This is a genomic window from Paractinoplanes ferrugineus (assembly GCF_016862195.1).
Classification (GTDB): Bacteria; Actinomycetota; Actinomycetes; order Mycobacteriales; family Micromonosporaceae; genus Actinoplanes; species Actinoplanes ferrugineus.
The window spans coordinates 1-56,587 of the sequence record NZ_BOMM01000036.1 but is presented as its reverse complement, the minus strand read 5'-3'; the positions used below and the strand labels follow the sequence as shown (position 1 = coordinate 56,587).

General features: G+C 70.5%; 49 protein-coding genes, 1 pseudogene and 1 riboswitch (1 of these 51 cut by a window edge). Of the genes and pseudogenes, 29 read left to right on the top strand and 21 right to left on the bottom strand.

Annotated features, from left to right (window positions below):
• Positions 1-307: the 5' portion of a YciI family protein gene (locus Afe05nite_RS19700; protein WP_203818606.1), read on the bottom strand. The gene continues 50 nt to the left of window position 1, outside the view; only the first 307 of its 357 coding nucleotides appear in the window; its start codon is at positions 305-307; its stop codon lies off the left edge, out of view.
• A 1,763-nt stretch (positions 308-2,070) separates the two neighbouring features.
• Here Afe05nite_RS19700 and Afe05nite_RS19695 point away from each other — a divergent pair.
• The 4 genes from Afe05nite_RS19695 (at position 2,071) to Afe05nite_RS19680 (ending at position 7,397) form a co-directional block, all read left to right on the top strand.
• Positions 2,071-5,475 (top strand): galactose-binding domain-containing protein, encoded by a 3,405-nt coding sequence (locus tag Afe05nite_RS19695; protein WP_203818605.1) that lies wholly within the window; start codon positions 2,071-2,073, stop codon positions 5,473-5,475.
• Positions 5,476-6,216: a hypothetical protein gene (locus tag Afe05nite_RS19690; RefSeq protein ID WP_203818604.1), complete on the top strand. Its 741-nt coding sequence runs from the start codon at positions 5,476-5,478 to the stop codon at positions 6,214-6,216.
• 24 nt (positions 6,217-6,240) lie between these two features.
• The gene (locus Afe05nite_RS19685; RefSeq protein ID WP_203818603.1) at positions 6,241-7,026 is read left to right on the top strand and encodes an endonuclease/exonuclease/phosphatase family protein; all 786 of its coding nucleotides are present in this window, start codon (positions 6,241-6,243) and stop codon (positions 7,024-7,026) included.
• 95 nt (positions 7,027-7,121) lie between these two features.
• A complete protein-coding gene (locus Afe05nite_RS19680; protein ID WP_203818602.1) occupies positions 7,122-7,397 on the top strand; it encodes a hypothetical protein in 276 nt (91 codons plus the stop codon).
• A 51-nt stretch (positions 7,398-7,448) separates the two neighbouring features.
• Here Afe05nite_RS19680 and Afe05nite_RS19675 read toward each other — a convergent pair whose 3' ends face one another.
• A complete protein-coding gene (locus Afe05nite_RS19675; RefSeq protein WP_203818601.1) occupies positions 7,449-7,763 on the bottom strand; it encodes a DMT family transporter in 315 nt (104 codons plus the stop codon).
• A 13-nt stretch (positions 7,764-7,776) separates the two neighbouring features.
• A riboswitch (guanidine-III (ykkC-III) riboswitch) is annotated at positions 7,777-7,846 on the bottom strand.
• Positions 7,847-7,982: 136 nt separating this feature from the next.
• Between Afe05nite_RS19675 and Afe05nite_RS19670 the strand changes: the two genes are divergently transcribed.
• Positions 7,983-8,543: a DUF305 domain-containing protein gene (locus Afe05nite_RS19670; protein ID WP_203818600.1), complete on the top strand. Its 561-nt coding sequence runs from the start codon at positions 7,983-7,985 to the stop codon at positions 8,541-8,543.
• Between the two features lie 38 nt (positions 8,544-8,581).
• Here Afe05nite_RS19670 and Afe05nite_RS19665 read toward each other — a convergent pair whose 3' ends face one another.
• Complete coding sequence (locus tag Afe05nite_RS19665) at positions 8,582-9,964, bottom strand: DUF1996 domain-containing protein (protein WP_203818599.1); 1,383 nt, start codon at positions 9,962-9,964, stop codon at positions 8,582-8,584.
• 1,192 nt (positions 9,965-11,156) lie between these two features.
• Here Afe05nite_RS19665 and Afe05nite_RS19660 point away from each other — a divergent pair.
• The gene (locus Afe05nite_RS19660) at positions 11,157-12,191 is read left to right on the top strand and encodes a LacI family DNA-binding transcriptional regulator (protein ID WP_203818598.1); all 1,035 of its coding nucleotides are present in this window, start codon (positions 11,157-11,159) and stop codon (positions 12,189-12,191) included.
• A gap of 98 nt (positions 12,192-12,289) precedes the next feature.
• Here the strand turns inward: Afe05nite_RS19660 and Afe05nite_RS19655 are convergent, their stop codons facing one another.
• The gene (locus Afe05nite_RS19655; protein WP_203818597.1) at positions 12,290-13,390 is read right to left on the bottom strand and encodes a calcium:cation antiporter; all 1,101 of its coding nucleotides are present in this window, start codon (positions 13,388-13,390) and stop codon (positions 12,290-12,292) included.
• Between the two features lie 44 nt (positions 13,391-13,434).
• Here Afe05nite_RS19655 and Afe05nite_RS19650 point away from each other — a divergent pair, with 44 nt between their 5' ends.
• Complete coding sequence (locus tag Afe05nite_RS19650) at positions 13,435-14,439, top strand: glutathione S-transferase family protein (RefSeq protein WP_203818596.1); 1,005 nt, start codon at positions 13,435-13,437, stop codon at positions 14,437-14,439.
• On the opposite strand, the gene Afe05nite_RS19645 is transcribed toward Afe05nite_RS19650, so the two are convergent.
• Positions 14,432-15,076, bottom strand: coding sequence for a Rossmann-fold NAD(P)-binding domain-containing protein (locus Afe05nite_RS19645; RefSeq protein WP_203818595.1), 645 nt, complete (start codon positions 15,074-15,076; stop codon positions 14,432-14,434). The two genes, Afe05nite_RS19650 and Afe05nite_RS19645, sit on opposite strands and share 8 nt — an antisense overlap.
• A 60-nt stretch (positions 15,077-15,136) precedes the next feature.
• Between Afe05nite_RS19645 and Afe05nite_RS19640 the strand changes: the two genes are divergently transcribed.
• The 3 genes and pseudogenes from Afe05nite_RS19640 to Afe05nite_RS45110 form a co-directional block, all read left to right on the top strand.
• A complete protein-coding gene (locus tag Afe05nite_RS19640) occupies positions 15,137-17,881 on the top strand; it encodes an SWIM zinc finger family protein (RefSeq protein ID WP_203818594.1) in 2,745 nt (914 codons plus the stop codon).
• On the top strand, positions 17,878-18,939 hold the full coding sequence (locus Afe05nite_RS19635) for an ATP-binding protein (RefSeq protein WP_203818593.1): 1,062 nt from the start codon (positions 17,878-17,880) through the stop codon (positions 18,937-18,939). The genes Afe05nite_RS19640 and Afe05nite_RS19635 overlap by 4 nt, the downstream gene beginning before the upstream one ends.
• Positions 18,932-19,237 (top strand): annotated as a pseudogene (locus Afe05nite_RS45110) (DUF5682 family protein); the annotation flags it as partial. The gene Afe05nite_RS19635 and the pseudogene Afe05nite_RS45110, both read left to right, overlap by 8 nt.
• Here Afe05nite_RS45110 and Afe05nite_RS45105 read toward each other — a convergent pair.
• Entirely contained in the window at positions 19,234-19,929 is a 696-nt protein-coding gene (locus tag Afe05nite_RS45105; RefSeq protein WP_203818592.1) for a hypothetical protein, read from the bottom strand. The pseudogene Afe05nite_RS45110 and the gene Afe05nite_RS45105 sit on opposite strands and share 4 nt — an antisense overlap.
• Before the next feature lie 31 nt (positions 19,930-19,960).
• On the opposite strand from Afe05nite_RS45105, the gene Afe05nite_RS19625 reads away from it, so the two are divergent.
• The 7 genes from Afe05nite_RS19625 to Afe05nite_RS43885 all read left to right on the top strand — a co-directional run bounded on the left by Afe05nite_RS19625 (position 19,961) and on the right by Afe05nite_RS43885 (position 26,877).
• Complete coding sequence (locus tag Afe05nite_RS19625) at positions 19,961-21,991, top strand: DUF5682 family protein (RefSeq protein ID WP_239118004.1); 2,031 nt, start codon at positions 19,961-19,963, stop codon at positions 21,989-21,991.
• Positions 21,988-23,163 (top strand): VWA domain-containing protein, encoded by a 1,176-nt coding sequence (locus Afe05nite_RS19620; RefSeq protein WP_203818591.1) that lies wholly within the window; start codon positions 21,988-21,990, stop codon positions 23,161-23,163. Before Afe05nite_RS19625 ends, Afe05nite_RS19620 begins: the two co-directional genes overlap by 4 nt.
• Before the next feature lie 9 nt (positions 23,164-23,172).
• Positions 23,173-23,613, top strand: a complete 441-nt coding sequence (locus tag Afe05nite_RS19615; protein ID WP_203818590.1) for a nitroreductase family deazaflavin-dependent oxidoreductase — start codon at positions 23,173-23,175, stop codon at positions 23,611-23,613.
• Between the two features lie 133 nt (positions 23,614-23,746).
• Complete coding sequence (locus Afe05nite_RS19610; protein WP_239117995.1) at positions 23,747-24,889, top strand: DUF5925 domain-containing protein; 1,143 nt, start codon at positions 23,747-23,749, stop codon at positions 24,887-24,889.
• Positions 24,890-25,074: 185 nt separating this feature from the next.
• On the top strand, positions 25,075-25,410 hold the full coding sequence (locus Afe05nite_RS19605; protein WP_239117994.1) for a DUF6220 domain-containing protein: 336 nt from the start codon (positions 25,075-25,077) through the stop codon (positions 25,408-25,410).
• Positions 25,411-25,414: 4 nt separating this feature from the next.
• Complete coding sequence (locus Afe05nite_RS19600; RefSeq protein WP_239117992.1) at positions 25,415-26,650, top strand: multicopper oxidase family protein; 1,236 nt, start codon at positions 25,415-25,417, stop codon at positions 26,648-26,650.
• Entirely contained in the window at positions 26,548-26,877 is a 330-nt protein-coding gene (locus Afe05nite_RS43885; protein ID WP_307835642.1) for a multicopper oxidase domain-containing protein, read from the top strand. Before Afe05nite_RS19600 ends, Afe05nite_RS43885 begins: the two co-directional genes overlap by 103 nt.
• A 9-nt stretch (positions 26,878-26,886) precedes the next feature.
• Here Afe05nite_RS43885 and Afe05nite_RS19595 read toward each other — a convergent pair whose 3' ends face one another.
• The 7 genes from Afe05nite_RS19595 to Afe05nite_RS19565 form a co-directional block, all read right to left on the bottom strand.
• On the bottom strand, positions 26,887-29,301 hold the full coding sequence (locus Afe05nite_RS19595; protein WP_203818588.1) for an IPT/TIG domain-containing protein: 2,415 nt from the start codon (positions 29,299-29,301) through the stop codon (positions 26,887-26,889).
• A 140-nt stretch (positions 29,302-29,441) separates the two neighbouring features.
• The gene (locus tag Afe05nite_RS19590; RefSeq protein WP_203818587.1) at positions 29,442-30,353 is read right to left on the bottom strand and encodes a phosphotransferase; all 912 of its coding nucleotides are present in this window, start codon (positions 30,351-30,353) and stop codon (positions 29,442-29,444) included.
• Positions 30,350-31,561 carry an adenylosuccinate synthetase gene (locus tag Afe05nite_RS19585; RefSeq protein ID WP_203818586.1) on the bottom strand — a complete coding sequence of 404 codons (1,212 nt, stop codon included), beginning with the start codon at positions 31,559-31,561 and terminating at the stop codon, positions 30,350-30,352. The genes Afe05nite_RS19590 and Afe05nite_RS19585 overlap by 4 nt, the downstream gene beginning before the upstream one ends.
• Complete coding sequence (locus Afe05nite_RS19580; RefSeq protein ID WP_203818585.1) at positions 31,558-32,514, bottom strand: hypothetical protein; 957 nt, start codon at positions 32,512-32,514, stop codon at positions 31,558-31,560. The genes Afe05nite_RS19585 and Afe05nite_RS19580 overlap by 4 nt, the downstream gene beginning before the upstream one ends.
• A gap of 11 nt (positions 32,515-32,525) precedes the next feature.
• Positions 32,526-33,440, bottom strand: coding sequence for a BUD32 family EKC/KEOPS complex subunit (locus tag Afe05nite_RS19575; protein WP_203818584.1), 915 nt, complete (start codon positions 33,438-33,440; stop codon positions 32,526-32,528).
• Positions 33,437-34,177: an NUDIX hydrolase gene (locus Afe05nite_RS19570; RefSeq protein ID WP_203818583.1), complete on the bottom strand. Its 741-nt coding sequence runs from the start codon at positions 34,175-34,177 to the stop codon at positions 33,437-33,439. The genes Afe05nite_RS19575 and Afe05nite_RS19570 overlap by 4 nt, the downstream gene beginning before the upstream one ends.
• A 192-nt stretch (positions 34,178-34,369) precedes the next feature.
• Positions 34,370-34,663, bottom strand: coding sequence for a DUF1540 domain-containing protein (locus tag Afe05nite_RS19565; RefSeq protein WP_203818582.1), 294 nt, complete (start codon positions 34,661-34,663; stop codon positions 34,370-34,372).
• 334 nt (positions 34,664-34,997) lie between these two features.
• Here Afe05nite_RS19565 and Afe05nite_RS19560 point away from each other — a divergent pair, with 334 nt between their 5' ends.
• Positions 34,998-37,250 (top strand): IPT/TIG domain-containing protein, encoded by a 2,253-nt coding sequence (locus tag Afe05nite_RS19560; RefSeq protein ID WP_203818581.1) that lies wholly within the window; start codon positions 34,998-35,000, stop codon positions 37,248-37,250.
• Positions 37,251-37,332: 82 nt separating this feature from the next.
• On the opposite strand, the gene Afe05nite_RS19555 is transcribed toward Afe05nite_RS19560, so the two are convergent.
• The 3 genes from Afe05nite_RS19555 to Afe05nite_RS19545 all read right to left on the bottom strand — a co-directional run bounded on the left by Afe05nite_RS19555 (position 37,333) and on the right by Afe05nite_RS19545 (position 39,522).
• The gene (locus Afe05nite_RS19555) at positions 37,333-38,058 is read right to left on the bottom strand and encodes a hypothetical protein (protein WP_203818580.1); all 726 of its coding nucleotides are present in this window, start codon (positions 38,056-38,058) and stop codon (positions 37,333-37,335) included.
• Positions 38,059-38,173: 115 nt separating this feature from the next.
• The gene (locus Afe05nite_RS19550; RefSeq protein ID WP_203818579.1) at positions 38,174-38,857 is read right to left on the bottom strand and encodes a hypothetical protein; all 684 of its coding nucleotides are present in this window, start codon (positions 38,855-38,857) and stop codon (positions 38,174-38,176) included.
• Positions 38,854-39,522: a hypothetical protein gene (locus tag Afe05nite_RS19545; RefSeq protein ID WP_203818578.1), complete on the bottom strand. Its 669-nt coding sequence runs from the start codon at positions 39,520-39,522 to the stop codon at positions 38,854-38,856. Before Afe05nite_RS19545 ends, Afe05nite_RS19550 begins: the two co-directional genes overlap by 4 nt.
• A gap of 155 nt (positions 39,523-39,677) precedes the next feature.
• On the opposite strand from Afe05nite_RS19545, the gene Afe05nite_RS19540 reads away from it, so the two are divergent.
• Positions 39,678-41,528, top strand: coding sequence for a S8 family serine peptidase (locus tag Afe05nite_RS19540; RefSeq protein WP_239117990.1), 1,851 nt, complete (start codon positions 39,678-39,680; stop codon positions 41,526-41,528).
• Here the strand turns inward: Afe05nite_RS19540 and Afe05nite_RS19535 are convergent.
• Positions 41,521-41,901 (bottom strand): hypothetical protein, encoded by a 381-nt coding sequence (locus Afe05nite_RS19535; RefSeq protein ID WP_203818577.1) that lies wholly within the window; start codon positions 41,899-41,901, stop codon positions 41,521-41,523. The genes Afe05nite_RS19540 and Afe05nite_RS19535 overlap by 8 nt on opposite strands.
• A gap of 79 nt (positions 41,902-41,980) precedes the next feature.
• On the opposite strand from Afe05nite_RS19535, the gene Afe05nite_RS19530 reads away from it, so the two are divergent.
• From Afe05nite_RS19530 to Afe05nite_RS19510, 5 genes are all read left to right on the top strand, one after another.
• The gene (locus Afe05nite_RS19530; protein ID WP_203818576.1) at positions 41,981-42,400 is read left to right on the top strand and encodes a hypothetical protein; all 420 of its coding nucleotides are present in this window, start codon (positions 41,981-41,983) and stop codon (positions 42,398-42,400) included.
• A gap of 141 nt (positions 42,401-42,541) precedes the next feature.
• Positions 42,542-43,141 (top strand): sulfite oxidase-like oxidoreductase, encoded by a 600-nt coding sequence (locus tag Afe05nite_RS19525; RefSeq protein WP_203818575.1) that lies wholly within the window; start codon positions 42,542-42,544, stop codon positions 43,139-43,141.
• Positions 43,111-43,848: a ferredoxin reductase gene (locus tag Afe05nite_RS19520; protein ID WP_203818574.1), complete on the top strand. Its 738-nt coding sequence runs from the start codon at positions 43,111-43,113 to the stop codon at positions 43,846-43,848. Before Afe05nite_RS19525 ends, Afe05nite_RS19520 begins: the two co-directional genes overlap by 31 nt.
• Positions 43,845-44,108: a DUF6510 family protein gene (locus tag Afe05nite_RS19515; RefSeq protein WP_203818573.1), complete on the top strand. Its 264-nt coding sequence runs from the start codon at positions 43,845-43,847 to the stop codon at positions 44,106-44,108. The genes Afe05nite_RS19520 and Afe05nite_RS19515 overlap by 4 nt, the downstream gene beginning before the upstream one ends.
• Positions 44,109-44,123: 15 nt before the next feature.
• Positions 44,124-46,043 carry an AAA family ATPase gene (locus tag Afe05nite_RS19510; protein ID WP_203818572.1) on the top strand — a complete coding sequence of 640 codons (1,920 nt, stop codon included), beginning with the start codon at positions 44,124-44,126 and terminating at the stop codon, positions 46,041-46,043.
• A 76-nt stretch (positions 46,044-46,119) separates the two neighbouring features.
• Here Afe05nite_RS19510 and Afe05nite_RS19505 read toward each other — a convergent pair whose 3' ends face one another.
• The gene (locus Afe05nite_RS19505) at positions 46,120-46,494 is read right to left on the bottom strand and encodes a hypothetical protein (RefSeq protein ID WP_203818571.1); all 375 of its coding nucleotides are present in this window, start codon (positions 46,492-46,494) and stop codon (positions 46,120-46,122) included.
• 189 nt (positions 46,495-46,683) lie between these two features.
• Here Afe05nite_RS19505 and Afe05nite_RS19500 point away from each other — a divergent pair, with 189 nt between their 5' ends.
• From Afe05nite_RS19500 to Afe05nite_RS19480, 5 genes are all read left to right on the top strand, one after another.
• Positions 46,684-47,367, top strand: a complete 684-nt coding sequence (locus Afe05nite_RS19500) for an SGNH/GDSL hydrolase family protein (RefSeq protein WP_203818570.1) — start codon at positions 46,684-46,686, stop codon at positions 47,365-47,367.
• A complete protein-coding gene (locus Afe05nite_RS19495) occupies positions 47,277-47,684 on the top strand; it encodes a PLD nuclease N-terminal domain-containing protein (protein ID WP_203818569.1) in 408 nt (135 codons plus the stop codon). The genes Afe05nite_RS19500 and Afe05nite_RS19495 overlap by 91 nt, the downstream gene beginning before the upstream one ends.
• Positions 47,681-48,718, top strand: coding sequence for an SAM-dependent methyltransferase (locus Afe05nite_RS19490; protein ID WP_203818568.1), 1,038 nt, complete (start codon positions 47,681-47,683; stop codon positions 48,716-48,718). The genes Afe05nite_RS19495 and Afe05nite_RS19490 overlap by 4 nt, the downstream gene beginning before the upstream one ends.
• 259 nt (positions 48,719-48,977) lie before the next feature.
• Entirely contained in the window at positions 48,978-51,182 is a 2,205-nt protein-coding gene (locus Afe05nite_RS19485; protein WP_203818567.1) for a carbohydrate-binding protein, read from the top strand.
• 27 nt (positions 51,183-51,209) lie between these two features.
• Entirely contained in the window at positions 51,210-51,755 is a 546-nt protein-coding gene (locus Afe05nite_RS19480) for a hypothetical protein (protein ID WP_203818566.1), read from the top strand.
• On the opposite strand, the gene tuf is transcribed toward Afe05nite_RS19480, so the two are convergent.
• From tuf to Afe05nite_RS43880, 3 genes are all read right to left on the bottom strand, one after another.
• Positions 51,752-52,942 (bottom strand): elongation factor Tu, encoded by a 1,191-nt coding sequence (gene tuf / locus Afe05nite_RS19475; RefSeq protein ID WP_203818565.1) that lies wholly within the window; start codon positions 52,940-52,942, stop codon positions 51,752-51,754. The genes Afe05nite_RS19480 and tuf overlap by 4 nt on opposite strands.
• Before the next feature lie 246 nt (positions 52,943-53,188).
• Complete coding sequence (locus Afe05nite_RS19470; RefSeq protein ID WP_203818564.1) at positions 53,189-53,953, bottom strand: L,D-transpeptidase family protein; 765 nt, start codon at positions 53,951-53,953, stop codon at positions 53,189-53,191.
• 17 nt (positions 53,954-53,970) lie between these two features.
• Positions 53,971-56,187: a serine/threonine-protein kinase gene (locus Afe05nite_RS43880; RefSeq protein WP_239117988.1), complete on the bottom strand. Its 2,217-nt coding sequence runs from the start codon at positions 56,185-56,187 to the stop codon at positions 53,971-53,973.
• Between the last annotated feature and the right edge of the window lie 400 nt (positions 56,188-56,587).

Genomic DNA, 56,587 nt, shown 5'->3' with positions numbered 1-56,587 from the left:
AGACCGCGACCTCACCGGCGAGCTCGATCGCACGAGCCTCGTCCTTGACGTCAAGCAGCCAGTAGCCCGCAAGCGCCTCCTTCGACTCTGCGAACGGCCCGTCGGACACGACGACCTGCCCGTCCGCGAGACTCACCGTCTTGGCGGTAGCCGGAACGTCAAGCCCTTGAGCGTCCACGAACTCCCCCGCGGCCATCAGCCTGGCGTTGAACTCCTGCATGAAGGCGATCATGTCCCGCACCCATTCCTTGGACCGCACCTCCATCATGTCGGTGGCGTCCCCGAACATCATCAGCATGTACTTCATATCGATCTCCTACTCATCCAGGCACCGCCATGTCACGGCCACTGTCAGCGGATAGTCGGAGCCCACTCCCGTTGCTCGACATCCCCCACAAACTTTTCTCCAGAGGCCCGTGCGCAGCTTCGCTCTGCCCACCTTCCTCGCGGCCGGCGCCTCTTCCCGCCCCTGTCTGCCCTGCCGGATCCGCCGTGGTTCGCCCAGCCTCCCAGCCCTTCTTTGCTTCGTCATCGGCCCTGGGTCCCTCCTACTTCTGCCCGCCCTCCGCGTACCCCAGTCCGCCCCCTCGCCTCCTAATCCCCCCTCACCTCCGGGTCCACCTCGCCTCCTGGGCACCCTTGCCCCGCCCGCCCCTCGCATTCCGGTCCGCCCTTGCCCGCATTCCGGTCCCGGCCTGCCTGCGCCCTACCTCTGCATCTCGGTTCGTTCCGGCTCCGTTCTCCTGCACGGCTCAGTTCGAAAGTCCACCGAACTCGCGCTTCCGGCCGGTCTTCAATTCGAGCGCTTCGCACCCGAGGCTCCCGGAGGGCAAGCCTTTCCCCCACGCCTGACAAGCCGAGAACTCAAATGTTGATTGGTCGCGCCAACGCTGCTGTTGCCAACCTCGGATTGGCATGATCGTTCAATCTGACACGGCGAAGAATGCTGGATAAGCTATTCATGCGGCAGCTGCACATGTTCATCAGCGCGGAACTCGCCAGCATGCGAGACCGAACGAAATCACGAAGCTGTTCGCCGGCGGGTGACGCCTTTCGCCGCGCGCATGAGCGGCACAGGCGGTGGGGATCGAAGCGCCGCCACGCTCAAAAGCTGTGCCGGTTACGCGGCTGTTCATCCCGGTGCGGAGAGGCGGGCTTGCATGATCATGCGGAGCCGATCGTCGACGGCATCCACAGTTCGGGCGGAGGCCGGCGAAACCTCCACCTGCCAGACACCCGTCACGCGGAATCGTGGTGGCGGCCCGCGCCTAGCGATCAGAGTCGTGCCAATTTCCCGTTTTGGCGACCCGGGGAAAAGGCGGCAATCGACCAGATCAGCGGACAAGAAGCCGGCCGGGCCGCCACCATTACCCGGAACGGGGGTGGAGATTGCGACGTGGGTCATTCAACTCGGCGAGGAAGGTTGGCGGCCCAGGGCCACACCCGTGACTCACGGCCACTCCGAGTAAAGGAACGTGCAATTCAGTCCGCTGATAGCGCGACGCCCTGCCGAGACAAGGGAATTGATGGGTCGACGGGCAATCATGGGACCTTGCAAATTCTGGCCGGGAGGTAGCGCATGAGAGGCAGGCTCGGGTCGGCGGCGCAGCTAAAGCGCAAGGCGCGAGGGCCGAGGGCGACGAGAAAGGGCGGAGAGGACGGAGAAAGCGCAAGCCGAGTACCGCTGGGTTCGGCTTGGCCTTATCGGGTGTGGGCCGGGTGCCGCACGCCCGAGTCCTGCTACCCGGCGTGCGGTTCAGAGGCCGGCGCTCAGCGAGGGGCGGAACTCAACGACACCCCAGCAGACTGGGGGTGGGTGGCCGGCGACCGGGTGCGGCCGCCGGCCACCTTGTTGGAAAGCGCTCTCCAAACTTTGACCACCGTGCGCCAGGTGGAGGGCTGACGTCAAGAGGGTGTGGGGTTTTGTGGGGATTAAGAGGCCTGGAGGGTCCCTCGGTATTGACATGACGGAAAGGGCGGCGTAACACTTCGCGGACGGACGGAGAGCGCTTTCCCCGAGTGCTCAGCACATTCCCCGGTGCCCTGGCCGCTCTATCCCCTGGAGTTTCCGTGAACACGGCATCCTCGCCGCCTCGGCTGTTGTGGCGGCGCCTCGTACCCATCGTTGTCCTCGCGCTCGTCGCGGCCTATCTCGCGGTGGCGCAGCTCGGCGCGCATGCCGCCGACACGCTGCTCTCGCAGGGCAAACCGACAACCGCGTCCTCTCAGGAAGGCGCGGACACCGCGCCGGGCAACGCCACCGACGGCAACGCCGGCACCCGGTGGTCCAGCACGTTCAGCGATCCGCAGTGGATCCGCGTCGACCTCGGCGCGCCCGCGACCATCACCTCGGTGGTTCTGCAATGGGAGGGCGCCTACGGCAAGGCGTACCAGATCCAGACCTCGACCGACGGCAACACCTGGACCAGCGTCTATTCGACCACCAGTGGCGCCGGCGGCACCGAGACGCGCACGGTCAGTGGCAGCGGGCGCTATGTCCGCATGTACGGAACGGCGCGGCCCGGCGGCTACGGCTACTCGCTGTTCGAGTTCAAGGTCTACGGCTCCACCGGCAGCACGCCCGCCGCCTGCGGCACCACCAACGCCGCTCAGGGCCGGCCGACCACCGCATCGTCGCAGGAGGGCGCGGACGTCGCGGCCGCCAACGCCACCGACGGCAACGCCGGTACGCGCTGGTCGAGCACGTTCAGTGATCCCCAGTGGATCAGCGTCGACCTCGGCTCGGCGCAGAACATCTGCCAGGTCGGGCTCCAGTGGGAGGGCGCGTACGGCAAGGCGTACCAGATCCAGACCTCGACGGACGGCAGCACCTGGACCGACATCTATTCCACGAGCAACGGTGCCGGCGGCACCGAGACGCTCACGGTGAGTGGTAACGGGCGCTACATCCGCATGTACGGCACAGCGCGTCCGGGCGGCTACGGCTACTCGCTGTTCGAGTTCAAGGTCTTCACAAGCGGCGGCACACCCACCACGGGCGACTTCACCACTGTCTGGTCGGACAGCTTCGACGGGGCCGCCAACACCTCGCCGAGCGGCGCCAACTGGCTGCTGCGCACCGGCACCTCCTACCCTGGCGGCGCCGCCGACTGGGGCACCGGCGAGGTCGAGACGGCGTCCGCGAGCACGGCGAACGTCTCGCTCGACGGCGCCGGCAAGCTGACCATCAAGGCGATCCGCGACGGTGCCGGCAACTGGACGTCGGGACGGCTCGAGACGCAGCGCACCGACTTCGAACCGCTCGCCGGCACCCGGACGAAGTTCACCGCGGTGCTCAAGCAACCCGACGTGGCCAATGCGCTCGGTTACTGGCCGGGCTTCCGCGCTACCGGAGCGGCGTATCGCGGCAACTACAACAACTGGCCGGGCGTCGGCGAGACCGACATCATGACCGACGTCAACGGGCGCAACCAGCTGGCGCAGACACTGCACTGCGGCACCGCGCCGGACGGGCCGTGCGCGGAATATAACGGGCGCTCGTCAGGCTTCGCGAGTTGCCTCGGCTGCCAGTCCGGTTACCACGAGTATTCGCAGGTCATCGACCGGACCAAGACCGACGAGGAGATCCGGTTCTCTCTCGACGGTCGGCAGACCTGGATCGTACGGGAGTCGCAGGTCGGCGTGACGGCCTGGAACGCGGCCGTGCACCACGGCTTCTTCCTGCGCCTGGACCTGGCCATCGGCGGGTCGCTGCCGAACGCGATCGCCGGCCGTACCACTCCGACCGCCGACACCACGTCCGGTGGCGTGCTGAGTGTGGATTCGGTCAGCGTGTCCCGGGCGACCGGCACCGCGGCGACGGCGATGACCGACCCGGCGACGCCGACCGCACCGAGCGTGGTGAAGGTGACCGGCACCCAGGGCAACTGGCAGCTTCAGGTAAACGGTGCCGGGTACCGGCTGAAGGGTTTGACCTACGGTCCGCCGCAGGCCGCCGCCGACGGATACCTGCGCGACCTGAAGAACATGGGCGTCAATACGATCCGGATCTGGGGCGTGGACGACGCGAACACCCCCGGCCTGCTCGACAAGGCGGCGCAGCAGGGCATCAAGGTGGTCGTCGGGCACTGGCTGAACCAGGGCGCCGACTATGCGAACGACACGGCCTACATGAACTCGGTCAAGACCGAGATCGTGAACCGGGTCAACACCCTGAAGAACAAGCCGGGCGTACTGATGTGGGACGTCGGCAACGAGGTCATCCTGACCATGCAGGACCACGGGCTGTCGGCGGCCGAGGTGGAAGCGCGCCGGGTGGGTTACGCCAAGTTCGTCAACCAGCTGGCCCAGGCCATTCACGCGGCCGACCCGAATCACCCGGTCACGTCGACCGACGCCTATACCGGCGCCTGGCCCTATTACAAGCAGTACGCCCCCGATCTGGATCTGCTCGCGGTCAACTCGTACGGGGCGATCGGCAACGTCTACAACGACTGGGTGGCGGGCGGTTACACCAAGCCGTACATCGTCACCGAGGGCGGGCCGGCCGGTGAATGGGAGGTCCCCAACGACGTCAACGGCGTACCGACGGAGCCGACCGACGTGCAGAAGCGCGACGGCTACACGAACAGCGTCAACACGATCAACGCCCATCCGGGAGTGGCTCTCGGCGTGACCGAGTTCCATTACGGTCTCGAGAACGACTTCGGCGGAGTGTGGCTGAACACGTTCACCGGCGGGTGGCGCCGACTCGGTTACTACGCTCTCGCGCAGGCCTATTCGGGTCAGACCCCGGCGAACACGCCACCGGTCATCTCGTCGATGTCGGTGTCGAACCAGACCGCAGTGCCGGCCGGTGGAACGTTCACCGTCGATGCGACGGCGAGCGATCCGCAGGGCGATCTGATCCGCTACAACCTGATGTACTCGGACAAGCACATCACCGGCGGGACCGGCCTGACCAACGTCACCTTCACCGACAACGGAAACGGTTCGTTCACCGCCAGGGCACCGGACAAGCTGGGCGTCTGGAAGGTCTACGTCTACGCGTACGACGGTCAGGGCAACGTCGGTATCGAGCAACGGTCGATTCGCGTGGTGCCACCGACCGTTCCAGGCACGAATCTCGCCAGGGGAAAAACCACCACGGCGTCGACCTACCAGCCGACCGGCACGAACGGGCCGCAGCTGCCGCAGTACGCGACGGACGGCGACTACGGAACCCGCTGGGCCGGCGAATGGGTGGACACCGCGTGGCTGCGGGTCGATCTCGGCTCGGTGCAATCGTTCAACCACGTGCAGCTGGCCTGGGAGGCCGCCTATGCGACCGGTTATCAGGTGCAGACGTCGGCGGACGGTTCGAACTGGACCACGGTCTACAGCACATCCAGCGGTGACGGTGGTTTCGACGACCTGAGCATCAGCGGCTCCGGCCGCTACGTGCGGGTCGAGGCAACCGGCCGGGCGACCACATATGGCTATTCACTGTGGGAGTTCGGCGTATATAAGCAATAGATGCTGGAGATCGCCTGCGACGAGTCCGGGTACGAGGGTGAGAAGCTCATCGGCTCCACGACCCGGCTCTTCGCGCACGCCTCGGTCAGCCTGGCGGAACCTGCCGCCGTGCTGGCCGAGTTGCGTGTCCGCATCAGGTCGCCGGCCACCGAGTACAAAGCCAACCATCTGCTCCGGCCGCAGCATCGCCGGACGTTGCGCTGGTTCCTCGGCGAATCGGGTCCGGTGTACGGTCGGGGCCACGTCTTCCTCCTCGACAAACCGGCATTTGTCCGCCGGGTCTTCGACGAACACGTCGGTGGCGAGTTTCCCGGCCCCGAGAGCGCCAACGACATTCTCCGGACCAAGGCAGAGCCCGATCTCGACGTTCTGCGGCCGACCGCCCGCCACCGGGCAGCGGCGTTCCGGGAATGGTTGAGCGCGGATCCGGTCGGCCGCTCCGTCCTCGATCCGCTGGTCCCGGCAATCGTCGCCGCGGTCACCCACTGGGGTCCGGTGACGATCGCCCACGACCGGCAGACACAGCTGCCGCCGCGACGCGTCGAAGTCCTCAAGGAACGCTGCCCGCTGCGGGACATCCGGTTCCTCGAGGCTCTCCGACACCCCGAGATCCAGATCGCCGACATTCTCGCCGGAACCGTCCGCGCGCTCACCGAAGCGGGCGACCCCGAGCTGATCCATCTTCTCCCGCCCTACACCGATGCCGGATCACGAAGCACTGGCGAAGTCGGCCCCGAATAACCCCTAATTGAGTACCTTGTATCGATGCGCGTCATGGTTTGGAACGTGTGGTGGCGGTTCGGCGGGAACTGGCGGCGGCGCGAGGAGAGCATCGCCGCGACGGTCGGAACGTATCGGCCGGACGTGCTCGGACTCGTCGAGGCCTGGTCGGGTGACGGCACCGACCAGGCGGAGCGTCTCGCCCGGCCGGGCGGCCTGCACGCGGCGTGGATCCCGGCCACCGAGCCGGGCGTGGAGGATCCGGAGCACCCGGGGATCGGTTTCGGACTCGGGCTGCTCAGCCGCTGGCCGATCCTGTCTCGGGAGCGCTGCGAGCTGCCGCACGAGCAGCGCGGCGGGCCGGCCCCGGCGGCGTTGCGGGCCAGCCTCGATCATCCGCGCGGACCACTGCACGTCATCGTGGCCGGCACCGAGTGGGAGGAGCGGTTCGCCGGCGATCATCTCGCGCAGACCCGGGCGCTGGCGGCGCTGGCCACCGATCCCGGACTGGACGGGCCGATGCCCGTACTCCTGCTTGCTGATCTCAACGCCGCGCCGGACCAGCCCGAGCTCCTTCCGCTGCTCGACGCCATGGTCGACACCTGGGTGGCGGCCGGCGCCGATCCGGGCGCCGTGACGCTGGACTCGCGGCTGCCCTGCGCGCCCGACGCGCCCAAGCAGCTCGACCGCCGCGTCGACCACATCCTGGCCCGGCCCGGCCGCCCCGGCCTGCCGCTCGCCGTGCACGGCGCGTTCCTGGCCGGCGACCGGCCGATCGGCGGCATCCACCCCTCAGACCATTACGCGGTCGGCGTCGACATGGAGCCGTGAGCGGCAGGAGTTCGCCGGCGGAAGTTCACATGATCGGGCCGAGCCGGACGATGGGACCGGGCGACCGAGTCCCCCACCGGCAAAGGACCATCACCATGAGCATCACCGCGATCGGCTCGACCAGCAGCAACAGCACCGCCCAGTCCGAGCTCGAGAAGTACCAGCAGAAGCTGACCCAGGACCTCGCCGCGAAGGCCGCCGCCAAGGTCGCCGAGTCGGACCACGACCGGATCATCGCCGAGGACCGGGCCGCGGTTCTCCGGGCGCAGCAGGCGGTCCAGCGCGAGCAGCAGGCGGCCAAGCGCGAGAACGAGGATTCGCGCACCAACAGCATCAGCGGTTACAAGAGCAAGCTCGACATCTCGATGTGACCAGGCGAAACGGTGCGCCCCGCGAGCTTGCCGCGCGGGGCGCACCGTCGCTCAGTGGAACACCTTGAGGCCGACGACGCCGGCCACGATCATCAACAGACACATGACGCGTACGAGGTTGGCCGGCTCACCGAGCGCCACCATGCCGACCACTGCCGTACCGACCGCGCCGATTCCCACCCACACCGCGTAACCGGTGCCGATCGGGATCGTGCGCAGTGCGTAACCGAGCCCGATCATGCTGAGCACCAGCGCGACCACGAAGATCACAGTCGGCGCGAGTCGACTGAATCCGGAACTGCGATCGAGGGCAATCGCCCAGATGGTCTCCAACGCGCCGGAAACCACGAGAACGGTCCATGCCATGACGAGTCACTCCATCGCGGTCGTCTTGTCATAGCCGGGTACGACACGCCCTCGTCCGGGATGGCCGCATAAGCGGGCATCTAAGACAAGGATAGCAACACCCCACCGAGGCGCCGTGGAAACTAATCCATCGAAGCCGGTTAATTGTTACAAGAGCGTTGCGACCCATCGATATCTAATCGTTGACATACGTAAAGGTAAAAGACCAGACTTACCGGCGTGAAAGCGATAGCCCGAGTCCTGCTCGCCGGCACTCTGCTGCTGAGCGGCTGCACCAGCTCGGCGGCCGATCCGGCACCCACCCCGGCGGCGCGTGCGGCCAGTCAGTTCGGCGGCACCGACCTCGCCTGGATCGAGATCAACATCGCGATGGACGAGGAGCTGCTCCCGCTTCTGGAGATCGTTCCCGAACACAGCGGCAGCGACTCGCTGCAGGCCCTGGCCTTACAGGTGCAGGGATTCACCACCGCCGAGCTGAGCGCGCTGCGAGCGCTGCACGACCAGGCGGGCCTGCCGTCGGAAAACCCGCACAAGGGGATGCCGATGCCCGGCATGGTCACCCCGGACGACGTGACCAAGGCCGCCGCGCTCACCGGAAAAGACTTCGACGCGTACGTTCTGAAACTCATCCAGGAGCATCTGGACCAGAGTCAGAACCTCGCGGAAAGCGAAGACAAATCGGGAGTCGAGGAGCAGACCCGTTCCCTGGCGACACAAATTCTGCGTACCCGTGAATTGGCCGAAACCACGCTGAAGAACGCTTCCCAGAAAGCATCTTGAAAGGGGCGCCAGCAGAGATGGCGCCCCTTTCAAACAAATCAGGGAAGCACGTAGTTCTCGTTCAGGGCGGCGCCACGGTCCGGCTTGTAGAGGTCGAAACCGCGCGGGTCACACTGCAGACCACCGTTGATGCAGTGGGTCGTGAGGGCGGCCAGAGTCGGGCCGTCCCACGCGTTGTAGACGTCGTAGTGGAAGCTGAAGCCACGCCCGCTGGAGAAGTGGACGTTGCTCATGTTGCCGCTTACCGGCCACGCCATCTTGAACTCGATCATCGGCACCGCGACCGGGTGATCGTTCGGGCAGACCCCGAGCACGGGGTACGCCATGTGGCTCTTGTGGTCCGGCGTGTCCAGGTGCAGGCCGTCCCAGCAGCTCGGCGCCTGGTAGCGGGCGTTCAGCTGGGTGCCGGCCGGGCAGTTCGCCGGGATGTCCCAGTTGAACGTGCTGTCTCCGCACTCGAAGCCCTCGACCGCACCCGGGCTGTTCCGGAAGTCGTCGATGGTCGCAGTCGGGCTGCCCACCACGTAACGCAGGCCGACCGGGAACGGCCGCACGCTGCGATAGTCGATGACCCCACTCTTGTAGTAGATGACCTGGCGGCCGACCGGTTGCACCGCGGTGGTGCCGTTGAGCAGCGTCGGCATCCAGTAACCGGTCTTGTCACCGGGCGTGATGCATGAGGTGCCACCAGCCTGCAAACTACCCAGCGTCGTCATTGCGTTCGTGGTCGCGTTGCCCATGAACGTGTGCGAGTGCGAGGCCCCCGGCAGGCCCGGGAAGACGATCGGGTCGTCCGGCAGGTTGGTGCGGCTCACCGAGCAGTTGGCCTGGAACTCGTGGTGCGTGGTGGGCGGATTCGTGTCCGGCGGCACGGCGGTCGACGGGGTGACCCCGGTGACCGGCGGGTTCGCCGGCACATAGCCGGGTCCGTCCGGGGCGGGCGGGCTGGAGAGCGAGCCGAACACCTTGAACTCGAACAGCGAGTAACCGTAGGTGGTAGCGCGCTGCGTCCCGTACATCCGGACATAGCGCCCGGTGCCACTCACTGTGAGCGTCTCGGTGCCTCCGGCACCATTGCTCTTCGCGGCGACGGTGGTCCAGGCATTGCCGTCAGCCGATGTCTGGATCTGATACGCCTTCGCGTACGCGGTTTCCCACTGCAGTTGTACGGACGTGATGCTCGCCGAACCGCCGAGGTCGACGCGCAGCCATTGGGGATCGCTCCAGGCACTCCCCCACCGCGTCGAGGAATTGCCGTCGACAGCCGCCGCAGCCGGCGAGCCGCCACTTTCCGTCGACGAGGCAAGGGTGGGCCGACCTTGCGAAAGCAGAGTGTCCGCCGCGTGCGCCGCTTGCAGTCCGACGACGGTCAACGTCCCGGCCACGGCGGTGACCGCGAGAGGCGCCACGATCCGCCGCATGGAGTGGCGATGGCGATGGCGTTGTTCGTTTGGAGTCTTCACTCGGGATCTCCAGGGGGATAGACGTGTACGCCCCGCGCGGGGAACGCGAGGCGGCCTTTGGAGAGCGCTTTCCGAAGTGTTACGCCGACATGTCACCCCCGTCAATGCATCCCAGTTCCGGAACCAACCGCCCGCCGCCGGCGCCCCTGGCGGTTTCGTTGCTCTCCAGCGGCCCTTCATCAGGGAAGATGGGGTCTTGAAGTGCCCCGGAGACCCCTTTCTCCCCGAAGATGTGGCCTCGGCGGACGCGCGAGACCCTCCGCAGGAGATTTGGGCGCGCCTCCGCATGGAGACGGAGCCGCATCCAGACGGCCACCGAGGAGCGACACCCCAGGAGCAAAGCTCGCAAATCCCCGAGGGTGCCCCCGAGGCGCGGCGCCTCGCGCGCCCGGCCTCCCGAACGACCAGCCGGCCGGCCTCCGCAGCCAGCTGACGTTCCCGAAGGCCAGCAACTCTCAGCCGGCCAGCGCCTCAGCCGGCCGCCGTCTCAGCCCGCCGGCGCCTCAGCCGGCCGCCGTCTCAGCCGGCCGCCGTCTCACAGAGGCCGGCGGCCCAGCGAAGACCAACGGCCCGCGAAGACAAGCAATCCGCGGACGCCACGACATCTCCTAGACCAAAGTCGACTGTCCCTCGGATGCTCGAACCGGAAGACTGAACGAGCGCCCAACTGGGAGACACAGCGCGCGCAAGGCACAGCGCGCGCAAGGCACTCAGCCTGCCTGGAAGGCACAGCGCGCGCAAGGCACTCAGCCTGCCTGGCAGACACTGCAGGCGGGAGCCACTCAGCCTGCCTGGCAGGCACTGCAGGCGGGAGGCGCTGCGTTCGGGGACAACGCGTTCGGGAGACAACGCGCGCCCCGGAGCTTGTTCTCGGTGGCGGCCCGGAGCGTCTTGGGCTTCGGCCATCGGTGGGTTGGTGCTCCACGGCAGACCGATCCGCTGGGGCGGGCAGACGAGGGCTCGGGTGTGACCGCCGTCGGATCTGTGGGTTTGGGGCGCAGGAGCCGCCGTGCGCGAGAGGCGCGTTGTCGGCGGTGGGTGGGCAGGAGGTCGCGCTGGTGGGCGGGGCGGCCTGATTCGGCGGGGAGGTGGACGGTCGTACGGTAAGAAAGACTCGGAGAGCGCTCTCCTCATGTGCTATAAAGGCCGCATGCAACGTGACCGGCTGCCTACGCTCGAGGATGTCGCGCGGGTGGCGGGGGTGTCGCGGGCGACGGTGTCGCGGGTGGTCAATGGGATCCGCAATGTGGATCCGCAGCTGCACGAGGTCGTGTGGGACGCGGTGGGGAAGACCGGTTATGTGCCCAATCGGATGGCGCGGTCGTTGGTCACTCGCCGGACCGGGACGGTTGCCCTCGTGGTGTCGGATTCGGAGTCGCATGACGACGATCCGTTCATGAGCCGGTTCTTCGCCGATCCCTATTTCGGGCGGGTCGTGGGCGGGCTCATGAGTGTGCTGCGGCAGTCCGGGGTGCAGCTCGCGTTGCAGATCGTGGGCAGTGACGACGGGCGGAAGCGCCTGGTCGGGGATCTGCGCAACGGGCAGGCCGACGGGGTGATCGTGTTGTCGCTGCCGGCTGTCGATGCTCTGCCCGGCATGCTCACCGAGGGCGGCGTGCCGGCTGTGATGATCGGGCGGCCGGCTGAACCGGTGCCGATCAATTACGTTGACCTGGCCAACGAGTCGGGGGCGACGCTTGCCGCCGAGCATCTGCTGGGGCGTGGGTGTCAGCGGGTCGCGATGATCTCCGGGCCGGCTGATGTGCCGGCCAGCCACGACCGGATTTCCGGATTTCGGCGGGCGATGGCGAAGCACGGGCACGGGTGGGTGCCGATCGTGGCGGGGAACTTCACGCAGGAGAGCGGCGAGGACGCGATGCGCACGCTGCTGTCGCAGACGTCCGACCTCGACGGTGTCTTCGTGGCCAACGACGTGATGGCGGCCGGTGCGCTGCTGGCGTTGCGCGACGCCGGCCGCCGTGTTCCCGAGGATGTGGCCGTGGTGGGCTTCGACGACAGCAGCGCGGCCGTCACGGCGCAGCCGGCCCTGACGACCGTGCGTCACCCGCTGGAGGACATGGCGGCCGAGGCCGCGCGTCTGCTGCTGGCGCGCATCGAGGATGCGGAGATGCGGGTCTCCTCGGTGATCTACGAGCCGACGCTGGTGCTGCGCAAGTCGGCCTGACAGCTCACCGCCAACGGCCGCAAGTCGGCCTGACAGCTCACCGCCAACGGCCGCAAGTCGGCCTGAGGGCTCGCCGGCCAACGACCAGGGAGCCTGACTTAGGGGCTCGCCGCCAGGAACAGGAAGGCGGCAAGCAGGGCCAGGTGGACGCCGCCCTGCAGCACGTTCGCGCGGCCAGGCACGATGGTGAGGGTGCCCACCCCGACGGTGAGGGCCAGCAGGACCATCTGGGTGCCGCCGAGGCCCAGCAGCAGCGGGCCGTCCAGCCAGATCATCGCGATGGCGATCGCCGGGATGGTCAGGCCGATGCTTGCCATCGCCGAGCCGAGTGCCAGGTTGAGGCTGGTCTGCACGCGGTCGCGGGCGGCGGCCCGGACGGCCGCGATCGTCTCCGGCGCAAGCACCAGCAGGGCGATCACCACACCGACGAAGGACTGCGGGAGCCCGGCGCCGTCGACCGCCGACTCGATCGACGGCGAGACGCCCTTGGCGAGGCCGACGACACCGATCAAGGCCAGGAGCAGAAGGCCCAGGCTGAGGTACGTCGTGCGGTTGCTCGGCGGCTCGAGGTGCTCCTCGGAGTCGATCACCTGGCCGGCCGTCGTGATCGGCATGAAGTAGTCCCGGTGCCGCCGGGTCTGCACGGTGACGAACAGGGCGTAGAGGGCGAGCGAGGCGACCGCGGCGAAGGCCAACTGGGTCGGCGTGAACTGCGGGCCGGGCCGGCTCGTGGTGAAGTTCGGCAGCACCAGGCTGAGCGTGGCGATCGTGGTGACGGTCGCGAAGGCTCCCCCGGTGCCCTCGGAATTGAACACGGCCACGTGCCGGCGGGCCGCGCCGACCAGCAGCGACAGGCCGAGCAGACCGTTACAAGTGATCATCACGGCGGCGAAGACGGTGTCTCGGGCCAGTGACTGGGCCTTCTCGCCCCCACTGATCATCAGGGTGACGATCAGGGCGACCTCGATGATCGTCACGGCCACCGCGAGCACCAGCGAGCCGAACGGCTCACCGACCCGGTGGGCGACCACCTCGGCGTGGTGCACGGCGGCGAGCACGGCCGCGCCGAGCAGGAGGGCGACGATCACCACGGCGGGTGGTGGCAGGTCACGGCCCCACGTCAGGATCAGGGCGGCGACAGCGACGATCGGGACGGCCACGGTCCAGTGGGCTAGGTAATCACGAATTTTGGCTGCCATCCGACAACTCTGCCAGACCGGTTCCGGCGAGGCAGGATAACGGCATGGCTTATGTGAACCCGTCCGGTGAGTTCAACCGGGATCAGCGGTACATTCCAACCCGAATCACCGCGGACGGGCGTGACGGATATCCCGTAGAACCGGGACGATACCGACTCATCGTGAGCCGCGCCTGCCCGTGGGCCAACCGAGCGATCATCGTGCGGCGGCTGCTCGGGCTCGAAGACGTTCTCTCCATGGGCATCGCCGGGCCGACCCACGACGAGCGGAGCTGGACGTTCGACCTCGACCCGGACGGACGCGACCCGGTGCTCGGCATCGAACGGCTCCAGGAGGCGTTCCTCGCCCGTTACCCCGATTACGACAAGGGCATCACGGTGCCGGCGATGGTGGACGTGCCGACCGGTCAGGTGGTGACCAACGACTTCAGCCAGATCACCCTCGATCTGTCCCTGGAATGGTCGGCCCATCACCGGCCCGGGGCTCCCGCGCTCTACCCGGAGGAACTGCGGGCGGAGATCGACAAGATCAACCGGTTCGTGTTCAGCGACGTCAACAACGGCGTCTACCGGGCCGGGTTCGCCGGGACCCAGGAGGCCTACGAGAAGGCCTACCACCGGCTCTTCGACCGGCTGGACAAGCTGTCGGGGCTCCTCGAGACGCAGCGTTACCTGGTCGGGGACACGATCACCGAGGCCGACGTGCGGCTCTTCACGACGCTCGCGCGGTTCGATCCGGTCTATCACGGCCACTTCAAGTGCAATCGCAACAAGCTCATCGAGATGCCGGTGCTCTGGGCGTACGCGCGGGACCTGTTCCAGACGCCCGGATTCGGCGACACGATCGACTTCGTCCACATCAAGCAGCACTACTACGTCGTTCATCGCGACATCAATCCGACCGGGATCGTGCCCGCCGGCCCACTACTGGCGAACTGGCTCGAGCCGCACGGGCGGGAGAAGCTCGGCGGCCGGCCGTTCGGGGACGGGACGCCGCCGGGGCCGCCCTCGCCGGCCGAGACGGTGCCGGCCGCGCACGGGGCTATCTGAGGTCGGCGTTCTCCAGGACGTGGCGGGGGAAGCCGACCCTCGCCACCTGGAGCATCTTCCGGCCGATGAGGTCGGTCCTGGTCACATACTTCGGGAAGGCCCGCTCCAGCGCCGGCACCAGCGGCGCGGCGGCCGTGTAGATCGTGTTGACCCAGCGCGTCTTCGACCGCACGCCGTGCATCGGCTGGATCATCCCCGGCCGCGCGGCGTAGCCGTTCGGAAGCAGCTCGATGACCTCGCGCTCGGTGCGGGCCTTGACCCGCGACCACATCTGCCGGCTCTGCGCGCTGGTGCCGGCTCCGCTGACGTAGATGAAGCAGGTCCGCGGGTCGATCTCGGCGAGGGTGCGCGCCGCGGCCATCGGATAGTCGTAGGACACCTTCGTGTAGCTCGCCTCGTCCATCCCCACCGAGGAGACGCCCAGGCAGTAGAAGCAGGCGTCGAAACCCGTCAGCTCGTCCCGGATCGGGCTCAGATCACCGAAGTCGGTCAACTTCACTTCGGTCAACTTCGGATGACGTACGCCGGTGGCCGTGCGCACCACGGCCAGGACCTGCTCGACATCGGGCGCCAGGAGGCTCTCCCGGAGCACGCCCTGCCCCACCATTCCGGTCGCCCCGAAGATCACTACCCGCATGCGTCCACCTTATGGTCGATGGGGCCGGGAAGTGTCGTACGGCGCGTCTAGGGTTTGCCCGTGCCCGTTGAGAAGTGGTCCACCGCCCAGGTCGAGACGCTCGCACCCGACCCGGCGTCGGTGCGAACGGCGCGCGGCCTGTCCGCTCCCGGCTCCTGGTCGGAGTCGGGGCGGCTCGACGACATTCTCTGGGGCCGCTGCCGCAACTATCAGGTGTGCGTCGACCTCGCCGGGCCGGCGTTCAAGTGCTCCTGCCCGAGCCGCAAGATCCCGTGCAAGCACTCGCTCGGCCTGCTGTTGCTCTGGGCCGAGTCCGATGTGTCCGACGCGCCGGCGTCCGAGTTCGCGCGTGCGTGGCAGGCGGCTCGGGCGGCCAAGGCGGCCAAGCCGCGAGCCGAGTCCACGCCCGATCCGGCCGCCGCCGCGAAACGAGCCGAGCAGCGGGCCGAGCGGGTCGCCGGCGGCCTGGCCGAGCTGGCCCGCTGGCTCGACGACCAGGTGCGCCAGGGTCTGGCCGGCGCCCAGCGTGGCGGCTCCAAGCCGTTCGACACCATGGCGGCGCGGCTCGTCGACGCCCAGGCCCCGGGGGCCGCGGGGGCGGTCCGGCGACTCGGCTCGATCGCCGGCATCGGCCCGCACTGGGCCGATCGGCTGCTCGGTGAGCTGGCGCTGCTGCACCTGCTGGTCGCGGGCTACGACCGGCTCGGCGAGCTGCCGCCCGCGCTGGCCGCCACCGTCCGCAGCCGGGTCGGTTTCCCGGTCAGCACCGAGGAGGTGCTCGCCGGGCCTCGGGTTTCCGACCGGTGGCAGGTGCTCGGCCAGGCCGAGTCCGACGACGGCAATCTGACTACCCGCCGCACGTGGCTGCGCGGCTCGTCGACCGGCCGGTTCGCGCTCGTTCTCGCGTTCGCCGCGGGAGGCCAGCCGCTCGTCTCCGACCTGGTCCCGGGCACCGAGTTCCGCGGCGACCTCACGTTCTATCCCGGCGCGGCCCCGCTGCGCGCCCTGGTCGCGTCGCGGGACAGCGCCGCCACTCCGTTCGCCCGGCCGGCGGGGGCGACACCCCTGGCCGAGGCTCTCGCCGGGTGGGCCGCCATGCTGGCCGGCGAGCCGTGGCGCGTCGACGCTCCGGTGCTGCTCTGCGGGGTCACGCCGAGCGACGACGGCTGGCTGGTCGACGAGTCCGGGGCCGCGCTGCCCCTCGGCACCGCGCACCGTGAGCCCTGGTGGCTGCTCGCCACGGCCGGAGCCACCCCGGCGGTGGTGGCGGCGGAGTGGTCGCCGACCGGCCTGCGCCCGCTCGCCGCCTGGCACGACGGCCGGTTCGTCCCGGCCGCCCCGGCCGGGCTCGACTCGGGTGCGCCGCGCGAGCCCGAGCTCCCGCCCGACCTGCTCGCCGCCGCCCTGGTCGGCACCGCTCGCCGGCCGTGGCCGGGCCTGCTGGAAGCGGCAGCGGTGGCCCTGACCCGGCGCCGAGCCGGCCTGACCCCGGCCGCCTCGGGCCACACCCCGATCCCGCCGGCTCCGCCGGAGACCACCCCACCGCTGCCCGAGGCGGCCGGCCGGCGCCTGGGGCGCATCCTCGGTGAGGGCGTGCCCGGTGGCGCCCAGCTCGCCCAGGAACTCCTCGCCCAGTGGCTCGACCTGGCCGCCGCAACCGGCGGCCACGTGCCGCCGGTGGTGCTGCCCGCCCTGCTCGACGCGGGACGCCGCAACTCGATGATCCGCCCCGCCCTGGCCCGGGTGGCTGGGCGGCGCGGCGCCTGGCTGGCCGGCATGCGCGCCGACTGGGGCTGGCTGCGCGACGAGTCGGCGGCCGACGCCGCGCCCGAGGCCTGGGCGACGGGCACGGTCGGCGAGCGTCTCGGCCATCTGACCGAGCTGCGCCGCCGAGACCCCGCCGCCGCCCGGGAATTGCTCGAGAAGTCCTGGGCGCAGGAGTCGTCAGACGATCGAGCGCGGTTCGTGACCGTCCTGGGCACCGGCCTGTCCAGCGCCGACGACCCGTTCCTCGACCAGGCCCTCGACGACCGCCGCAAGGAGGTTCGCGAGGCCGCCCTCGACCTGCTGCGCACCCTGCCGGGTTCGGCGCTCGGGGCGCGGATGGCCCAGCGCGCCCAGGCGGCCGTGCGGCTCGACGCGGGACGGCTCGTCGTCACGCCGCCCGACGACCTCGACACCGGCCTGCGGCGCGACGGTGTGGCCGCGACCCCGGCTCGCGGCCTCGGTGTCAGCGCCTGGCTGCTCGAGGAGATCCTGGCCGGCGCACCGCTGTCGATCTGGTCGTCCGACCCGGCCGTGATGCTGCGCCTCGCCCACGGCAACGACTGGGAGAGCGCGCTGGTGCACGGGTGGGCCAAGGCCGCCGTCGCGCAGAACCACGCCGGGTGGGCGACCGCGCTGCTCGGCGGGGCCGGCGGCAACCTGCGCGAGTCCGTCCGGTGGGACCTGCACCTGGTGCTGCCACCGGTCGAGCTGGGCCGGCTCGCCGCCGACGCGCTGCGCCGCGAGGACGGCATGGCACACCGGCTGCTGGCCATCCACCCGGGCGCCTGGCCCGAGGAGCTCTCCGTCGCGGTGCTCGAGACCATCGCCCACCGCGCCCGCACCGACCGGCACACCTGGCAGCTCGGCGAGCTCTGCCGGTCGGCCTCGATCGCCATGCCCCCGACCTACGCCGAGTTGGTCGGCCGCCTCGCCGTCCAGCTCGATCAAGAACCGGCCGACCAGTCGCGGGTGCGTCCGGTCGCCGACCTCGCCCGCACGCTCACCTTCCGCCACGAGATGTCTCAGGAGTTCCAGTGACCGCGCTGCGCCCGCACGCCGAGGATCAATACGCTGAAGAGCTGGCCCTGCTCGCCGCGGCCGACGACCGCACCCGCCCGCCGGGGTGGCGACTCTCCCCGCAGGCAGTGGTGACCTACCTCCTCGGCGACGGTGCCAAGATCACTCCGAAATACGTGGGCCCGCGCCGCCTCGTCGAGGTCGCCGTCGCGACCCTGGCCACCGACCGCGCACTGCTGCTGCTGGGCGTGCCCGGCACCGCCAAGACGTGGGTCTCCGAGCACCTCGCCGCGGCCATCTCGGGCGACTCGACGCTGCTGGTGCAGGGCACCGCCGGCACCGCCGAGGAAGCCATCCGGTACGGCTGGAACTACGCCCGTCTCCTCGCCGAGGGTCCCACCGAGGCCGCGCTGGTGGCCAGCCCGATCATGCGCGCCATGCAGACCGGGACGATCGCCCGGCTCGAGGAGCTCACCCGGGTGCCGTCCGACGTGCAGGACGCGTTGATCACCATCCTGTCCGAGAAGACGCTGCCGGTCGCCGAGCTCAACACCGAGATCCAGGCCCAGCGCGGCTTCAACCTGATCGCCACCGCCAACGACCGCGACCGCGGCGTCAACGAACTGTCCAGCGCCCTGCGCCGCCGGTTCAACACAGTGGTCCTGCCGATGCCGGCCTCCGCCGACGAGGAGGTCGAGATCGTCGCCCGCCGGGTGGCCCAGCTCGGCAGATCACTCGACCTGCCCGAGGTGCCGACCGCCCTCGAGGAGATCCGTCGCGTGGTCACGGTCTTCCGCGAGCTGCGCGGCGGCCTCACCGAGGACGGCCGTACCAAGCTGAAATCCCCCACCGGCACGCTCTCCACCGCCGAGGCCATCTCCGTGCTCACCAACGGCATGGCCCTGGCCGCGCACTTCGGCGACGGCACCCTGCACCCCGCCGACGTGGCCGCCGGCATCGTCGGTGCCGTCGTGAAGGACCCGGTGTCCGACAGCGTCGTCTGGCGCGAATACCTCGAGACAGTCGTCCGCGAACGCCCCGACTGGCTCGACTTCTACCGGGCCGCCCGCGATGCCTGAACACCTCTACGGCATCCGCCACCACGGCCCCGGCTCAGCCCGCGCCGTGGTCGCCTCCCTCACCGAGCACCCACCCCAGATCCTCCTCGTGGAGGGCCCCCCAGAAGCCGACGACCTGCTCAAATGGGTCGCCGACCCAGCCCTGGAGCCCCCCGTGGCCCTGCTCGGCTACGCCCCCGACGACCCCGCCCGCGCCGCCTTCTGGCCGTTCGCCGTCTTCTCCCCGGAGTGGCAGGCCATCCACTGGGCCGTCACCCACGACATCCCCGTCCGCTTCTTCGACCTCCCCTTCGCCTATCGCCTGACCAGCGACCCCCCCCCCCGCCGCTCCCCCACCCCCGCCCGCACACCGCCCGCGTCCCCCGACCACCCGAGCACCGCCCCCGCCGACCCGTCCCCCGCCGGCGCCGCTCCCAGCAACGCAACCTCGCCCGGCGCCGCCTCACTCCGTCCCGGCCCCATCCCACCCAGCGCGACCCCGCCCGGCGCGACCCTGCGCGACGCCGTTTCACCGCGCGCGACCCAGTTCGGCGAGGCCATGACCGGCGCGACGTCGATCCGTGCTGGTTCGGCCGGCGCCGTCTCATCCAGCGCGCCCCCGCTCAGCGAGGCCCGGTCCTGCTCAGCTCCTGCGGGTGCTAGCTCCCCCGTCCCCAGCGAGGCCCAGCCCAGCGCCCCCTCATCCAGCGCCCCCTCATCCAGCGCCCCCGCACCCCGCGCCGCATTGCCCGGCGTCATCTCATCCAGCGCGATTTCGTCAAGCGCGACCCCGCCCGACGCGACCCGGCCCGGCGCGAGCCCGGCCAGCACGACACCTCCCGGCGCGAACCGGACCAGCACGACCCCGACCAGTGCGAGCCCGACCAGTGCGAGCCCATCAATCCCGAGCCCATCAAGCCCGCGCACATCAACCGGGAGCGCACCGAGCGGGAGCCCGGCTGGGGTGGCGGGAACCGGGGAGGTGGAGAGCGGCGATGCGGCGCCGGGCATGGTTGGAGAAGGGGATGTTCGGGTGCGGCCGGTGGATCCGATCGGGGAGTTGGCTGCGGCGGCGGGGTACGACGACCCGGAGCGGTGGTGGGAGGACGTGGTCGAGCATCGGGGGATGCCGGCGTTCGAAGGGATCGCCGAGGCTATGACCGCTATCCGGGAGTCTTTTCCGGAGGATCCCGATGACCTGGTTCGCGAGGCTTACATGCGGACCGTGCTGCGGGAGACGCGCAAGCACTACGACGACATCGCGGTGGTGTGCGGGGCCTGGCATGTGCCGGCGCTGACCCGGAAGGTTGCGGCCAAGGACGACGCGGCGCTGCTCAAGGGGCGGCGTAAGGCGAAGGTGGCGTTCACGTGGGTGCCGTGGACCTATGGGCGGCTGGCCTCGGGGTCCGGTTACGGGGCGGGGGTGCGTTCGCCGGGGTGGTACCACCACCTGTTCGCCACTGCGGACGAGGTCGTTCCCCGGTGGCTCGTCGATGCGGCCGGGGTGCTGCGGGCGGAAGGGGTGCCCACCTCGTCGGCGCACGTCATCGAGGCGACCCGGCTGGCCGAAGCACTGGCGACGATTCGCGGGCGGCCGCTTGCGGGGCTGGCCGAAGTGACCGAGGCGGCGGAAGCGGTCCTGTGCGACGGGGAGCCGCTGCGCGTCAACCTCATCAACAACCGGCTTGTGGTCGGTGAGCGGCTCGGTGGCGTACCGGAGGACATGCCCGCCGTACCCCTGGCCAAAGATCTCGCCGCGCAGCAGCGCGCGCTGCGGCTGAAGCCCTCGGCCCTGGATCAGGATCTTGAACTTGACCTTCGCAAGGAGATCGGGCTCGGGCGCAGCCGGCTGCTGCATCGGCTGCGCGTGCTCGACGTGCCGTGGGGGCAGCCGCCGCCGGCCCGGCGCGGGGGGACAGGCACGTTCCGCGAGGAGTGGCGGTTGCGATGGCAGCCCGAATTCGCGGTACGGCTGGTCGAGAGCAGCATGTTCGGCACCACCGTGGTCGCCGCCGCGACCAGCAAGGTCATCAAGGCGGCGGCCGACGCGGAGACGCTCGCCGAGGTGACCGCGCTGGTGGAGACCTGCCTGCTGGGCGATCTCGGCGGCGCTTATCCGCGGGTGCTGGCGGCGCTCGACACGCGCGCGGCGCTCGACGCCGACGTCAACCATCTGATGGCGGCGATTCCGGCGCTCGCGCGGACGCTGCGTTACGGCGATGTGCGGCAGACCGATGTGGCCGGGCTCGCGACCGTGACGGCGAGCCTGCTCACCCGGGTCTGCGCGGGGCTGCCGTCGGTGGTCGGGTCGGTCTCCGACGAGGCGGCCGCCGTGCTGCGTGACCGGATCGACGGGGTGCACTCGGCGATCGGGCTGCTGTCCGACGACGACCTGCGCGAGCGCTGGCTCGCCACGCTGGCGTCGCTGGCCGGGCGGGGGGACCTGCACGGGCTGCTGGCCGGGCGGCTCACCCGGCTGCTGATGGACGCGGGGCGGCTCGACGCGGCCGAGGTTCGCCGGCGGCTTCGGCTGCCGCTGACCGTCGGCACGCCGCCGGCGCACGGGGCGGCCTGGGTGGAGGGTTTCCTCTCCGGCGGTGGGCTCCTGCTCGTGCACGACGACGAGCTGCTGGGGCTGCTCGACGAATGGCTTGCCGACATTCCGGCCGCCGCGTTCGACAACGTTCTGCCGTTGCTGCGGCGCACGTTCGGTGCGTTCGAGGCCGGGGAACGGCGGGCGATCGGCGAGCGGATCTCCGGGAAGCGGGCGGTCGTGCTCGAGGGTGGGCTCGGCTTCGACCCGGCGGCGGCGGACCTGGTGCTGCCCACACTGAGTGCCCTGCTGGGCCACAAGATCAACGCCGCCGAGATCAACGGGGGCGCGATCAACGCCGGCGCGATCAACGCCGGCGCGATCAACGCCGGCGCGATCAACGCGGCCGAGATCACCGCCGGCGCGATGGCCGCAGGCGCGGGGACGGGCCATGGCCGGCGGACGGGCGACAGCGCGGGGACAGGCGACAGCCCGGGGAAAGGCGACAGCGCGGGACGGGTCGGGGAAGGGGCGCGATGAGTACGGAGAGTGGGCCGGAGCGGGCACGGCGGTGGCGGCTGGTGCTCGGTGGGGCGGCGGAGGAAGCGCTCGGGTCGGCTGACGGGCGCGACGGGGCGATGGACGCGGCGCTGGCGGCGCTCTACGACGCGGGCCGAGCCGGGGATCCCGGGACCGGCAGCAAACGGTCGGCGGGGCTCGGTGGGTCGGCGCCCAAGGTGGCCCGCTGGCTCGGCGACATCCGGGAGTATTTTCCGTCGACTGTGGTGCAGGTGATGCAGTCCGACGCGATCGAGCGGCTCGACCTCACCCGGCTGCTGCTGGAGCCGGAGATGCTGGCGGCCGTCGAACCGGACGTCCATCTGGTCGGCACGTTGCTCTCGCTGAACGGGGTGATGCCGGCCAAGACCAAGGAGGCGGCCCGGCAGGTGGTTCGGCAGGTGGTCGACGAGCTGGAGAAACGGATCACGCAGAAGACCCTGGCGGCGGTCAGTGGGGCGCTCAACCGGGCCGCCCGGATCAACCGGCCCCGGCACGCCGACATCGACTGGGACCGGACGATCCGGGCCAACCTGAAGCACTATCAGCCCGAGCACCGCACGGTGATTCCGGAGCGGCTCGTCGGGTACGGGCGGCGGACCACTGCCGTGCAGCGTGATGTCGTGCTCTGCGTCGACCAGTCCGGGTCGATGGCCGCGTCGGTGGTGTTCTCGGGAGTGTTCGCGGCGGTGCTCGCGTCGATGCGGTCGCTGCGCACCTCGCTCGTCGTCTTCGACACCGCCGTCGTCGATCTGACCGAGCAGCTCAGCGATCCGGTCGAGGTGCTGTTCGGCACCCAGCTCGGCGGGGGCACCGACATCAACCGGGCCATCGCCTACAGCCAGCAGCTCATCACCCGGCCGCGGGACAGCGTCTTCGTGCTGATCAGCGACCTCTACGAGGGCGGGGTGCGCGAGCAGATGCTGCGGCGGGTGGCCGAGATGACCGCGGCGGGGGTGCAGGTGGTCGTCCTGCTCGCGCTCTCCGACGAGGGGGCACCGGCGTACGACCATGAGAACGCGGCCGCGCTCGCCGCCCTCGGGGTGCCGGCCTTCGCGTGCACCCCGGACGCGTTTCCCGATCTGATGGCGGCGGCGATCGAGCGGCGGGACCTCAAGGCCTTCGCCGAACGGCTCCAGAACACCGGGTCGTAAAATGGATCAATGCCATTGAGCGGAGAGTACGCACCGAGCACATCCGACTGGGCTCGGGAACAGGCCGAGAAGATCGAGGCGTCCGGCGGGACCGAGGGCAACGAGTTGCAAGGCATGCAGGTCATCGTGCTGACCTCGGTGGGCGCGAAGACCGGCAAGCTACGCAAGACGGCGTTGATGCGGGTGGAGCACGACGGTGAGTACGCCGTGGTCGGTTCGCTCGGCGGGGCGCCGAAGAACCCGGTGTGGGTCTACAACCTGCGCAAGCAACCGCACGTCGAGCTGCAGGACGGCGTGGAGAAGCACGACTACCTGGCCCGCGAGGTCTCCGGGGAGGAACGGGACCTGTGGTGGAAGCGGTCGGTCGAGGCGTTCCCCAACTACGCCGATTACCAGACCAAGACCAGCCGGCTGATCCCGGTCTTCGTCCTGAGCCGCCGGCCCGGCTGAGAAAAGCCGCCGGCCGGGCTGCGACGAGCCGCCTGGCCGGCTGGGCTGAGCCGCCGGCCGGGCTGGGACGAGCCGAGGGGGAACCTCGGGAAAACCGGATGCCACCGGGCCATCGATGGACGATCATCGCAGGATGCGTACTCCCCATCAGGCTGTCGACCGGCATGCCGGGCGGGCTGTGGAGTCGGTGACCTCGCCGGCCCACGGCGCCCTGCCGCTGTCCGGTTCCGTCGATGACGCCGACCGGCTGGTGGACGTGGTCGACCTGCTTGCGCTCGACGCCTTCGCGACCGGGCGGGAGCCGTTCGGCCGCAGCACGTACTTGGAGAACGTGCGCGCCGACGCCCCGCTGTCCAGCGACGACGCGCAGATCGTGCGTGACGCGGTGGAGGACGACGGGCAGAGCCGGCTCTCCGTCGGCGACGGCTGGACGCTGCACGTCACGCGCTGGAGGCAGAGCCGGCGCGCCCGCATCACGGTCACCGCGGTGACGTCCGAACTGGCCGAGTCGGTGCTCGACACGGTGAAGGACAACGCGGTCGAGGAACCGGAACCGACCACCGATTCCGTACCCATCGGATTCTGGCATTTCGGTCCGCACGGACCGCGCCGCGTGCAGCGGGAGATCGACGCCGCGCCCTGGGACAAGATCCGGGGCAACTACGCGTCGCCGGTGGCGCAGACCCTCGACAAGCTGATGACGCTCGACGGCTCGGTGGTCAACGGGCGGCTCCTGCTGCTGTACGGCGAGCCGGGCACCGGCAAGACGACGGCGTTGCGGGCCCTCGCCCAGCAGTGGCGCACGTGGTGCCAGGTCGACTGTGTGCTGGACCCGGAGCGGCTGTTCAACGACCCGGCCTACCTGATGAGTGTGGCGCTGGGCAGTGGCGACGAGGACGAGCCGCGCTGGCGCCTGCTCATGCTCGAGGATTGCGACGAGCTGATCAGCGGGGAGGCCAAGGCGAGCGCCGGCCAGTCGCTGTCGCGGCTGCTCAACCTCACCGACGGGTTGCTCGGTCAGGGCCGCAACGCGCTCATCGCGATCACCACCAACGAGGACCTGGCGAGCCTGCACCCCGCGGTGGTCCGACCGGGACGCTGCCTGGCCAGCATCGAAGTGGGCCGGCTCCCCTACGCCGAGGCGAGCGAGTGGCTGGGCTCACCGAGCGGGATCGGCTCCGAGGGGGCCACCCTCGCGCAGCTGTACGCGTTGCGGACCGGCGCTCAGCCGGTGACGGTTCCGACCACGACGCCGCCGACCGGAATGTACCTGTGACGCTGTGCGTAACCTGAGGGTCACCGAGGACACTCTTCCCCGCCGGGGCAGAATATGGCGCGTTCAGGCTCACGCGACACACTGCTGAGGGGGAAGTCGTGCGCGCTGTCTACCGGGTCCTTGCCATGATCATTGCCGCTGGAGTCGTCATCCAGACGGCCGCCATCGCATTTGCACTCTTCGATATGGTGCACCGAACCGACGACGGCGTTCTCTACACGAAGGACACCGAGAACGGCGGCCTCGCCTTGCACCAGGTGCTCGGCGAGATGGTGATCCCGCTGGTCGCCCTGGCCTTCCTGATCGTGGCGTTCTTCGCCCGCATTCCGGGCGGCGTCAAGTGGGCGGCGATCACGTTCGGCGTCCTGGTGCTTCAAATCCTTCTCGCGTACGCGGGCAAGGCGCTCCCGTTCGTCGGTGTGCTGCACGCGATAAACGCGTTCGCCCTCGCCGCGGTCGCCTCGATCGCCATGCGCAAGGCCCGGCTCGCCGGCTCGGCGGCGCAGCCGGTCGCCGCGTAAGCGGATGCGCGACTCCGTCAAGGCCGGCATCGCCGTGGGGGCGGCACCGGCGGTCCTGGGTCCGCTCGGCTATTTCTGGCAGCAGAGCCTGGTTCCGGACACCTACGACATGGCCACGATGGGTTATGCCGACTTCGGTGGCGGGCCGTCCGGCGGCCATTCGCACGGCCCCGGGGGCCTCGACGTGGCGACCCTGACCGGGCCGAGTGCGGGCAACCCCGAAGTGAGTGTCACGCTGACCGTGCGCGTCGAGAACGGCCGGTACACGGTCAACGGGAGCTCGCCGGGGCCGGAGATTCGCGCGGCCAAGGGCCAACTGGTGCAGGTGACACTGGTCAACGACAACGTCGGTGACGGCGTCACGCTGCACTGGCACGGCCTCGACGTGCCCAACGCGGAGGACGGCGTCGCCGGGGTCACCCAGGACGCGGTCGGGCCGGGGCGCAGCCACGTCTACCGGTTCACCGCCCAGGACGCGGGCACCTACTGGTACCACTCGCACCAGGTCGGCCACGAGCAGGTGAGGAAGGGCCTGCTCGGCGCGCTCGTGATCACCGACCCGGCGGCTCGGCCGCCGGACGTCGATCAGGTGGTCACGGTGCACACCTATGACGGGCGCCGCACCGTCAACGGACGGCCCGGCGTGGTGCGGCTGGAGCGCGCCGAACCCGGCCGGACAGTCCGACTCCGCGTGCTCAACACCGATGCGGGGCCGCTTCGTGCCTGGGTGACCGGCGCGAGCTACCGGGTCAGCGCGATCGACGGCCGGGCCGTCGAGCAGCCCCCGGAGGTCACGGACAGGTCGGTCGTGGTGGCCGCCGGCGGGCGGATCGACGTCGACCTCGTCGTACCCGCCGACGGCCGGGTGCGGCTCGATGTGGGCGCGGGTGCGGCCCTCGCCACCGCCGACGGCAGTGGGAGCGGCAGCGGTGCCGGCGGCCAGGGTGATGCCGGCCCGGCGGGCGGGCCGGCGCAGACGGTCGACCTGCTCAGCTACGGGGTGGCCACCGGCCTCGGGTTCGATCCGGCCAAGGCCGATCGCAACTTCGACTACCGGATCGGGCGCCGCGCGGGCTTCATGGACGCAAGCCCGGCCTGTGGTGGTCGATCAACGGCCACCTCTTCCCCGACGTGCCGATGTTCATGGTGTCGACCGGGGACATCGTCCGGACGACCATCGCGAACACCAGCGGCGAGGTGCACCCGATGCACCTGCACGGCCACCACGCCGTGGTGCTGAGCCGCAACGGCGTCAAGGCCACCGGCAGTCCGTGGTGGTTCGACTCGCTGGATGTCGGCGACGACGAGACCTACGAGATCGCGTTCGTCGCCGACAACCCCGGCATCTGGGTCGACCACTGTCACAACCTGGAGCACGCGGCCGACGGCCTGCTCGCCCACCTGGCCTACACCGGCGTCACCACGCCCTACCGGGTGGGTGGCGACGCCGGTAACCGGCCGGAGTGAGCGGTCGCGTCAGAACGGCGCGACCGTGAACGTGGAACTGCTCGTCACGTCGGTCTGGAAGTAGTCGGGATCGGTGAGAGCGGCGTCCGGCGCGCCGTTGCTCACGACGGTCAGGTGGTAGGAGCCGTTCGGCACCGGTGTGGCGCCGAAGAGCATGGCGTTGCTCTGCCGGCTGAGAGTGAGGCTGCCCGTTCCGCCGCCGACCGCCGGCATGGAGATCGTGGCGCTGCCCACGGCGCCGCCGCCGGCCGGGTTGACCGACATGATCGAGCTGCCCACCGGGATGCCGAGCGAGTTGGTGCCGATCATGGCGGGCGCCTCGTTGCCGGTCAGCGCGGCGCTGGTGATCACGGTGGAGCCGTCGGTCGCGGTGACGCCGGTGAGCGTGAACGTGGTGCCGGCGGTGGCCGGCGCCGACAGGGTGGCGGTGGTGCCGCCGGGGCCGATCGACAGGATCGAGGTGCCGTTCGCGATCCCGGTCGTGTTGCCGAAGACGCGACCGACGTCGGCCTTGGTGAAGGTCCAGCCCGGCATGAGGCTCACCGTCGCGCTTCCGGCGGTGGTGATCAGCGCGTTGCCGAACCCGCGCAGCGGCCCACCGATGGCCAGGGGCAGGTAGCCGCCGACGGTGGCCGGTTTGGAGAGCAGGGCCCGGGTGGGGCTGAGCACGGCGCTGATCGTGAGGCCCGGGCTCAGCTGCTGGTTCGGCGAGGTGACCGGCAATCCGGTGTCGTTGCGGTTGAACCGGCCCGCCCCCGAGGTGACCAGGCGGCTTCCGGCGATGACGTTGGCGTCGTCCACGTTGTTCGCGTAGGTCGCCGGGTCGAAGTAGCCGGTGCCGGCCGCGTTGAACCGGCGGCCCAGCTGGAGGGTGCAGACGAGTTCCTCGTCGGTGATCGGCAGCACGTCACCGCATTCGGCGACCGGACCGTTGGCCCGGCTGCCGTCCCCGGCGTCGGCGCCGTTGTAGACACCGTCGACGAGGAAGATCCGGGCCGCGGTGCCGGCGGCACCGAACGGGATCGACAGGAACTTGCTGCCCTGCAGGACCACGTCCACGTTGCCGGCACTGCTGGGCGCGGTGTTCGGCGCGGCCTTGATCATATTGAGGTACGAGTACGCGCCGACCAGCGTGCGCGTGCCCATCGGCGTGGTCACGATGAGCGTGACGTCGTCCTCGGCCGGGTGTGCCGGGGCGAGCGCGGTGAACGCCCGGTCGTTTATCAGCTGGATGTTGGTCAGCGCCACCCCGCCCAGCGTGGCGGTGATCCGGCCGGGTTCGGTCGGGAAGTCGGTGCCGAGGACGGTGACGGTGTTGCCCCCGGACATCGGCCCGGCCGACGGCGTCACGGCGGTGGGGGTCGCGGTCAGCGCCGCCGTGTAGGTGGCCGACGCGACCAGGGCCCCGCCGGCGTTGTTCGCATAGACGCACACCTGGTAGGGGGTCGGCTGGTTGCCGGTCAGCGTCAGCGGCGGCACGTTGAGCAGCAGCCGGCCGGAGGTGATCCGGCGGACCGCGGTTCCGGTGAGCGCGACCGGCGCCGGGCCGGTCGCCGTCGTGCTGTAGGCGGGCGGGCAGGCGGCGCCGGTGACGAGCAGCACGCCGGGCGCGGGGACGCCGGTCAGGAACGGCATCGACGACGACACCGAGACGGCGTTGTTGGCCAGGTACGACCCGGCGGGCGGGTTCACGGTCGCCACGTTGGCGCCGTACGGCGCCGCGCTGAGCAGTGCCGCGGTCGCGGCGGAACCGTCGTAGAGGCAGATGGTGTACGCCGTCGGCGCGCCCCCGCCGGTCGCGACCACCCCCGGTGGCACGGTGAGGCCGACCGCGGTGGCGGACTGCTTGGTGACGTTGGTGGCGACCAGGTTGGCCGGGTTGGCGGTGCCGAACGTCGCCCCGCACGAGCCGGTCGTGAAGGTGGCCGTCACGCTTGCCGGGGTGGTGAACACCGGCGTCTCGGGTCTGGCCGTGACGGTGAGCTGGTTGCCGCCCCCGGCCGGCCCGCTCGCCTGGCTGACCGCGAGCGGCGCACCCACGTACAGCGTGGTGCTGCCCTGCAGGGCGCTGTTGCCCGCCGCCGTGTCGTAGACGCAGGCGTTGTACGCCTTGACCGCCCCGTTCGTGCCGGTGACCGGCCCGGTCGGCACCGTGAAGCTGACCGAGGTGCTGGTCCTGGCGGTGACCGCGGGGATCCACGGGCCGGTGTTCGTGGCCAGGGCGATCTTCGCGGGGCAGGCGACGGTGTTCAGCTGCACCGCGACCGTGCTCGGATAGTTGGCGGCCGGGTCGGTGATGGTGGCGGTGCCGCCGACCGGCACGACCACCGGCCCGAGGACGGGCGCGGCGAGGGCGGCCGCCGGTGCGACGAGGACGGCGGCGGCACCGGCCACGCCGGCCGCCAGCAGTCGGAACGAGGGCATGCGGAGTTCTCCTACGACGAATGTGACGAGGTGGGAGGAGACCCGCTGCGGGGGTGGACGGCCGGCTCCGGAAAAAGCCTAACCCCGCTCATCATGACTTTTACGAAATGTAGGTGATGGGGGAAAGGTCGGACTGGCGGCTAGCGGTGGCCGAGGAGCCGGCCCAGGGCGGCTCGGGCGGGCGGCCCCCAACCGGCCTTACCGCCGGGCCGGCCGTGCACGCCGGCATCGCCGATGAGCAACCCGCTGAGCACCCGAGCCATGGCCCACCCCCGAGCCCGCCGAACCGTGGCGCCGTCAGGCCCCGGGCCCGGCGCCGCGGTGGCGGGTGGGCGGTAGGCGGTGAGCAAGTCGTCGGCGTCGGGGAGCAGGAGCCAGGCGGCGGAGAGGTCGTAGGCGGGGTCGCCGGCGCACATGTCGCCGAAGTCGATGATGCCGCTCAAGGCGCCCTCGGTGGTCAGGACGTTGGCCGCGTGCAGGTCGGCGTGCAGCCACAGGGGTGGGCCGGTCCACGCCGGGGCTTCCAGGGCGTCCTGCCAGACGGCGTCCACCGCCTCCGGGTCGTCGATCAGTCCCAGTTCCGTCACCGCGGCCAGACCTCGGGCGAAACCCTCGGCCCGCTCGGCCAGCGGACCGCCGCGGTCCTGGCCGGTCGGAGCGTCGCCGGGGGCGGGCTGGTGCAGAGCGGTCAGGAACGCGGCCAGGGAGTGGGCTGAGTTCCGGGTGATCGGGGCCTGATCGGCGGGGGTGCCGGGCAGCCAGGTGGTGATCAGCCACGGGTGCGGGAAGAGGTCGGACGGTTCGCCGAGGAACTGCGGGACCGGGACCGGCAGGGGCAGGCCCGGGGCCAGCGCCGGCACCCAGGTGTATTCGTTACGCAGCAGCGTGCCGGCGTCGGCGGTGGCCCACGGGAGCCGGACGGCGAGATCGTCGCCGAGGCGCCAGAGCTGGGCCGCCCAGCCCCGGGCGCCCAGCCGCACCGGGTGCTCGGCGAGGTCGGGACGTTGCGCCCGGAGGAGATCCCGGATCAGGCCGGCGGTCACTTCGATCATGCTGAGCCTTTCGCCGCGACGTGCCTCTTGTCGTCCGCGGTCGGGCCCCACGACTCGAGGGTGACCGGGGCGCCGAGCAGCGAGCCGATCTCACCGGTCCAGTCGTCGGGCCGGTGGGTGGCGCCCGGCCGCGCCCGCGCCAGCAGCGTAGTCAGTCCCTCCTGATAGGCGAGGTCGCGGAAGGGTCCGGGCACGATCCGGTTCCACGCGACGCCCTCGAGGTCGTAGGAGGTGCAGACGCGCAGGCCGGGAACGCGGGCCGGCACGTCGAGGTGGGTGACCGCGAGCTCGTCCACGCCGCCGCAGACCTCGACGGCGTAGCGGTGGGCGACGGCGTCGAAGTGGCCGGCCCGGAACGCGCCCTGCCACTCACCCACCCCGTTGTGCGGTTCCGGCAACGCCAGGGTGGGGTCGGCCGTCACGAACGGGCCGGCGCCGTGCCTCGTCGTGTAGGTGCGGACCACCCCGAGCCGTACGAACGACGGGCACAGCTCCGCCACGTTGTCGAAGGTCGTCGTCGACCAGGTGGTGTGCGGGTGCCAGCCGCGCCACTCGTCGAGCAGCACCCCCTGCGCGCCCTCGAAGACACACGGACCCTCGCCGAGCAGCCGGTCGACGTACGCGCCGCCGACGATCGACACCGCTTGCCCGAAAGCGCGGAAGACGTCGACGACCTCGTCGAGGGAGATCTGCGGGTCGGCGCCGTAGAAGTCCTCGACCGCCGCGAGGCGGCGGCGGAGCAGGGCCGGGGAACGGACATCCCCCGCGCGCGGGGCGTCGGCGTGCGACAGACCGTACGCCATCGTCTCGCCGATGCCCAGGCCGCACGAACCGTGCCGGGCCGCCCCTCGCGCGACCTCGCGGCGCTGGTTGGCCGCCCGATGCCACGGAGTGGCGAGCGGGGCGTTCTCATCCACCGTGAGCAGGTGGAACGGGTTGCCGAGAGCGGCCGCCTCGAGGGCCAGCGACAGCGGATCGACAACCATGAACCGGGTCAGATGGGTGGGCACCCCGCGCAGGGTGCCCGACCCGAACTGCGCGAACGTGTGGTGCCGGCCCGAGGGCAGGACCACGTTGTGCGCGGCCTGCCCTCCCCCGTTGAACCGCAGCACCGCCCGCACCGGCGCCGACGCGCAGAGAGCGTCGACGACGGTTCCCTTGCCGGCGTCCCCGTAGCCGAGGTCGACCACCGCGACGTGCTCGTTCACAGCCGCACGTTCCCCGACGGCGCGTCGGTCACGTCGAGCGAGGAGCGCACCACCGGGCCCCGCTGGAGCGGGGCGAGCGCCTTGCCGACCGAATCGCCCGCCGACGACCCGACCTCGACCAGATCGGCGAGCCCCTGGCCGAGATCGATCGTGTCCTCGCCGAGGCCGACCGTGACCGCGATGGTCTCGCACACCGCGTCGAGGTCGTCGAGCTCGAGCACGTTCTGCCCGAGCAGCGCACGCCACCGGGTCAGGATCTCGGCGTCGCCGCCCCAACCGGCCGCGGTCGGCATGATGTAGTAGATGTCGAAGCTCTGGCGCAGCTCGGCGATGATCCCCTCGGTGCTCATCGGCTCGCCCAGCTCGGCGCCGATGAAGCGGCGCACCTCGGCCGGCTTGACCTGTGGGTAGGGCATCTCGTCGCCGATCAGGAACAGGTAACCCCGGCGGCCCCGCTTGGCGAGCGAGTCGAGCGCGGTGTGCCGGGCCATGAAGTACATCGCCAGCTCGTATGACTCGCGTTTCTGACCGCCCCCGCCGCCCTCCAGCACGATGCGAGCCAGGTCGTCGTCCATCCGGTTGTCCGACTCGAACTGGCCGACCTGCAGCGGCACCCGGTCACAGGTGGCGTCGCCGACCGCGCCGAACATGATGTGCGGGTCGGTGGCGTAGCCCTTGCGGGTCAGCAGGCCGAGCAGCTGCGGCAGCTTCGTCTGCAGCACCCGCGGCACCGAGCCCATCGAGCCGGTGACGTCGAACAGGACGGCGATGGGCGTACTGAAAGGGTGTTCTTCGCTGTCGCGGCTCTCCCGCCGGTCGACGCCGTTCGGGTCGAGCGCGGGGTGGGCCTTCTTGGCGCCGCCGTCGCTGTAGGCGAAGGCGCTCGCGCCGTTGGCGGTGCGGTAGTTGGCAGCAGCGGTGTAGACATCGGTGGACCAGCGTCCGCTTCCCATGATTTTTCCTCCTACAGCGACAAGGGCCGGAACTTGCGCGGCCCGAGGATCTCGTCGAGCTCGGTCAGCAACCGCCACGCGTCCTGCGGGCGCATGCGCGGCGCGTCGAACATGCAGCCTTCGGCGAAGCGCTTCAGCGGCGCCGGCATGCCCGCGCCGATCAGCCGGCGCATCAGCGCGGTGGCCAGGTAGATGTCGGTGGCCGGGAGGTTCTCCCGGTTTTCGGTGACCTCGGGCGGATAGTGCTTGCCTTTGATGAGCGCCTGCGGGCGGGCGACGGCGTAGCACCAGTCGACGAGCGCGAGGCCGTGCTCGCCGGGATGGATCAGCACGTGCTCCTCGAAGACCGCGCCGTGCACGACGCCGGCCCGATGCGCCCAGCCCAGCGCGACCAGCAGCCGGCGCCACATCCAGGCGGCGTCGCGCCAGTCCAGCTTCAGGCCGGTGAGCGGCACGAAGCCGGCCAGAAACTCCAGATCGTTGACCACCCGCCGGTTTCGCCGCGGGTCCTCGTGCACGAAGCTGTCGATCAGCTTCGGGGCGTAGGGCCGGTATTTCGGATCGCCCCGGTCCGCCAGTTGTCGCAGCGCCGCCGCCTCGGCCTCCATCAGGTCGTTGTCCCGAGGCTCGCGCGGCACCTTGCGCAGCACCGCTCCGACGCGGGTGAGGTCGGCGATGTCCCCGCTCAACACGACCCGGCCGGCCTCCTCCCGACCCGCGTAGAGCCGGCCGAGCTTGGCGAAAGCCGCCGTCGCGGTCACCCCGCGTCGCGCACCGGCGGCGTCCGGGTGGATCAGCTTGGCCAGTTTGCGGTACGTCGTCTCGTCGCCCCCGCCGGCGTCGGTCTCCGCGTCGAGGGAAGCGGCCAGCGATCGCCACGAGTCGTGGTCGTCGATCAGCGCGACCGCCGCGTCGAAGTCGATCATCGGATGCCGTCCTCGCGGGCCGGTCGCAGCAGTGCCGGATGCAGCAGGCGCGCGTCACCGGCCCGGTAGAGCTTGGCCCGCGGCCCGCCGCGCTCGCCGCCCTTGGCGGTGGTCCCGCCGGTGCTCTCCACGAAGCCCGGCACCGACAGGACCTTGCGGTGGAAGTTGCCGGCGTGCAGTTCCTCGCCCCACACCGCGGCGTAGACCTGACGCAACTCGCCGATGGTGAACTCGCGCTCGACGAACGCGGTGGCCAGCGGCGTGTATTCGAGCTTCGCGCGGGCCCGGTCGAGGCCGTCGGCCAGCACCGCGCCGTGGTCGAAGGCCAGGCCGGACGCCTCCTCGACCGGCACCCAGTAGGCCGCCGAGGCGTCGCCCCCCGCTCGCGCCTCCGGCAGGCTGGGCGCGAAGGCCAGGTAGGCGACCGAGAGGACTCGCATGCGTGGGTCGCGACCCGGGTCGCCGTAGGTCTTCAACTGCTCCAGGTGAGCCCGCTCGAGCACGCCCAGGCCGGTCTCCTCGGTCAGCTCGCGCAGCGCGGCCGCATCGAGTGTCTCGTCGGGCCGGACGAACCCGCCCGGCAGCGCCCGGTGGCCGGCGAACGGGTGCTCGCCCCGCTCGACCAGCAGGACACACAGCCGGCCGGCTCGGATGGTCAGCGCCACCACGTCGACGGTGACCGCGACGGCCGGGTAGTCCCGCGCGTCGTAGCCGGCAAGGAACTCCTCCTCTCCCATGGCGCGCCTCCTCAGTTGTTCTCATCTTGAGTCTGTCTCGAACTGAGAACAACCTAGCTCAGCGACCGCCACGCGTCAAGTTTCTTTTCCTAGCCTCGCCTCAACAAAGGCATGCCTTACCTTTGGAAAAGGGCGACAAAAAGCGTCCGGCGCTCCATTCCCGGGGCGCCGGACGCTGGTTCGTGAACGCGATTACTTCTTTTCGTAGGTCAGGCAGTCGGCCTTGTCGCCGGACTCGCCGACCACGATCGCGGGCGCACTGCACTCCAGCTCGGCGTTGTGCTTGCACTCGGCCCGCTTGCACGCGCCCACCTGCGCCAGCGGCCTGCCGAGGCCGCCCTTCTCAGCGCTTTCGTAGAACGTGTCGCACTCGGCCGAGCTCGCGCTGCCGATGGTGATCGCGTACGCCGTACAACCGTCGTGGTTGTAGCTGCACGCGCTCACGGTACAAGTCTGAACGCGCGGCATTTCCATCATCTGCGTCATGACGGGCTCCCTCGGGTCTCGCGTGGATACGACACGACGATAAACCAATGGCCGTTCTTTACCCAACTCGACGCGATCAATTCACGCGACTATTTACAATTTAGGTAAGGCGACCCTCAATTCCACGGAACCGCATTTCGCGGATCGCCTGACAACGCGCTCGATCCGTGCTAGTGCCGACAACTTGTCCGACATCTAATGAAATTCATGACTCTTAGCTATCAGGCAACTACGAATCGTTACGCTTCCGGCGAGACAGCCCGTGACTGCTCATCGAGTGTCCGGGCTCACCCATCCATAGACGTGGCCCAACGGGCCCGTAGGAGGACCTCGCATGCGCAAGTCCAAGTTCGCCCGGTCACGGCTTGCCGTAGCCGCCGGGCTGGGCACGGGAGCGGTCACGGCCGCACTCCTCGTCGCCCCCAATGCGGCATTCGCCGCGATCAGTCTGAGCAAGCCGGTGGCGGCCCCGGGCGACACGGTCACGCTGACCGACGACGTCACCTCGGCCACGCCGTTCACGGCATCGACCAAGATCGAGCTGCAGTCGGCCAGCTGTAACGCGAAGTACGTGGCGGCGAGCACCTCCGCTGTGCCCGCCACGACCACCGCGCCCGGCGGCGCCTCGGCCACGGTGACCTTCACCGTTCCCCCGGCCACGGCCGGCACCAACGGCACGGTCAAGAAGTGGTACGTCTGCGCCTACGACGGCAGCACCGCCGCCACCAGCCTGCTGCAGGGCAGCAACACCGCTTACACGCTCACCGTCGGCTACGTGCCGACGCTGAGCTCGACCACCGGTATCACCGGTGGTGGCGACTCGGTCACCATCACCCCGCAGGCCAGCTACCCGGTCTTCACCGGCGTCACCACCATCGGCGCCGTGTTCAACACCGCGGACTGCACGGCGACCTACGCGACGCCGACCACCGGCACCACGTCGACCGTCACCAAGAACACGGACGGCAGCGCGACGCTGACCACGCCGTCGGGTGTCTCCTCCACGACCGGCCTGCTGACCGCCTACAACATCTGCCTCTACAACGGCACGGCGACCAGCAGCGCGCTGATCTCGCAGGCGGCCTACAACGTCGGCCAGCTCAGCCTCAGCCAGAACACCGGCCCGTACGGCGGTCTCAACGGCCTGAACATCACCTCGCCCAACATGTTCCTGGCCGGCAACGACACCCCCGGCGTGAACATCACGTCGTCGGCGTGTGCCGGTACCTACGCGGACCTGGGCACCACCGGCTCGGCCGGTGGCAGCACGCTCACCGGTGGCCAGTCGGTCGCGTCCAGCAAGATTCGCAAGCTGACCGACTCGCGCCTGGCGGTCACCGTTCCCGCGCTCTTCACGAACGCGCCGAACTCCGCCACGACGTGGAACATCTGCGTCTACGCGAACCAGAGCGGCGGGGCGCTGATCGCCAGCGTGCCGTACACCCTGACGACCGTGCCGTCGGCCACCGCGATCAGCCCGAAGGCCGGCCCGGCCCTGGGCGGCAGCAAGATCATCGTGTCCGGTACCGCGCTGCCGATCGAGACCGGCAAGATCACCGCCACCCTGGGTGGCACGGCGCTGACCAACATCGTGCCGATCAGCGCCACCGCGTTCTCGGCGATCACGCCGCAGCACGCGCCGGCCAACAACGTCGCGCTGGTGCTCACCACCGACGCGGGCTCGTTCACGCTGTCCAACGCGTTCTCGTTCACCGCGGCGCTCAAGGTCAGCCCGAACACCGCGCCCAACACCAAGGCGATCGACCTGGTCGTCAACGGCGTCGGCTTCCAGAGCGCCTCCTGGGGCAACACGCTGCTGACCGGTTCGCACATCGTGCTCACCCGCGGGACCTACGACCCGTCGGCGAACGCGAGCAGCAACCGCGCCAACCCGCCGATCGCCGAGTGCGGTAACCCGCTTGTCCTCAGCGACACCGAGGTCATCTGCACGCTCGACCTCACCCAGCGTCTGGCCAGCACCGGCGCCGGCTACGTGGCCGCCGTGGCGCCCGCGACCATCTCCGGCACGATCGGCACCACCGCCGGCAGCCGGGTCCTGGTCGACTCCGCCACCGGGTTCACCGACGCTCTCGTCGGTACGACCGTCACCAGCCCCAACGTGCCGGCCGGCACGACCGTCCTGCGGTACATCGACACCGGTACGGTCCTGATCTCGAACAACGCCACCGGCACCGGCACGACGGGCAACGCCACGTTCTCGTCGCCGCTGGTCCGGACCATCACCACCACCACGACCAGCGCGGCGAGCACCGCCCTCGCGGCCAACGCCCTCACGCCCCTGCTCAAGGCCGACGAGGGTCGCTTCCTGGTGAGCGCGACCTCGCTCGTCGGTGGCCAGAAGCTGCTCACCTACACCAGCGGAACCGCTGGTGTGCTGAGCGCCAACGCCAGCGGCGGCCCGACCACCGAGAGCACCCAGGTCCTGTCGGCGACCCTGCCGGTTCCGGACGGTGCCTACAACCTGATCTACGTCAGCAACACCGCGGTGGGCGCCAACGGCTCGGATGTCACCTACATCCAGAGCATGATCTCCAGCGGCTCCACCTTCACGGTCTCCTCGTTCTGATCGGGAAGATCCGCAGATAGCACCGAATAGCAGCGGCCCGGAGCATTCGCTCCGGGCCGCTGTTCGATTCGCGGAAAGCCGGTCAGGGCATCTTGTTCCACTGCTTGTCGAGCGCCGCGACGCTCTTGGCGGCGTTCGGCCGACCGGTCGGCACCACCGCCACGGTGATCACGCTCTTCTTCGCCGACGTACGCCAGCAGAGCAGCAACGTCGGCCGCGCCGTCGGCTCGTCCTCGTTGCTCAACTGGAGCTTGTTCGTGCACTTCGCGGTGCCGACCCGGTGGCCGCCGTCGGCTGCCCAGAGCATCTCCCGCCGGCCGGTCAGGTCGTACGGGGCGGAGACGATCCGCATCGAGCCGCCCTCCTTGAGCGACCCGATGTTCTGCTCGGTGACGCCGCCCTCCTCCGGCGATCCGACCGACGTCGCGGTGCGCGGGTGCTTGACCGACACACCGCCCTTGGCCGCCGCCTCCCGGGCCGCCTTGATCCGCTCCTCGGGCGACTTGCTGACTTCCTCCTTGACCACCGGGTCGGTCAAGGACACCTTCGGCAGGATCGGGCCCGCCTGTTTCCCGGTGGCGGACGCGGAAGCCGGGGCGGAGGCGGAACTCGTCACCGAGTCGGCCTCGCCGGTCGGGAGGGACTCGACGGCGCCGGCATTCTGCGCGGTCGACGATTTCCCGGTCGCTTCCGAGGTGATCGCATAGGCTCCACCACCCAGCACGGCGGCCAGGCCGAGCACGCCGGCGATCTGTTTACGGCGGCGGCTGACTCTCGGTTGATCGACGCCGTCGTCTTCGATGGTCATGTCGACTATCCCTTTGTTCGGCGTTGGGCCCGCCGGGGCGGGCCTCCGAACATTCATAGTCGCAACGCATCGGACAAAGCACGGCAAAACCAGCAATCAGCCAGCCGGCTCTCAGTTACAGGCGGTCCCACTGGGTGTCGAGGACGTTGAGGACCTGGGCCGAGTTCGGCACTTCCTCGGGGGTCACGGCCAGCACAGTCACGCTGCGATCGGCCGTGGTACGCCAGCACAGCAGCATGTTCGCGCGTACGGCAGGCTTCTGGCCCTGCGCGAAGCGGAAGTTCTGGGTGCAGAGCGCCCCACCGGCCGGGGTCCCGCCATCCGCCGCCCAGAGCAACTCGCCCTGGCCGCTGAGGTCGTAGCGGGCCGACTTGATCCGCAGGGTGCCGCCGCCCGGAAGCGGCCGCTCCTCTTCGACGAGCGAGTCGACGGCCGCGGCCGCGATCTTCGGCTGCGCCGAGGGGGTGAGCGGGCGCTGAACCGGGTTGCCGGCCGCCGCCGCCCGAGACCGCGCGGCGTCGACCTCCGTGCGCACCGCGGGCTCGGGGGATCGTGTCCTCCTGGCGGCACCGGCCCTCGTTCCGGACACCGGCGGAGTCGACGCCTGCGGCTCCGGAGCCGGCACGTTGCCGGCGGGCGCAGTCGCGGCCGGCCCGATCGCGTCGGCGTCTCGCGGGGCGCTGTCGTCGGCGCGGGAGCCGACCAGGAAGGCACCCCCGCCGACCACCACGACCAGGGCCGTGGCCGCGCCGATCGCGATCTGCCGGTTCCGGCCGGAGCGCGGAGTCGGCCGGCTCATCCGAGCCTCTCCCATTCTTGCTCGAGGAGTTGGACGCTGCGCGCGGCCGATGGCTTGCCGGCCGCGGCCACCGCCATGGTGACCACGCTGCGGCTCAGCGACACCCGCCAGCACAGGAGCATCGACGGCATTTCGCGTACGTTCGGATCGTCGGGAAAGCGCATGTTCTGCGTGCAGCGAGCCGTGCCGTACGCGCGCCCGCTGTCCCCGGCCATCGCCAGGTCCCGCTGGCCGGTCAGGTCGAAGCGAGCCGACTGCACCCGGACCGTTCCGTCGGCGGTGGTGAAGTTCCGTTCGGTGACCCCGACCCCCTGGATCGACAGCTGGTCGGCGGCCCCGGACGGGACCGACGGCACCGGGGTGGGGCTGGTCGACCGGCGGACCGCGGCGATCGTCGACCGGACCGCCGTCGAAGGTGATCCGCTGCTCGCGGCCGGGGCCGGGGTGGCCTGTTCGGTCGGTGGCATCGGGGCGAGCGCGCCGATGTCCTGGGTGACGGTGGGCCGGCGGCCGTCGAGGATCTGCGCGGTCACGAAGTAGGCGGTGGGTCCGAGGATCGCGGCCAGGCCGATCGTGCCGACGATCGCCTGGGTGCGCCGTCGCCGCCGCTGCTCCTGCACGGCCGAGTGGTAGACCACGCCCTCGTCGTCGTCACGGTTGCTCACGTCCCGCCTCCTCTCCCGGCCAATCGTGCCAGCTGAGTGGACAAAAGATGGCAAAACGGCCTACCCGTTTGGCACTCACCTCGCACCGCGGCTCTCACCAGCGCCGCCCCGGTCCGGACGAATATTCGGGCGTCTGTTCGACGGGGAGGCAAGGCATGGACAAGCGAATTCGACGCTACGGTGCGGCCGTTCTGACGGTGGGCGCCCTGGCCGGCGCCGGGCTGATGCTGGCGGACGGCATCACCATGCCGACCGGCCCGGCGGCCATCGACACAGCCATCGGCGGGCCCGCGCTTCCCTCGGGCTGGGCTCCGAATGGCTGGGCTCCGAATGGCTCGGCTCCGAATGGCTCGGCTCCGAATGGCTGGGCTCCGAATGGCTCGGCTGCGGACGGCTCGGTGCCGGCGGGAGCGCGGGCCGCCGCGACCCGGCCCGCGATCGAGCGCGAGCCCGCCGGCCGGGCGACCCGCAACCTGGACGTCGCGCCCGAGACGCTGGTGCCGCGCAAGGTCTCCGCCGCGCACCCGGCCCGCATCGTCACCACCACGATCGGCAGGGACGGCCGCCCGGTGATCGCGGTGCACACCGCGAACAACCGGGCCGGCGCGGTCAGCCAGGTGCGCCGCGCGCAGCGGACCACCGGCGCGGTCGGCGTCGAACTGGACGTCCCGGTCAAGGTCGCCGCCGTGGGGACCGGCACCGACCCGTACCGCGGTTATCAGTGGGACCTCGACGCCATCCACGCCCCGCCGGCGTGGGCCCGCACGACCGGCGCGGGAGTCACGGTCGCCGTGCTCGACAGCGGCGTCGCCGTGACCCACCCCGACCTGGCCGGCCAGGTGCTGCCCGGGGCCGACCTGACCGAGGGCACGGTCGGACCGTCGCACGACGTACACGGTCATGGCACGCACGTCGCCGGCACCATCGCCGCCGCCGCCGGCAACGGCCTGGGCATCGCCGGCATCGCGCCGGATGTCAAAATCCTTCCGGTACGCGTCCTGAACGACAACGGCGCCGGCTACATGTCGGACGCGGCCGCCGGTGTGGTGTGGGCCGCCGACCACGGTGCCGACGTGGTCAACCTGTCGATCAGCGGCGCTTCCCCGGAGCAGTCGATGACGACCGCGATCGAGTACGCCCGCAGCCGCGGGGTCGTGATCGTCGCCGCCGCCGGGAACGAGCGTCAGAAGGGCAGTCCGGCCAGTTACCCGGGAGCGCAGCCGGGTGTGATCGCGGTCGCCGCGACCGACCAGTCGGACAGCGTGGCCTCGTTCTCGACGGCGGGCGGTTATGTGGACATGGCCGCCCCCGGGTACGGCATCGTCAGCACCTACCCCGCGAACCGGTACGCCGGCATGAGCGGCACCTCGATGGCGGCACCGCACGTCGCCGCCGCGGCCGCGCTACTCCGCTCGGTCGACCGCACACTCACGCCGGCCCAGGTGGAACAGGCCCTCGAATCCTCGTCAGCGGATCTCGGCACTCCGGGCCGCGACGACGACTCCGGCTACGGGCGCCTGGACCTCACCGCCGCGCTCGCCGCGGTGACGCCGCCGGCCCCGGCCACCCCGCCCACGCCGTCCCCCGAAGCGACCACCGCGCCCGACGCCACACCGGCACCCGACGCCACACCGACACCGGAAGCCACACCCACCCCGGAGGCCACCTCGAAGCCGGACGCCACGCCGACGCCGGAGAGCACGCCGACGCCGGAGGCCACGCCCGAGCCGAAGCTGACGATCGATGCCGGCGCGCTGCGGCGGTGGGCGCCCGCCGGCAACGGCACCTACACGACGTTCACGGTCCTGTCGGCGGGCCGCCCGGTGCCGAACCGGCCGGTCGACCTGTGTGTCTCGGTCCAGAACAAGCCGTTCACCTGCACCTCGGTGCGCACCGGACCGGACGGCCAGGTGGCGCAGGAGCAGCGGGCCTACGGACCGTTCCGGATCCGGCTCATCGTTCCGAGCACCGAGATCACCGCGGAGGTCACCTACGCGCTCAGCTGAGCGCGGCCCACTCCCGGGCGATGACGCCGGCGCTGTCGGCCACCGACGGGTGGCCGCCATGATCGACCATCAGCGTGACGACGCTCCGGGTGGCCGACGTGCGCCAGCAGAGCAGCAGGTTCGGCTGCCTCGACGGGCGCGCGTCGTCGTTGAAGTGCAGGTTCTGGGTACAGCGCAGGTCGCCGATCGGGCGGCCGGCGTCGGCCGCCCAGCGGAGCTCCCGCTGCCCGGTCAGATCCGACCGGGCGGTGATGATCCGCAGCGAGCCGTCGGGCCGGTGCTCGCTGCGGACGCCGACCTTCTCGATCCCGGCCCCGGCCGCACCGAGCCCCCGCTGATCGAGCGATCCCGACCCGGCCGATCCCGACCCCACTGGCCCCGACCCCACTGGCCCCGACCCCACTGGCCCCGACCCTGCTGGCCCTGACCCCCCTGGCCCCCGCGCGGGTGAGTTGGACCCCGCCGTCCGCGGGCCGGGCCCCGGCGTCCGGGGTCTCGCGCCGGGCGCCGGTGACTGCGCGGGCGGCGGCACCGACGGGGCGGGCAACGCGGCCGGCACCGACGGGCTCACCGAGAAACGCGCCGCGCTCTTGGCCGGGGTGGCCATCGGTGCCGGCGAGAGCGCCGAAGGAACCGGCGCCGGCGGGAGCGGTGGCCGGTCGGTCGGTGGCTGGTCGGTCGGTGGCCGGTCGGTCGGTGGCTGGGCCGGGATCGAGGCGTACGGCTCGGCGGTCACCAGGTTCTCGCCATCGAGGCGGGTGCTCACCGCGTACCCTCCGCCGCCGGAGACCGCCGCGAGGACGACCGCGCCGAGCGAGAGCCACTGGCGCCGGCTGGGTCGGCGACCGGGGGCGGCGTGCTTGCCCATGTGAGAAATCCCTACCGCCCGCGGTCACGGGCCTGAACCTCATGCTCCCATCGGGCTGGATAAAGCGGACCAAAACCGCGAAGTCATCAAGATCATCAAAATCGATTCTCCCGCGCGAAATGATCATGCGGTTTACTCAGGAACCATGGCCATCATTTCCCGCGGCTTCGGCGGCCGGCGACGCGAGTCGGTCGACGGTCTGCCTCCAGGTCAATACCTGACCCACGACTTCCCGGTGCTCAGCGCGGGGCCGACACCCCGCATCCCGCTCGACCGCTGGCACTTCACCATCACCACCGAGACCGGCCAGAAGACCGAGTGGAACTGGACGGAATTCCTCGCCCTCAAGAGTGAGGACGTCACCACCGACATCCACTGCGTCACCAAATGGTCGAAACTCGGCACGACCTGGCGTGGCGTCTCGCTGGACACGCTGCTCGAAGACGTCGACACCGCCGCCGACTACACGATGGTGCACAGCTTCGGCGGCTACACGACGAACGTCCCGCTCGAAGATCTGCTGGACTCCAAGGCCTGGATCGCCTATAAGTTCGACGGCGAGGATCTCGAACCGGAGCACGGCGGGCCGGCCCGGATGATCGTGCCCCACCTGTACTTCTGGAAGTCGGCGAAGTGGGTCAACGGCCTGACCCTGATGAACGAGGACGAGCCCGGCTTCTGGGAAGCCGCCGGCTACCACATGTACGGAGACCCATGGCTCGAGCAGCGCTACCAGGGCGACTGACCTGGCGAGAAGCCACCGTAACCGGCGAACGGTGGGAGACCCCGTCAGCCCGCACGCTGATCCTCGACGTGCCCGACTGGCCGGGTCACCTGCCCGGTCAGCATGTCGACGTCCGGCTCACCGCGCCGGACGGCTACCGCGCGCAGCGAAGCTATTCGATCGCGTCGGGCTGGTCACCCACGGCCAAAACGGTCGAGCTGACGGTGCAGCGGGTGGCCGACGGTGAGGTCTCGCCCTATCTGGCCGACACGATCGAGGTGGGCGAACAACTCGAGCTGCGCGGCCCGGTGGGTGGCTGGTTCGTCTGGCGCGAGACCCAACCGGCCCCGGTGCTCCTGATCGCCGGGGGATCGGGCGTGGTCCCGCTGATGGCGATGATCCGGGCCCGTGCGGAGGCGAAGGCCAAACAGCCGTTCCGGCTGATCTATTCGGTACGCACGCCGGCCGACGCCTGTTACGCCGACGAGCTTGCCCGACGCGTACGCGATGATCCCGGTCTTGACGTTCGGTGGGTCTACACCCGGACGCCCCCCGCGAAGAGGATCGACGTGGCCACGATCAACAGTTACGGTTGGCCCGCCGACTTCACCCCGGACTGCTACGTCTGCGGTCCGACCACGTTCGTCGAGACTGCCGCGGACATCCTGGTCGCTCTCGGCCATGACCCCAAGCGGATCCGCACGGAACGCTTCGGAGGCACGTCATGAACCCTCTCGACGGCAACGCCCTCGCCGGCGACCTGCGGGAGCTCTTCGCGGTCGACGTGACCGTCGCCCGGTACACCTGTGCCGGCTGCGGCCACGCCGATGCCGTCGCGACGCTGCTCCTGTGGGGTCACGGCATGGGGCAGGTGGCCCGCTGCCCGCACTGCTCGGATGTCGTGCTGCGGATGGTGCACGCACCCGATCGGGTCTTCCTCGACCTGCGCGGATCCGTCCGCCTCGAGCTGCCCCTCGCGGGCTCCTGACCCGGCCGGCCAGACATGTTCCGCCCCGCCGACCCGGGCGCCCCGGTGGACGACGATCTGCTCGCCGTGCTGAGCCGGGACAGCGTGGCAGCCGGTCCCGACCTGGTGGCCACGATCCGGGCCGCCCAGGACGACGTGGTCAGCACCGAGCTCGACCGGGTGCTGATCGTGCAGGGCGGTCCGGGCACCGGCAAGACGATGACGGCGCTGCGCCGGGTGGCGTGGCTGCTCGACGAGGGCCTGCTGGACGACGCCGAGACCCTGGTGGTGGGCCCCTCCGAGGCGTTCGCCCGGTTCACCGACGACGTGCTCACCGGCTGGGGTTACGACCGGGTGGTGCATCGGGCGGTGGGGGCGCTGCTCTCCCGGACCCCGGGCGTACGCGACGAGGCCCCGCACATCGCCCGGCTCAAGGGCGAGTCCCGGATGGTCGGCCTGCTCAAGCGCGCCTACGCCCAGCACCAGAGCCGGCCGGCGGCGGAGGTGCCGGCGTCGATCGACGTGGGCGGACAGACCGTCAAGCTCGACTCGATGATCGTCCGGCGGATGATCGAGACGGCGGTGGCGAGCGAGGCCCCGATCGGCGACCGGCGGCGCATCCTGCGGGCGACCATGGCCGCCGCCAGCAAGGACCCGCGGCTCGTCCTGGAGGCCGCCGACCAGTTGGCCGACCGGCTGTGGCCCCGGTTCGAGCCGGCGCGATTCCTGCGCGAGCTGTTCGGCTCCCGCAAGCTGCTCGCCGCGGCGGCGGGCGGCGAGTTCACCGACCGCGAGGTGGCGTCGCTGTACCGGCACGACGACTCGGACCTCTGGTTCGATGCCGACCTGCCGTTGCTCGACGAGGTCGACCACCTGACCGGCCTCGAAGTCAAGGGCTTTCTGCACGTCGTGGTCGACGAGGCGCAGGACCTGTCCCCGATGCAGATGCGGGCGATCGCCCGGCGCTCCCGGACCGGATCGATAACGGTGGTGGGCGACATCGCCCAGTCGACCGGACTGTGGGCCCGCGACGACTGGCACGACCTGGAAGCGGAACTACCCGCGGCGATCCCGCACGAGCACCGCGAGCTGCGCTTCGGCTACCGCATCCCGCGGCAGATCTTCGATCTCGCGGCCGAGCTCCTGCCGATGGCGGCGCCGAGCGTGCAGGCACCGACGACGGTACGCGACGGCAACTCCGAGCCGGTGATCACGCCGGCCGACGTCACCACCCGGGGCCGCCTCGTCGCCACCGCCGCCGCCGAACACGCCGACCGGGGGCGCTCGGTGGCCGTGGTCTGCCCCGCCCGCTGCCGCGCCGAGGTCGAGGCGGCGCTCGACGACGAAGGTCTCCCCTGGCACCCGGCCGGCGACGACGAACCGGGCGGAGCCGGGGTCGCGCTGCTCGCCCCGCACGAGGCCAAGGGGCTGGAGTTCGACGCCGCCGTGGTGGTCGAACCCGGCTACATCCTCGACGACGACTCGCGCGGGCACCGGTTGCTGTACATCGCGCTGACCCGAGCGACCGGTTTCCTGCACCTCATCGGGGCGCCCGAGGACCTGCCGGTCGAATACGGCGCGGCCGCTGCTCCCCCAGCCGCCGCTCCCCTGGGCCCGACTCCCCCAGGCCCTGCTCCCACCGCCGCTGCTCCCGCCGCTGCCGGGACCTCAGCTCCCGCTGGGACCTCCGCTTCCGAGGGGAGCGGGGCCTCCGTCGCGGCCGAGGCCGGTGCCTCCACCGCCGGTGCGGACGCGCTTCTCGCGCAGCGTGAGCCGGTGACCTGGTCGCCGCCACCGCGGCCGGCCGAGCCGGAACTGGAGCCCGCGGTGCGGGAGGCGATCGACGTGGTGGTGCGGTCGCTTGCCGAGACGTTGCTCGGCAGCCTCACCCCGGAGTTGTGGCCGGTGGCGTTGCGCCGCCTGGAGGACCTGATCGCTCCCGAGGCGCTGCCCTGACTGGACCTGCCCTGACCGGACCTGCCCTGACCGGACCTGCCCTGACCTGACCTGACCGGACCGGCCCAGCCGGGGCTTAGCGGAAACCGCCCCGGAGCCGCTGTCCGAGCGACGGCGCTTTGGGCGGAGCGGCCGGCGCACGCGGGGTGGCGGGGCGGGAACGGCCGACCGGGCGGTCGTAGTCGGCGGTGGCGATCGCCTCGATGATCTGGCCGTCGCCGAAATTCTCCGAGTCGGGGATCGACGCGACGAAACCGACCAGGACCCCGTTCCGCATGATCTGAGCCTCGAGCCCGGCCGTGCCGTCGTTGTCCCAGATGGCCTCGCGGCCGTCCGGCAGGACCACCCGGATGCCGTATTGCGTGATGCCGGCCTGCGGCAACTTCACGTGGGCGAAGACGTTGCGTGCGCGGAGTGAGTCGACGACCCGACGTGCCCGTTCCTCTTCCATACCGGAACGGTAGTGCGATCGACTGTGGTGTTGCTGAGGGTCCGCTGTACCGATCTTGAGAGATCGCGATTCATCGATCTTACTCCGCCGTCCCGGTAAAACAGGACGTTTCTTGTCCCAGCTGACCGGCCTACCTTGCGGTAACCGGAGCTCCGGCTTCCTCTCCCCCACGGACCGGAGGCCACCCCGATGAACCGCCGTCACCTCGTCCTCGGCTGTCTCGTCACCACCTCGTTCCTGGTTGTCGGTGCCGCCGCCCCGGCATCCACGGTCGACTACGTCGCGCTGGGCGACTCCTACTCGTCGGGCGTCGGCGCGCCCGGCCAGTCCGGCAGCTGCGCACGCAGCCCGAACGGCTTCCCCGGCCAGTGGGTCGCCAAGCACGCCCCGAAGTCGTTCACCGACCTGACCTGCGGCGGCGCCGTCACCGGCGATGTCCTCGCCACCCAGGCCCCGGCCATCCCGAGCGGCACGGACCTGATCAGCATCACTATCGGCGGCAATGACGCGGGCTTCGCTCCGATCGTGCTGACTTGCCAGTTCGCCGGCGACGCCACGTGCACGAGCACGGTCGACGCCGCCATCGCCAACATCACCGCCACGCTGCCGGCCAAGCTCGACGCGACCTACGCCGCGATCAAGGCGAAGGCCCCGGCCGCGAAAGTGATCGTGCTCGGCTACCCGCTGCTCTTCGACACCGCGTCGTCGAGCTGCGGCCGAACTACCTTTTTGCACCTTTTCCGGGACCACGCGAGCGCCGCCGCTTTGGCAGGATCCTCGCCATGGTTCGCCTCTACTCGCTGTTCGTGCTCCTGGACCTCGCGCTGCTCGTGGTCGCGCTCATCGACTGCCTCTCCGCCGAGGAGTCCCTGATCCGCGCCCTGCCACGAGCGCCCTGGGTGTTCATCATCCTGCTGTTCTCCCCGGTCGGGGCGATCGCCTGGTTCGTGGCCGGCCGGCCCGCCCCGGCGGTGCGGCTGAGCAACGGCACGGTGTGGCGGCCGGGCAGCGGTTTCCCGGAGAACGAGCGGCCGCGTCAGCGCTCGACGGCCCCCGACGACGACCCGGAGTTTCTGAAGAGCCTCGCGTCCACCGCACGCGATGATGAGGCGATGATGAAGACCTGGGAGGCCGACCTCCGCCGCCGCGAGGACGAGTTGCGCCGCCGGCAGCAGTCCGACCCGGAGTGACCACGTCACTCTTCTCGCTGTTCCCGTCGATGGGCGAATACCCAGCCTATGACGACCGGGTCTACGACGCCTTCGACACCGCCGACGACCGCCATCGGGCCTACCGCGCCGCCGTCCGGGCGGCGGCGCCGGGCAAGGTCGTCGTCGACATCGGCACCGGTCGCGACGCACTCTGGGCGGTCGAAGCGGCGCACGCCGGCGCGCGGCACGTCTACGCGATCGAGGCGGACGGCCGCACCGCCGACCGAGCGGCGGAGGCGGTCATCGAGGCCGGCCTGGCCGATCGGGTCACGGTCCGGCCGGGTCTTTCCAGCGACACGACCCTTCCCGTACGGGCGGAGGTCTGTGTCTCCGAGATCGTCGGCAACATCGCCTCCGCCGAGGGCGCGATCGCCGTCCTGGCCGACGCGCGAGCCCGGTTGTGCACCCCCGACTGCACCTGGATCCCGTTCCGAATCCAGACCTGGGCCGCCGCCGTCGACCTGACCGGCGCGGAGCTGCCCCTGGCCGCCGCGGCCCGGCCCTACGTACACCGCATCTTCGAGGCCACCGGCGCCCCCTTCGACCTGCGCCTGTGCCTGGCCGGCCCGGCCGCCGAGGCGATCATCTCCGCCGCGGCCCCGGTCGAGTCCCTGGTGTTCGCCGCTCAGCACCACCCACCCACGACCGACCACACCACCGTCGAACTGCGCATCGGCACCGCCACCGGCACAGTGACCGGCTTGCTGCTGTGGACCAGGGTGGCCGCCGAATCCCGAGGCGGCCGCGAGATAGACACCCTTACCGGCGACACCCGAGCGTGGGCCCCGGTCTACGCCCCACTCCCGTCCCCGCTCCCCGTGACTGGCGGCGCTCGCCTGCCCGTCACCTTCACCCGCCGGCCGAGTGACGACGCCGTCCACCCCGACTACGAACTCACCGTCGCCGGCACCCCCGCCTGGCAGAGCCCGCATCACGGCGGCCCCTTCCGGGCGACCCCGCTCCATCGCGCCCTCTTCACCGCCGACGGCACCGTGCGCCCCCCGCGCGCCTGACCCCTCGGACGGCCGCCGGACCACCCCTTCCTCCGTCGAGCGTGTCCCCCGGCTTACCGTGCCGCGCGCGCCCTCAACTGGTGCCCGCTGTGCGCTTCCGCTCGCCGGGGAGGACGCGCCGCCGGCCAATGACTTCGACGCCTGGATGGCCGGCGTCGGCGTCGCGGTCGGTTCCGGAACGTTTCGGAGGCATTGCTTCTTAGTTAAAGGAATTAATAAACTTGGTCGGATAGTGGTTGATCTATCTGCTGGAGGGCTCGTGAGGCGATCGACGGCGGCGGCGTTTGCTGTGCTGGCTGCGGTGGGGCTGGTGGGGGCGGGTCAGCCGGCCAGGGCCGGCGGGCCGCATCGGCCCGGGGCGCTGGTCAGCGGGACGTATTCGAGCGGGGCCGGGCACGCCTGGGAAGAGCTGCCCGGTGTGCGGGTGGGGGCGGACCGTGGCGTGCGGGCGGACGCGACCGTTGTCGTCGATCCCGGTCAGGAGCGGCAGCAGTACAGCGGGATCGGCTTCTCGCTCGACGAGGCGAGCGTGTCGAACCTCTGGAAACTGACGCCGGCCGAGCGGGAGAAAGCGATCCGCCTGCTGGCCGACCCGAGGACGGGAGCCGGGCTCGACCGGTTCCGGCTCACGATCGGCAGCCCGGACCTGATCGACCATCTGCCGTTCTGGTCCTACGACGACCTGCCGGCCGGGGTCACCAGCGACTACGACCTCAAGTACTTCACCATTCAGCGCGACGTCGACCTGCACATCGTCGAGACGGCCCGGCTGATTCTGAAGTACAACCCGAAGGCGACCTTCTTCGCGTCGGCCTGGAGTGCGCCGGCGTGGATGAAGACGAACAACAAGTTCCTCGGCGAGGTGGCGCTCAAGCCGGGCAGCACGAGCAGTTACTACCAGGTCGGCAAACTTCGGGACGACGCGATCGACGTCTTCGCGCGGTACTACGTGAAATACCTCCAGGCGTACGCGAGGCAGGGGGTGCGGATCGACGCCCTGACGCTGCTCAACGAACCGGGCATGGACGTGGTCTATCCGGCCATGGACATCAGCGTCGAACAGCAGCAGAAACTGGCCGTCGCGATCAAGCGGGAGACCCGGAAAGCGGGCTTGCGCACCGACCTCTACGTGCACGACTTCAACTTCTGGGATTGGCGTGACCCGGCGAGCACCGAGACCAAGAACTACTACCGCATCCTGAACGACCCGGCCGCGCGAAAGGCGGCCGACGCGATCGCGTTCCACCCCTATTGGGGCGACCCGACGGTCATGCGCGACGCGTACGAGGAGTTCGGCAAGCCGGTCCACCTGACCGAGACCAGCGATTTGAGCCCGGCGACGGTGCTCGACTATTTCCGGCTCGACGCGAGCTCCTATGTGCTGTGGGCGCAGGCGACCGACCAGGACGGCGGCACGCTGCACTGGACCGACAAGCGGGACAACAACGTCGACTGGGATCAGGTCGCGGCGACCACGAAATGGCCCGACCGCCTGGTCAAGGTCGACACGACAAGCAAGACCTTCTCGGTACGCGATGAGCTCTACCCGCTGGGCCAGTTCGCCAGATACCTGAAGCCGGGCGACACCCGGGTCGAGTCGAGCGCCTCGGCGAACGGCGTCAGCAACGTCGTCTACCGGGACGGAAACGCATTCACGGCCGTCATCGCCAACAGCAACACCGTTCCGTCGAAGGTACGAGTTCTGCTCGGCGCCGAGTCGTTTGTGGTCGAGGTGCCGGCCGGCGCGTACGCCACGTACCGCTGGAATGCGCATCCGCCGACCACCCACCGCAACCACGCACCGGTGTTCGCGCCGACGGCGCCGGTGACCGCCGACCAGTACGTGACCACGACGTTCCGGCTGTCGGCCACGGACCGTGACCGCGACCGCCTGTCGTTCTACGCCACCGACCTGCCCGCCGGGGTGGCATTGAACGCGGAGACCGGCGAAGTGACAGTGCATCCGACGACAGCCGGTGAGCAGACGCTGACCTTCCATGTCACCGACGGTGCGGCTCGCGCGTCGACGACGGTGCACCTGATCGTCGCCCCGCACGGCGCCCCGATCGGCGAACGCGTGGAGGCCGAGTCCTATGTGGCGCAACACGGCTGGACCGACGGCGGCGCCAACTTCGTGGAGAGCAACGCGTCGGCGAGCGGCGGTCGGAACGTCGGCTGGACCGCGGCCGGCAACTGGCTGCGGTACCGCGTCGACGTCGCCACGGCCGGCCCCTACGACCTGGAGCTGCGCACAGCCAACGGTACGGGCGCGGTGGCCGCCGACGCGATCTCGGTGCGGGATGCCGCCGACGCGAAGCTGGCAACGGTGTCGGTGCCGGACACCGGCGGGTGGGCCGCCTACCAGTCGGTGCACGTCCCGGTGGCGCTGTCGGCCGGTGCGCAGGAAATCACCGTCTTCTGCGAGACCGGCGGCTTCAACCTGGATTATCTGCGGCTCAGCTGAGGCCGGAAGCTGACACACTTCGATGTCATGAACATCTTGCCGGTCGTGTTGACGACGTTCGGTGGTGCCCTTTCGGCAACGCTCGGTGTGGTCGTCGGTGGGGCCGTCACCCGGCGTTCGCAGGAACGGCATTGGCTGCGAGACCGCCAGCTGACCGCCTACGAGGAGCTGTTCGCGCAGTACTCGCGTTTCATGATGGAGTTGCGGCGCGCCCACCTGGACCGGCGGCCGGCCGATGTCGACTGGGCGGCGTGGAGCGTCGCCCTGACGTCGGCGAGCCTGGTCGCGCCGCTGAGCGTGGCCACCGCGATCGACGGCTTCGGGCGCGCGGTCGGTGTCTTCCTGTCCGCGGTGTCGACCCGCGACCCGGTGACCGACCCGGTCGACGAGGACGGCCTGGACGAGGCATCCCGCCCGGCCGCCGAGGCGCATCTGGTGCTGCTGAACGAGATCCGCCGCTCGCTCGGCCGCGACCTCGGCGAGATGACGTTCTATCTGGGCGGCACGGTCGGCCGCCACCAGCGGGGGCACGGCCCGGCCGGGGAATCCCAGCCGGGCCGCGATCCGGTCTAGTCGAGCAACTCGGTCACCGTGCCGGCGGCGACGGTGCGGTTGCCCTCGCGGACGGCGAAGCCCAGGCCGACCTCGAGCGCGACCGGCTTGCCGAGGTCCACGACGACGGAGTCGAGCGTGTCACCCGGCATCACCAGGTCCACCCCGGCCAGCTCCAGGCCACCCGACACGTCGGTCGTGTGGAAGTAGAACTGGGGCCGGTAGTTGGCCTCGAACGGCGTGTGCCGGCCGCCCTCGGCGTAGGTCAGCGCGTACAAGGTCGCCTTGAACTTCTGGTGCGGCGTGACACTGCCGGGCACCGCGACCACCTGGCCGCGCTGCACCTGCTCGCGCTTCACGCCACGCAGAAGCACCGCCGCGTTGTCGCCGGCCTGCGCCGACTCCAGCGACTTGCCGAACATCTCCAGGCCGGTGGCGACGCTCGCCACGGTCGGGCCGAGGCCGACGACCTCGACCGGGTCGCCGACGCGCAGCGTGCCGCGCTCGACCTTGCCGGTGACGACCGTGCCCCGGCCGCTTATCGACAGGACGTTCTCGATCGGCATCAGGAACGGCTCGCCGAGCTCGCGCGGCGGCACCGGGACGTAGTCGTCGACCGCCTCGAGCAGGTCCACGATGGAACCCACCCACTGCGGCTCGCCCTCGAGGGCCCGCAGCGCGCTGACGCGCACCACCGGCACCTCGTCGCCGGGGAAGCCGTACTCGGAGAGCAGCTCCCGCACCTCGAGCTCGACCAGGTCGAGCAGCTCGGGGTCGTCGACGGCGTCGCTCTTGTTGAGCGCCACCACCAGGTACGGCACACCGACCCGCTGGGCGAGCAGCACGTGCTCCCGCGTCTGCGGCATCGACCCGTCCTGCGCCGACACGACCAGGATCGCACCGTCCACCTGCGCCGCCCCCGTGATCATGTTCTTCACGTAGTCGGCGTGGCCGGGCATGTCCACGTGCGCGTAGTGGCGCGTCGGGGTCTCGTACTCGACGTGCGCGATGGTGATGGTGATGCCGCGGGCGGCCTCCTCCGGCGCCTTGTCGATGCCCTCGAACGCGACGTACCGGTTGGCGGCCGGGTCGCGGTCGGCGAGAACCTTCGTGATGGCGGCGGTCAGGGTCGTCTTCCCGTGGTCGACGTGTCCCATCGTCCCGATGTTGACGTGTGGCTTGTTGCGGATGAACTGGCTCTTGGCCATGGTTTCCTCACTGGTGGCAAGGTTGTTTCTTCCTCGGACCGCGGTGTTTTCTCGCCGCGTCAGAACCCGCGCAGGTGACAGCGACCCTTCCCCGGGGTTCTGCTGCCGGTGGGGAAGGGTCAGCTTCGGGTATCGGCGCCGCTGAGCGGACGCACGCGCACGGGAGCCACCGAAGAGGGCAGCTGCCAACCGAACGCGAACATGTGGATCACGGTAGGTCGCAACGCCGTGGGGCGCGACTTGATTTCAGGCCCTGCCGATGTCGGCCAGCGGGGCCATCACGATCCGCGGGTGGGCGGCGGGATCGAGCCACCGCAGGATCCGGACCATTTCGGTACGGCTGACCGACACGCACCCGGCGGTCGAGCCTTTGCCGTTGACGTGCAGGAAAACGGCCGAGCCGCGGCCCGCGACGGCCGGTTTCCGGGCGACGTACTCGCGCCGCTGGGCATCCCAGGCCACGCTCGCCGCCCGGTTGAAGTCGATCACCGCCGCGTAGGCGTACTGCGTCGGGTAGGAAGCCAGTCGCTCGGCCTGCGAGATCCGCCAGGTCCGCCGGGCCGACGCGCTCGGCTGGAACAGGTTGTAGGTGCGCGGGTCGCGCCGGTCGCCCACCCAGTAGTCGTTGCCGTCGACCCGGCGATAACGCACCCGGGTGCCGCTGGGCCGGGCCGCCAGTCCGAACGTCTCGGTGATCCGGAACGTGCCCGCCGGGGTGGTGCCGGTGTCCTGCACCCGCCTGGTCGCCCACTGCCAGCCGGCGTAGCCGTTGCGCGCCGCCATCGCCGGGAACGCCTCGCGCCAACGCCCGTCGCTCCCGCGCTGGTAGGTACGCAGCGTGGCGTAGCTCGACTTCTGACTGCGCCCGGTGACGACGATTACCTGCTTGGCGTCACCCAGGTGGGTCAGCCTCGTCGGGAACCACGCCGGATCGGCCTGGGCCAGATCGGCCGCCTGGGCGGGGGTGGCGAGCCCGAGCACGATCAGCCCCGCGAGAAGCAGGATCCTCATGGTCGGACGGTAGCGGCTCACCAGGTGAAGGCGGAACCCTTCGCCGAGCTCGCAACGGTCCGCCCCTGCCGCTCATAGCGATATGTCATGACAACCTGGTACGCGTAGCCTTTTTCCGGCTGGGCGGCGACCGGATCGCATCCGCGGGTCGACGCATCGCCGTCGAACTCGAGGTTCGCGCACGTCGTCGGGCCGGCCACAGTGCGCCCGCTGGACACCTCCCGCAGCGACACAGTGATGCTGCCGATCCCCCCACCCGGCGCCGTCAGCAACGCTTGATATCGCACGTCGCGCCCCGACATCTGACACGGTTGCAGCACGAACGGCGTCCGGCCGCGCACGTCGAACTCGATGCTCCGCCCACACTTCCACGACCCGTAAGGCGTAGCTTCCGGTTGCGGTGACCGCGTTTCAGTCACGCTCGGTGCGGCAGCCTTCGACGGTACGCCACTGGGCGTAACCACCCGCGCAGCGGCCGAACCGGGCTGCTCATGCCCAGCGGCCGAACCGCGCTGCCCAGGTCCAGCAGCCGAACCGCGCTGCTCGTGCCCGTCAGCCGCGGCCCGCTGCTCGTGCCCGTCAGCCGCGGCCCGCTGCTCGTGCCCATCGGCCGCGGCCCGGTGCGCCGATTTCCGCGGCGCCGACGCCTTCGGCACCCGCACCGAAGGCCCGACCGACCGCGTAGGCCCCACCGCCACAAACTGACTGCCCACCTCGTCCCGACTCACCCCACCCCGCGGCCCGAAGTCCCACGCCGTAGCGGCCACCGCCACCGCCGCCACCACCCCCGCAACCAGCGTCACCATCGCCCCGGGCCGCTTGACCCACCGCCAACTCGCCCCCTCGGCGCCCCGCTCCCCGGAAAGCGGCACCGCAAGCAAACCGACCGACTCCGGATCCACAGTCCCCCCGGGCCTCCGCCCGTTCCCCCCTTCGCGGCCACGGCTGAGCCCGCCGCCCGTGCGGCCGCTCCCCCTTGCGCCGCCGCCGCTGAACCCACTCCCACCGGGGCCGATCCCCGTTGCGCCGCTACCCCTCCCGCCACTCCCGGTCGCGCCGCCACTGAGCCCGCTGCCGCTCAGGCCGCACCCGCTGCCGTGGTCGCGCGCCGGGCCACCCGAGTCGCAGTCGGGCCCGGCGTTCACGCCGCGATTGCCGGGCGCGCTTCCTCCCGCGTGGACGCTGCCCGGCCCGGCCTGGTTGAGCCCCCGCCAGCCGATCCCGCCGTCATCGTCGCGGCGCACGCCGGCGCTGTCGAGGGCGGCGAGGCGGTTCGGGTAGAACGCCGAGTCGTCGGCGTAGGCACTTCCCGGCTCGGTGAAGTGGCCCTCGGGCCGGGGCAGGGCCGGGACCTCCGCGCAGCGTCCGGCCGCGTCGGACAGGGCCGCCACCAGCTCGGCGGCGCTCGGACGGAGCCGGGGCTCGGTCGCCATGCAGTCCTCGATCAGCTCCCAGATCACGTCCGGGATCCCGGCGCGGCGCACCGGGTGGCCTTCCAGGTGCCGGCGCATCAGGTGCGGGATCGAATCACTTTCGTACGGCGGGTGTCCGCTGACCAGCTCGTAGAGGAGCACGCCCAGCGCGTACACATCAGTTGCCGCACTTGCCTTGACCCCGTGGAAAGCCTCCGGGGCCATGTAATGCGGGGTTCCGACGACAGCGTCCGGGGTGGTCATGCTCGCTGTGTTCAGGATGCGGGCGACGCCGAAGTCGGTGAGCCGCGTGTCCAGTCCGCCGCCCTGCACCTGGAGCAGGACGTTGTCCGGCTTGAGGTCACGATGGATCACCCCGAGTTCGTGCGCCTCGGCCAGCGCGGACGCGACCTGGGCGGCGAACCGGCACGCCTCGCCGGGCGCGACCGTCCCGTTCTCGCGCAAATGATCGCGCAGGCTGCCGCCGTCGACGAGGTCCATCACCAGCCCGAGGGTCTCACCCACGCTGAACAGGTCCCGCACCCGCACCACGTTGCGGTGCCGCAGCATCAGCAGGATCGTGCGCTCCTGTACGAAGCGGGTGACAAGCTTGGGCTGCCGCAGCAGACTTTCGTGCAGGAGCTTGACGGCTACCGGCTCGCCGGTGCCGCGTTCGACACCCCGCCAGACGGTGCCGGTCGCACCCTGCCCGATGGGATGCTGCAGGACATAGGAGCTGCCCACGCATCGCCCGCCGAGATCCGTGGCCGACGTGCCGGCGGAATCCGCGCGTACGACGCCGCTCATGCGATCCTTGGTCACGAACTCTCCCCTCAGGCCGTCAGCGATGCCCCGGAATCCTGCTGTTTGTCCGGATCACCTGGCAAGCCCGCGTGTCTAAGTTCGCACCTTTGGTAGGGATAGCCGCATTCGCGTCACTCGTGCGCCCGGCGCTCGTTCCACCTTCACGAACACGCGCTGACCAGCGAACTTCTGGCCCCATGGGTCCCTGGCCGGGCACGTTTCCAAATCGTGGGCAATCCGTCCCACCCACCGGACTTGGCGGGATCGTGGCCGGCGGGATGACCCCTTCTTCAGTGAAAACGGGCCGGGCGCAGCGGGACCGGGCTCAGCGGGACCGGGAGGGGCCGGTTCGGGGACGAAAGGCCGGCCCCCGCAAAGGATGCGGCGGCCGGCGTTGGGGTGGAGCAGGGTGACGGCT

Excerpts from the sequence above, each read along its gene's own strand:
- Afe05nite_RS19680 (WP_203818602.1), top strand. The coding sequence starts at position 7,122 with ATGAGCATCACCGCGATCGGCTCGACCAGCAGCAACAGCACCGCCCAG.
- Afe05nite_RS19600 (WP_239117992.1), top strand. The coding sequence starts at position 25,415 with ATGCGCGACTCCGTCAAGGCCGGCATCGCCGTGGGGGCGGCACCGGCG.
- Afe05nite_RS19500 (WP_203818570.1), top strand. The coding sequence starts at position 46,684 with ATGAACCGCCGTCACCTCGTCCTCGGCTGTCTCGTCACCACCTCGTTC.
- Afe05nite_RS19605 (WP_239117994.1), top strand. The coding sequence starts at position 25,075 with ATGGTGCACCGAACCGACGACGGCGTTCTCTACACGAAGGACACCGAG.
- Afe05nite_RS19675 (WP_203818601.1), bottom strand. The coding sequence starts at position 7,763 with ATGGCATGGACCGTTCTCGTGGTTTCCGGCGCGTTGGAGACCATCTGG.
- Afe05nite_RS19495 (WP_203818569.1), top strand. The coding sequence starts at position 47,277 with ATGGTTCGCCTCTACTCGCTGTTCGTGCTCCTGGACCTCGCGCTGCTC.
- Afe05nite_RS19555 (WP_203818580.1), bottom strand. The coding sequence starts at position 38,058 with ATGACCATCGAAGACGACGGCGTCGATCAACCGAGAGTCAGCCGCCGC.
- Afe05nite_RS19565 (WP_203818582.1), bottom strand. The coding sequence starts at position 34,663 with ATGACGCAGATGATGGAAATGCCGCGCGTTCAGACTTGTACCGTGAGC.
- Afe05nite_RS19590 (WP_203818587.1), bottom strand. The coding sequence starts at position 30,353 with ATGATCGAAGTGACCGCCGGCCTGATCCGGGATCTCCTCCGGGCGCAA.
- Afe05nite_RS19685 (WP_203818603.1), top strand. The coding sequence starts at position 6,241 with ATGCGCGTCATGGTTTGGAACGTGTGGTGGCGGTTCGGCGGGAACTGG.
- Afe05nite_RS19690 (WP_203818604.1), top strand. The coding sequence starts at position 5,476 with ATGCTGGAGATCGCCTGCGACGAGTCCGGGTACGAGGGTGAGAAGCTC.
- Afe05nite_RS19580 (WP_203818585.1), bottom strand. The coding sequence starts at position 32,514 with ATGGGAAGCGGACGCTGGTCCACCGATGTCTACACCGCTGCTGCCAAC.
- Afe05nite_RS19510 (WP_203818572.1), top strand. The coding sequence starts at position 44,124 with ATGTTCCGCCCCGCCGACCCGGGCGCCCCGGTGGACGACGATCTGCTC.
- Afe05nite_RS19480 (WP_203818566.1), top strand. The coding sequence starts at position 51,210 with ATGAACATCTTGCCGGTCGTGTTGACGACGTTCGGTGGTGCCCTTTCG.
- Afe05nite_RS19615 (WP_203818590.1), top strand. The coding sequence starts at position 23,173 with ATGCCATTGAGCGGAGAGTACGCACCGAGCACATCCGACTGGGCTCGG.
- Afe05nite_RS19655 (WP_203818597.1), bottom strand. The coding sequence starts at position 13,390 with ATGGCAGCCAAAATTCGTGATTACCTAGCCCACTGGACCGTGGCCGTC.
- Afe05nite_RS19505 (WP_203818571.1), bottom strand. The coding sequence starts at position 46,494 with ATGGAAGAGGAACGGGCACGTCGGGTCGTCGACTCACTCCGCGCACGC.
- Afe05nite_RS19520 (WP_203818574.1), top strand. The coding sequence starts at position 43,111 with ATGGCTCGAGCAGCGCTACCAGGGCGACTGACCTGGCGAGAAGCCACC.
- Afe05nite_RS19560 (WP_203818581.1), top strand. The coding sequence starts at position 34,998 with ATGCGCAAGTCCAAGTTCGCCCGGTCACGGCTTGCCGTAGCCGCCGGG.
- Afe05nite_RS19570 (WP_203818583.1), bottom strand. The coding sequence starts at position 34,177 with ATGGGAGAGGAGGAGTTCCTTGCCGGCTACGACGCGCGGGACTACCCG.
- Afe05nite_RS19550 (WP_203818579.1), bottom strand. The coding sequence starts at position 38,857 with ATGAGCCGGCCGACTCCGCGCTCCGGCCGGAACCGGCAGATCGCGATC.
- Afe05nite_RS19515 (WP_203818573.1), top strand. The coding sequence starts at position 43,845 with ATGAACCCTCTCGACGGCAACGCCCTCGCCGGCGACCTGCGGGAGCTC.
- tuf (WP_203818565.1), bottom strand. The coding sequence starts at position 52,942 with ATGGCCAAGAGCCAGTTCATCCGCAACAAGCCACACGTCAACATCGGG.
- Afe05nite_RS19575 (WP_203818584.1), bottom strand. The coding sequence starts at position 33,440 with ATGATCGACTTCGACGCGGCGGTCGCGCTGATCGACGACCACGACTCG.
- Afe05nite_RS45105 (WP_203818592.1), bottom strand. The coding sequence starts at position 19,929 with ATGCCCGGCGCCGCATCGCCGCTCTCCACCTCCCCGGTTCCCGCCACC.
- Afe05nite_RS43885 (WP_307835642.1), top strand. The coding sequence starts at position 26,548 with ATGTTCATGGTGTCGACCGGGGACATCGTCCGGACGACCATCGCGAAC.
- Afe05nite_RS19470 (WP_203818564.1), bottom strand. The coding sequence starts at position 53,953 with ATGAGGATCCTGCTTCTCGCGGGGCTGATCGTGCTCGGGCTCGCCACC.
- Afe05nite_RS19660 (WP_203818598.1), top strand. The coding sequence starts at position 11,157 with ATGCAACGTGACCGGCTGCCTACGCTCGAGGATGTCGCGCGGGTGGCG.
- Afe05nite_RS19665 (WP_203818599.1), bottom strand. The coding sequence starts at position 9,964 with ATGCGGCGGATCGTGGCGCCTCTCGCGGTCACCGCCGTGGCCGGGACG.
- Afe05nite_RS19525 (WP_203818575.1), top strand. The coding sequence starts at position 42,542 with ATGGCCATCATTTCCCGCGGCTTCGGCGGCCGGCGACGCGAGTCGGTC.
- Afe05nite_RS19540 (WP_239117990.1), top strand. The coding sequence starts at position 39,678 with ATGGACAAGCGAATTCGACGCTACGGTGCGGCCGTTCTGACGGTGGGC.
- Afe05nite_RS19620 (WP_203818591.1), top strand. The coding sequence starts at position 21,988 with ATGAGTACGGAGAGTGGGCCGGAGCGGGCACGGCGGTGGCGGCTGGTG.
- Afe05nite_RS19645 (WP_203818595.1), bottom strand. The coding sequence starts at position 15,076 with ATGCGGGTAGTGATCTTCGGGGCGACCGGAATGGTGGGGCAGGGCGTG.
- Afe05nite_RS19610 (WP_239117995.1), top strand. The coding sequence starts at position 23,747 with ATGCGTACTCCCCATCAGGCTGTCGACCGGCATGCCGGGCGGGCTGTG.
- Afe05nite_RS19650 (WP_203818596.1), top strand. The coding sequence starts at position 13,435 with ATGGCTTATGTGAACCCGTCCGGTGAGTTCAACCGGGATCAGCGGTAC.
- Afe05nite_RS19595 (WP_203818588.1), bottom strand. The coding sequence starts at position 29,301 with ATGCCCTCGTTCCGACTGCTGGCGGCCGGCGTGGCCGGTGCCGCCGCC.